Annotated in this window: 40 protein-coding genes; 18 read left to right on the forward strand and 22 right to left on the reverse strand. The window is 43.4% G+C overall.

Annotated elements, in window-relative coordinates:
• Positions 1-360: 360 nt before the first annotated feature.
• The 4 genes from surE to C900_RS23450 form a co-directional block, all read right to left on the reverse strand.
• A complete protein-coding gene (gene surE / locus C900_RS23435; protein WP_009582780.1) occupies positions 361-1,131 on the reverse strand; it encodes a 5'/3'-nucleotidase SurE in 771 nt (256 codons plus the stop codon).
• An 18-nt stretch (positions 1,132-1,149) separates the two neighbouring features.
• Entirely contained in the window at positions 1,150-1,764 is a 615-nt protein-coding gene (locus C900_RS23440; protein WP_009582781.1) for a hypothetical protein, read from the reverse strand.
• 3 nt (positions 1,765-1,767) lie between these two features.
• On the reverse strand, positions 1,768-2,997 hold the full coding sequence (locus C900_RS23445) for a bifunctional 3,4-dihydroxy-2-butanone-4-phosphate synthase/GTP cyclohydrolase II (RefSeq protein WP_009582782.1): 1,230 nt from the start codon (positions 2,995-2,997) through the stop codon (positions 1,768-1,770).
• Positions 2,998-3,173: 176 nt separating this feature from the next.
• A complete protein-coding gene (locus C900_RS23450) occupies positions 3,174-4,394 on the reverse strand; it encodes an ABC transporter permease (protein WP_040497402.1) in 1,221 nt (406 codons plus the stop codon).
• 55 nt (positions 4,395-4,449) lie between these two features.
• Between C900_RS23450 and C900_RS23455 the strand changes: the two genes are divergently transcribed.
• Both C900_RS23455 and fmt read left to right on the forward strand, forming a co-directional pair.
• On the forward strand, positions 4,450-5,610 hold the full coding sequence (locus C900_RS23455; RefSeq protein WP_009582785.1) for an exo-beta-N-acetylmuramidase NamZ family protein: 1,161 nt from the start codon (positions 4,450-4,452) through the stop codon (positions 5,608-5,610).
• A gap of 613 nt (positions 5,611-6,223) precedes the next feature.
• Positions 6,224-7,150 (forward strand): methionyl-tRNA formyltransferase, encoded by a 927-nt coding sequence (gene fmt / locus C900_RS23460; protein ID WP_157494161.1) that lies wholly within the window; start codon positions 6,224-6,226, stop codon positions 7,148-7,150.
• Positions 7,151-7,309: 159 nt separating this feature from the next.
• Here fmt and pdeM read toward each other — a convergent pair whose 3' ends face one another.
• The 10 genes from pdeM to C900_RS23515 all read right to left on the reverse strand — a co-directional run bounded on the left by pdeM (position 7,310) and on the right by C900_RS23515 (position 20,436).
• Entirely contained in the window at positions 7,310-7,954 is a 645-nt protein-coding gene (pdeM, locus tag C900_RS23465; RefSeq protein ID WP_009582787.1) for a ligase-associated DNA damage response endonuclease PdeM, read from the reverse strand.
• Between the two features lie 65 nt (positions 7,955-8,019).
• Positions 8,020-8,316, reverse strand: a complete 297-nt coding sequence (gene trxA / locus C900_RS23470) for a thioredoxin (protein ID WP_009582788.1) — start codon at positions 8,314-8,316, stop codon at positions 8,020-8,022.
• Between the two features lie 190 nt (positions 8,317-8,506).
• Positions 8,507-9,598: a mandelate racemase/muconate lactonizing enzyme family protein gene (locus C900_RS23475; protein WP_009582789.1), complete on the reverse strand. Its 1,092-nt coding sequence runs from the start codon at positions 9,596-9,598 to the stop codon at positions 8,507-8,509.
• Between the two features lie 113 nt (positions 9,599-9,711).
• A complete protein-coding gene (locus C900_RS23480) occupies positions 9,712-10,803 on the reverse strand; it encodes an N-acetyltransferase DgcN family protein (RefSeq protein WP_009582790.1) in 1,092 nt (363 codons plus the stop codon).
• A 13-nt stretch (positions 10,804-10,816) separates the two neighbouring features.
• Entirely contained in the window at positions 10,817-13,453 is a 2,637-nt protein-coding gene (locus C900_RS29495) for a serine hydrolase (RefSeq protein ID WP_157494163.1), read from the reverse strand.
• Between the two features lie 171 nt (positions 13,454-13,624).
• Positions 13,625-14,299 carry a peptidoglycan recognition protein family protein gene (locus C900_RS23495; RefSeq protein ID WP_009582792.1) on the reverse strand — a complete coding sequence of 225 codons (675 nt, stop codon included), beginning with the start codon at positions 14,297-14,299 and terminating at the stop codon, positions 13,625-13,627.
• On the reverse strand, positions 14,296-15,393 hold the full coding sequence (locus C900_RS23500; protein WP_245558479.1) for a S66 peptidase family protein: 1,098 nt from the start codon (positions 15,391-15,393) through the stop codon (positions 14,296-14,298). The genes C900_RS23495 and C900_RS23500 overlap by 4 nt, the downstream gene beginning before the upstream one ends.
• Before the next feature lie 40 nt (positions 15,394-15,433).
• Positions 15,434-15,853, reverse strand: a complete 420-nt coding sequence (locus C900_RS23505; RefSeq protein ID WP_009582794.1) for a hypothetical protein — start codon at positions 15,851-15,853, stop codon at positions 15,434-15,436.
• 55 nt (positions 15,854-15,908) lie between these two features.
• The gene (locus C900_RS23510; RefSeq protein ID WP_009582795.1) at positions 15,909-17,327 is read right to left on the reverse strand and encodes a SusD/RagB family nutrient-binding outer membrane lipoprotein; all 1,419 of its coding nucleotides are present in this window, start codon (positions 17,325-17,327) and stop codon (positions 15,909-15,911) included.
• A 10-nt stretch (positions 17,328-17,337) separates the two neighbouring features.
• On the reverse strand, positions 17,338-20,436 hold the full coding sequence (locus C900_RS23515) for a SusC/RagA family TonB-linked outer membrane protein (RefSeq protein ID WP_009582796.1): 3,099 nt from the start codon (positions 20,434-20,436) through the stop codon (positions 17,338-17,340).
• 232 nt (positions 20,437-20,668) lie between these two features.
• On the opposite strand from C900_RS23515, the gene C900_RS23520 reads away from it, so the two are divergent.
• The 3 genes from C900_RS23520 (at position 20,669) to C900_RS23525 (ending at position 22,311) form a co-directional block, all read left to right on the forward strand.
• A complete protein-coding gene (locus C900_RS23520; protein WP_009582797.1) occupies positions 20,669-21,691 on the forward strand; it encodes a hypothetical protein in 1,023 nt (340 codons plus the stop codon).
• Positions 21,692-21,783: 92 nt separating this feature from the next.
• A complete protein-coding gene (locus C900_RS30085) occupies positions 21,784-21,951 on the forward strand; it encodes a hypothetical protein (RefSeq protein ID WP_009582798.1) in 168 nt (55 codons plus the stop codon).
• Between the two features lie 24 nt (positions 21,952-21,975).
• Positions 21,976-22,311: a type II toxin-antitoxin system VapC family toxin gene (locus C900_RS23525; protein ID WP_009582799.1), complete on the forward strand. Its 336-nt coding sequence runs from the start codon at positions 21,976-21,978 to the stop codon at positions 22,309-22,311.
• Positions 22,312-22,406: 95 nt separating this feature from the next.
• Here the strand turns inward: C900_RS23525 and C900_RS23530 are convergent, their stop codons facing one another.
• Positions 22,407-24,875 (reverse strand): ligase-associated DNA damage response DEXH box helicase, encoded by a 2,469-nt coding sequence (locus tag C900_RS23530; protein ID WP_009582800.1) that lies wholly within the window; start codon positions 24,873-24,875, stop codon positions 22,407-22,409.
• Between the two features lie 166 nt (positions 24,876-25,041).
• Between C900_RS23530 and C900_RS28865 the strand changes: the two genes are divergently transcribed.
• The 6 genes from C900_RS28865 (at position 25,042) to C900_RS23560 (ending at position 31,270) form a co-directional block, all read left to right on the forward strand.
• Positions 25,042-25,620, forward strand: a complete 579-nt coding sequence (locus C900_RS28865) for a porin family protein (RefSeq protein ID WP_009582801.1) — start codon at positions 25,042-25,044, stop codon at positions 25,618-25,620.
• Positions 25,621-25,622: 2 nt separating this feature from the next.
• Positions 25,623-26,507 carry a PorP/SprF family type IX secretion system membrane protein gene (locus C900_RS23540; RefSeq protein WP_009582802.1) on the forward strand — a complete coding sequence of 295 codons (885 nt, stop codon included), beginning with the start codon at positions 25,623-25,625 and terminating at the stop codon, positions 26,505-26,507.
• 96 nt (positions 26,508-26,603) lie between these two features.
• A complete protein-coding gene (locus C900_RS23545) occupies positions 26,604-27,101 on the forward strand; it encodes a MarR family winged helix-turn-helix transcriptional regulator (RefSeq protein ID WP_009582803.1) in 498 nt (165 codons plus the stop codon).
• Positions 27,088-28,560, forward strand: a complete 1,473-nt coding sequence (locus C900_RS23550) for a pyridoxal phosphate-dependent decarboxylase family protein (RefSeq protein ID WP_009582804.1) — start codon at positions 27,088-27,090, stop codon at positions 28,558-28,560. The genes C900_RS23545 and C900_RS23550 overlap by 14 nt, the downstream gene beginning before the upstream one ends.
• Positions 28,560-29,054, forward strand: coding sequence for a GNAT family N-acetyltransferase (locus tag C900_RS23555; RefSeq protein WP_009582805.1), 495 nt, complete (start codon positions 28,560-28,562; stop codon positions 29,052-29,054). Before C900_RS23550 ends, C900_RS23555 begins: the two co-directional genes overlap by 1 nt.
• 257 nt (positions 29,055-29,311) lie before the next feature.
• Positions 29,312-31,270, forward strand: a complete 1,959-nt coding sequence (locus C900_RS23560; RefSeq protein WP_040497405.1) for an outer membrane protein assembly factor BamB family protein — start codon at positions 29,312-29,314, stop codon at positions 31,268-31,270.
• Positions 31,271-31,405: 135 nt separating this feature from the next.
• Here the strand turns inward: C900_RS23560 and C900_RS23565 are convergent, their stop codons facing one another.
• Positions 31,406-32,401: a potassium channel beta subunit family protein gene (locus C900_RS23565; protein WP_009582807.1), complete on the reverse strand. Its 996-nt coding sequence runs from the start codon at positions 32,399-32,401 to the stop codon at positions 31,406-31,408.
• 113 nt (positions 32,402-32,514) lie between these two features.
• Positions 32,515-32,919 (reverse strand): four helix bundle protein, encoded by a 405-nt coding sequence (locus tag C900_RS23570; RefSeq protein ID WP_009582808.1) that lies wholly within the window; start codon positions 32,917-32,919, stop codon positions 32,515-32,517.
• Positions 32,920-33,116: 197 nt separating this feature from the next.
• On the opposite strand from C900_RS23570, the gene C900_RS23575 reads away from it, so the two are divergent.
• Positions 33,117-35,423 carry a DUF2339 domain-containing protein gene (locus C900_RS23575; protein WP_009582809.1) on the forward strand — a complete coding sequence of 769 codons (2,307 nt, stop codon included), beginning with the start codon at positions 33,117-33,119 and terminating at the stop codon, positions 35,421-35,423.
• Positions 35,413-36,636: a DUF3999 family protein gene (locus tag C900_RS23580; RefSeq protein ID WP_009582810.1), complete on the forward strand. Its 1,224-nt coding sequence runs from the start codon at positions 35,413-35,415 to the stop codon at positions 36,634-36,636. The genes C900_RS23575 and C900_RS23580 overlap by 11 nt, the downstream gene beginning before the upstream one ends.
• Before the next feature lie 48 nt (positions 36,637-36,684).
• On the opposite strand, the gene C900_RS30970 is transcribed toward C900_RS23580, so the two are convergent.
• From C900_RS30970 to C900_RS23590, 3 genes are read right to left on the reverse strand one after another with little or no spacing between them, the layout of a single operon-like run.
• Positions 36,685-37,230: an ATP dependent DNA ligase gene (locus C900_RS30970; RefSeq protein WP_342662404.1), complete on the reverse strand. Its 546-nt coding sequence runs from the start codon at positions 37,228-37,230 to the stop codon at positions 36,685-36,687.
• Positions 37,160-38,266, reverse strand: a complete 1,107-nt coding sequence (locus C900_RS23585) for an ATP-dependent DNA ligase (RefSeq protein ID WP_009582812.1) — start codon at positions 38,264-38,266, stop codon at positions 37,160-37,162. Before C900_RS23585 ends, C900_RS30970 begins: the two co-directional genes overlap by 71 nt.
• Entirely contained in the window at positions 38,263-39,345 is a 1,083-nt protein-coding gene (locus C900_RS23590; RefSeq protein WP_009582813.1) for a ligase-associated DNA damage response exonuclease, read from the reverse strand. The genes C900_RS23585 and C900_RS23590 overlap by 4 nt, the downstream gene beginning before the upstream one ends.
• Positions 39,346-39,807: 462 nt before the next feature.
• Here C900_RS23590 and C900_RS23595 point away from each other — a divergent pair, with 462 nt between their 5' ends.
• From C900_RS23595 to C900_RS23605, 3 genes are all read left to right on the forward strand, one after another.
• On the forward strand, positions 39,808-42,294 hold the full coding sequence (locus tag C900_RS23595) for an alpha/beta hydrolase family protein (protein WP_009582814.1): 2,487 nt from the start codon (positions 39,808-39,810) through the stop codon (positions 42,292-42,294).
• A 261-nt stretch (positions 42,295-42,555) separates the two neighbouring features.
• Positions 42,556-44,985 (forward strand): TonB-dependent receptor plug domain-containing protein, encoded by a 2,430-nt coding sequence (locus tag C900_RS23600; protein ID WP_040497406.1) that lies wholly within the window; start codon positions 42,556-42,558, stop codon positions 44,983-44,985.
• A 495-nt stretch (positions 44,986-45,480) separates the two neighbouring features.
• Positions 45,481-46,071: a YceI family protein gene (locus C900_RS23605; RefSeq protein WP_009582817.1), complete on the forward strand. Its 591-nt coding sequence runs from the start codon at positions 45,481-45,483 to the stop codon at positions 46,069-46,071.
• 58 nt (positions 46,072-46,129) lie between these two features.
• Here the strand turns inward: C900_RS23605 and C900_RS23610 are convergent, their stop codons facing one another.
• Both C900_RS23610 and C900_RS23615 read right to left on the reverse strand, forming a co-directional pair.
• Positions 46,130-48,418 carry an FdhF/YdeP family oxidoreductase gene (locus C900_RS23610; RefSeq protein ID WP_040497407.1) on the reverse strand — a complete coding sequence of 763 codons (2,289 nt, stop codon included), beginning with the start codon at positions 48,416-48,418 and terminating at the stop codon, positions 46,130-46,132.
• 197 nt (positions 48,419-48,615) lie between these two features.
• On the reverse strand, positions 48,616-49,515 hold the full coding sequence (locus C900_RS23615) for a LysR family transcriptional regulator (RefSeq protein ID WP_009582819.1): 900 nt from the start codon (positions 49,513-49,515) through the stop codon (positions 48,616-48,618).
• A 110-nt stretch (positions 49,516-49,625) separates the two neighbouring features.
• On the opposite strand from C900_RS23615, the gene C900_RS30090 reads away from it, so the two are divergent.
• Both C900_RS30090 and C900_RS23620 read left to right on the forward strand, forming a co-directional pair.
• Complete coding sequence (locus tag C900_RS30090) at positions 49,626-49,790, forward strand: hypothetical protein (RefSeq protein WP_009582820.1); 165 nt, start codon at positions 49,626-49,628, stop codon at positions 49,788-49,790.
• 42 nt (positions 49,791-49,832) lie between these two features.
• A complete protein-coding gene (locus tag C900_RS23620; RefSeq protein ID WP_009582821.1) occupies positions 49,833-50,741 on the forward strand; it encodes a DMT family transporter in 909 nt (302 codons plus the stop codon).
• Positions 50,742-51,149 lie beyond the last annotated feature (408 nt).

Below are 51,149 nucleotides of genomic sequence, written 5' to 3' on the forward strand. Positions count from 1 at the left end.
GTTACGTCCGGGATGACGGAAGTGGGGAATTGGAATAATTATCTAACTATCAGCATGTAATAAAAACTTGTCATTGGTACCCAAGGAGGGATCTATGCAGATAGGGATCAAAGCTTAGCATCTGTATTTGCCAAATTACTTTACCCACTTTTCTATTCTCAGACTTACTTTAGTTTTGTTCTCAATATATCTATACCTGCTGACTTGCTGCATGGCATGTCACGGAAGTAATTGTCGAGCCAGTGAGGGGAGTCTATTTTAAAGGGAAGAAGTGCTAAGGTGAATAGATATCTTCCTACAGTCGAGATGACCACGCGATGAAGGGATGAGTTTTCAATAATTGTATCTTTTTACAGAGGCTCAAATCTCCCATTCATCATTGAGCAAACTGATAGCATGATGTGCTGTAAGGTCAAACTGGCAAGGCACCACAGAAACGTAGTTATTGGCGATGGACCATTCGTCATTATCTTCTCCTTTATCGAAATTAACAAAATTGCCAGCCAGCCAAAAATACCTTCTACCTCGTGGGTCATAACGCTGATCAAATTCTTCCTGCCATTTTGCCCTGGCCTGTCTGCATATCTTAATACCCTTTATCTTTTCCTTTTGTTTAGCCGGGAAATTGACATTCAATGCAACTCCCTTCGCCAGGCCTTTTTTTAGTACTGTTTCTGCTATTTTCTTAATATGCTCTCTGGTATGGTTAAAATCAGCATCAGAGGAATAATCACAAAGAGAGAAGCCAATAGCAGGCATACCCTCAATGGCTGCTTCAATGGCTGCTGACATAGTACCAGAGTAGAGTACGCTTATTGAGGTATTGCTACCATGATTAATACCACTAACCACCAGGTCAGGTCTGCGGTCCCTCAACACAAAATGTTTGGCAATTTTCACACAATCAGCCGGGGTGCCGGAGCATTCATAGGCAGTTACATCGCCAAATATATCTGTTTCCTCCAGGCGAAGGGTATTTCCAATAGTGATAGCATGCCCCATCCCGGATTGAGGGCCATCGGGCGCTACAACTATTACCTCACCCAATTCTTTCATCACCTCTACTAAAGTGCGGATTCCTTTAGAAGAAATACCATCATCATTTGATACCAGGATCAGTGGTTTTTTCATTTCTGGTCTAAAATATGTTTATTCAAAAAGAGAATTATAATAAGCGACAGTTTTCATCAGGTCCGGGCGCTTATCTGTTCGGATCTTATTGGCTTTTATAAATTTCTTTATCTCACCCGACTTTTTATTCATGATCCAGATAAGATCTTTCTTTTTACCTGAAAACTGATGTATGGTGCCATCAGACTTTAAAAAATAATGGGTATGCACCAATACCATGCGTGTGTATGACCCAGCCATAGAGTAGGGATAGTTACTCACCTGATACTCAACAGACTCACGACTTAGTACGCTCAATTCCTTGCCCTGAAGAAGTACTTCAAAGATAACGGGCGCCTTATAATTATTTTTAATCCCATAAGGAAGTACATAGAACTGCCGGTAACGATTGGAAAGGTTATCAAAGATCTCGAAGAAAAAAAGCTTTCTGGCCGTATATGTTTTTATAGTCTTTTGATCATGGCTAAACTGTACCAGGTCGGTCTCAAGGTTATACTTTACTTGTCCTTTCAGTGTATCTCCTTCCAAAAGGACTACCTTGCCATCATGCCACACTTCTGAGGGAAAAGTTTGCGCTGAGGCAAGCCCATAGCTAAAACATATCGCCAAAAAGAAAAATAAAAGTTTCTTCACTCGTTAACCTTTGTCTTTTAATATTTGGTGGCCCATCTTATCACGCTTGGTCATCAGATAGCTTTGGTTATGTTGATTGGGCACCATTTCTATTGCCACATTCTCCACTATTTCTAACCCGTAGCCGATGAGTCCGACACGTTTTTTAGGATTATTAGAGATCAATCTGATCTTATGAATATTCAGGTCCCTCAAAATCTGTGCCCCGATACCGTAGTCACGCTGATCCATTTCAAAGCCCAGTTTCAGATTAGCTTCTACTGTATCCAGACCTTCTTCCTGTAATTTATAAGCCTTTAATTTATTTACCAAGCCAATTCCTCTTCCTTCCTGGTTCATATAGAGAACCACTCCTTTTCCTTCCTTCTCCACCATTTGCATGGCACCATGTAGCTGGCCCCCGCAGTCGCATCGGCATGAGCCGAATATATCACCTGTTACGCATGAGGAATGTACCCTTACGAGCACCGGCTCATCCGGTTTCCACTCGCCTTTTATCAATGCCAAATGGTTATCTCCGGTATTGGTCTGCTCATAAGCCACCAACTTGAAGTCCCCGTATTCTGTAGGCATATGTACATTCTCAACCTTCCTTTGGATAAGGCTTTCCTTCTCTATACGATATTGTATCAGATCCTGGATGGAAACCAGCTTCAGATCAAAACGCTTAGCCACATGAACAAGATCAGGGAGCCTGGCCATGGAACCATCTTCATTCATGATCTCAACAAGTACCCCGGCAGGCCTGAACCCCGCCAATCTGGCAAAGTCTATAGCTGCTTCGGTATGTCCGGCCCTTCTTAGCACTCCTCCCCTTTTAGCTTTCAAAGGAAAAATATGTCCGGGCTTGCCCAGCTCCTCAGGGTTAGTTTCAGGATCGGCCAATGCTTTTATAGTCTTAAAACGATCGTGGGCAGATATTCCTGTGGTGCAACCATGACCGATCAGGTCTACAGAGACAGTAAATGGGGTCTCAAAGGTGGCTGTATTCCTGCCAACCATTAGTTCTAACCCCAGTTCTTCACAGCGATCTTCTACTAACGGCACGCAAATAAGACCACGGCCGTGGGTAGCCATAAAGTTGACAATCTCAGGAGTAATACATTCTGCTGCACAGATGAAGTCTCCTTCATTCTCCCTGTCTTCATCATCAACAACGATAATAACCTTACCGTTTTTCACATCTTCAAGGGCTTCCTCGATAGTATTGAGCTTAATTTTTTCCTGACTCATGAATGCTAGTAGTTTGGGCAAAAATAGGTCAATTTAGACCAGTAAAAAAATTTTCTTCTTCATCAACAAATATTAATCAGTACGTTCAGAAGTGGAAGCAAGTTGCCTCAAATACTGTCAACCATAACTTATACCTACATGCCAATTTTAAAGTATGTCAGAATAACCGACCTCAATCAGTCAAACTTGATACTTTTGATGGGATTAATTCGTGCTATTATTATGGTTGGGATAAGGATGATCAGGCTCACCACAATAAAAGTGAGTAAATTGAGCCCCAATACCACCTGCCAGTCCCACCCAATAGGAACATAGCTCATGTAGTAATCGTGCGGATTAAGGGGTATTACCTTAAACTGATACTGAATATAACAAAGCCCAAGTCCCAACAAATTGCCGATAAGCAATCCTTTCAGGATGAGCTGTATCCCATTATATGAAAATATACTTCGGATCAGCCTGTTATTGGCTCCAAACGATTTTAATAATCCTATCATTTGTGTGCGCTCCATAATGAGGATGAGGATAATAGAGATCATATTCACACAAACAACAAAAAGAATGATACCCAGAAATATATTTACCTGTCTGCTGATCAAATGCAACCAGTCAAATACCTGTACATATTTCTCTCTCACCGGCTCTACGTAAAAATCATAATCAACGATTTCTTCCAGCATTTGTTCGGCCTCACCGATTTTATTGGCATTGCTTATAAACACTTCCATGCCTCCGGCAATACTATCAGACCAATTGTTGAGTCGCTGGATCAGGCGAATGTCTCCGATAATGAATTTAGCATCGTAATATTCAGACAGATTGGTTTCATAAATGCCCACCACCTCTAATTTCCTTACCCGGGGTGGGTTTTGGAAAAAATGAACGATAACATCATCTCCAATGCTTAGTCTGAGCTTGTTGGCTATCGTACGGCTTAACAGCACCTCTTTTGAATATGTGCTGTCCTCAAAGGATATGAACCTGCCCTCAACAAGGCTGGTTTTAAATTTTTGCTGGTCAAATCTCTTACTGACGCCCTTAAAGATAATTCCCAAAACCTCTTCCTCCGTTTTGATCAAGCCGGCTTTATGACTAAACTCCTGTACATGTTTCACAAAGCCGTAGCTCTCATAATTATTGTAGAGTTCGTTGTCAAGAGAAATAGGCGACTCTTCATATGAATTACCCATGGTGTATTTAGTAATCTGGATATGAGAGCTAAAATTGTAGATCTTATCGGAAACCGTATTCTGAAATCCTTTCAGGATCAGGAAAGAGACGATCATAACAGCAAGTCCTATCCCAATACTGCCAATTGCTATTTTATGTATGGTCGAAGAAAAGCTGTTACCACTTTGGCTGGTAATTCTTTTGGATATAAAATAAGATAGGTTCAAGAATATCGTTTAAATTTATGTACTCTTATTACAACGCAAATTAAAGAATTAACAGTTGAACAGGCTTATTTTATTCATATCATTTTATTTATTCTTTTCCTCATGCAGCATCAGCCAGCCGGAAGATCCTCAGTTGCTACTGACAGGAGCAGAGCAAACGAATGAATATTTGCCTATGTTAAAGGGTAAGAAAATAGGTATGGTGGTGAACCACACTTCTGTGATAGGAAAAACTCACCTGGTGGATTCGCTCCTCAGTCTTGACATAAGAATTCAGAAAGTATTCGCCCCGGAGCATGGCTTTAGAGGTGATGCCGATGCCGGAGAAAAAGTGAAAGATGGAATAGATATAGCCACGCAATTGCCCATTATTTCTCTTTATGGCAATAACAAAAAACCCTCAGTGGAGCAGCTTCAGGGAATCGATCTGGTGATCTTCGATATCCAGGATGTTGGCACCAGGTTCTATACCTATATCAGCACTATGCATTATGTAATGGAAGCTTGCGCGGAAAATGATATTAAAATGCTCATCCTCGACAGACCTAACCCCAATGGCATGTATGTGGATGGTCCCGTGTTAAAACCCGAATTCCAGTCTTTCGTAGGATTACACCCGATACCAATCCTGCATGGATTGACAGTGGGTGAACTCGCTCAGATGATCAACGGAGAAGGATGGTTAAATAATAGCATCAAGTGTGATTTGAAGGTCATCCCTGTTAAGAATTACAGCCATGATGAAGATTATTCGCTACCGGTAAAACCCTCTCCTAACTTACCCAATGGCCTGTCTGTAAAAATGTACCCTTCGCTGTGTCTTTTCGAAGGCACCGTGATCAGTGTTGGTAGGGGCACTTACAAACCCTTTCAACAGATCGGTCATCCGCAGTTTACAGATATGGCACACCAGTTTACTCCGAAAAGCATCGATGGCATGTCCAAATATCCGCCTTATGAAGGGCAAACCTGCTACGGGATTAGTTTTGAGGATACCGATTTCGAAGGAGGATTCACGCTGAAATACATCATTGACTTCTACAAAAAGTATGGGGGGGAGGATTACTTCAATAACTTTTTTGACAAACTGGCTGGTACTGATCAATTAAAACAGCAGATTAAGAAAGGAATATCTGAAGAAGAGATCAGAAAAAGCTGGGCACCGGACCTGGAGCAGTATCGAAAGATGCGGGAGAAGTACCTTTTGTATGAATGATAGATCAATCGGCGGTAGGCAGAGGTAGTAGGCAAAGCTCCAGTAAAATATCATCATTGCGAGCTTGTAAATTTGGAAAAAATCCAAACCCAGAGTTGAAAATGCCATGAAAATTAACAAAACGGGTCATTCCGGGGAACGAGGAATCTTACCAAGTCCGTGGACGTACCTTCTAAATTAGTAAGATCCTTCCTGCGTCAAGGATGACAAGTTTTTATTACACGCTGATAGTCAACTGATTATTCAATTTATAACTCCGTCATCCCGGACGTAACGCAGTGAAGATCCGGGATCTCCTCGCTACTGGCGGTGTCCGGGCTTCAGCTTCTGCCATGGATCAGGGGATCCTGAATATTTTCTTCGCTGCTCTACGAAAATTTCAGGATGACGCGATTAGTTGCGATCTCTGTTTCCTCAGTTTCTTCTGTCGTAAATGATGGCAGCATAGTGTCATTATCCACAAAATCAACTGAAAGTTGTTGGATGCCTTAGGATGACTTTGGGAAGAGGGAGCACATACTGATAGATTGAGTCGTCACTTTGGGAAAGCCAATTAAATTGTTTGCAAAAAGAATAAAACCGCTAATCTTTGCAGCTCATCAACCATGAGAGCATGAAGGACCTGCGAATAATCTATATGGGCACACCGGATTTTGCCGTGCCGTCCCTGGAAATACTTATTGAAAATGGTTTTAATGTTGTTGCAGCGATCACCGCTCCTGACAAGCCAAAGGGTCGGGGACAAAAAGTGGCCATCTCTCCTGTTAAAGATTGTGCTGTAAAACATAACATCCCGGTCCTACAGCCAACGAATCTGAAATCGCCCGAGTTTATTAATGAACTGAGAAGCTACAATGCTAGTCTGCAAATCGTTGTAGCCTTTCGTATGCTTCCTGAGGCAGTCTGGAATATGCCGGAGATCGGCACTTTTAATCTTCATGCTTCCCTGCTACCGCAATACAGAGGCGCTGCTCCCATCAACTGGGCCATTATCAATGGTGAAAAAGAAACGGGGGTCACCACTTTCTTTCTGAAGCACGAGATTGATACGGGAAAGATCATCTTCCAGGAAAGGGAACCGATCAGAGAGGATGATACAGTCGGAGACCTGTATGCCAGGCTGATGCAAAAAGGTGCAAAACTGGTGCTGAAAACGGTGCAAGCCATCCAGCGAGGCGATTACCCCCAGATGGATCAGAATGAAGACCAGGAGCTAAAATCCGCACCAAAGATATTCCGGGAAACCTGCCAGATCAACTGGAATCAGCCAACCGACAAGATATATAATTTTATCCGGGGTCTTTCTCCTTATCCTGCAGCATGGACTGAAATCAACGGCAAAAACCTGAAGCTCTACCTGGTAAAGAAGCTGGCAATGAATAATGAATTAAAAGCTCTCTCTCCCGGTGACTATGCCTCTGATGGTAAAAAATACCTGCATTTCCACACGCAGGATGGAGGTATTGATGTAAAGGAGCTTCAGATCGAAGGAAAGAGAAAAATGGATATTGAGGAGTTTTTAAGGGGAAATAAAGTATAATATTTAACTGCTGAGCGAGCAGAGAAAAAGAGGGGGTCTTAAAAGTCGCCTTCTGACGTCCCCTGAACTTGATTCAGGATCCCCTGATTAGTTTCTGCTCATTTCCAGGGGATTCCAAATCAAGTTTGGAATAACGACTGACTTTTAAGCCCCCCTCTTTTAGAGTTTTATCACCTTCCCTTCCACAATAACAAAAACCTGGTCGTTCGCTAACGGTTTGATCATATGCATCCCTGTAAACTCTCCGAAAGCAGGTAACAATGCCTGTTGAGCTCCGAAGTAGAAGCATGGAAGCCGTAGTCCCTGCCTTCCTTTACCGCGCAGCTTCACACCAGGGTGAATATGCCCTGCAATATTATATTTTCCAGCAGGAACAGCCTCTAACGGCTCGTGAGATAAAATAAAATCGTCAATACATATCGGCTCGTTATGGACAACGAGTTGATGCTTCTGGTACTGATAGTCGCTCATGATATCATGGTTGCCCTGCACCAGTTCAAAAGAGATAGCCGGGAAATATCTTAATACCTGACCAAAAACTTCCCACTCGGGATTATAATGGCTATGAAAGAGGTCGCCCATAAACATCACCCGCTCCGGATTGATGCACTGCAACAGCGCTATCAGTCTCTCAATATTCTCGTCATTAGGTTTATGTGGAACCGGAATTCCGGACCTGCGGAAGTGATTGATCTTGCCCAGGTGCATGTCGGAGATCAAAAGAATTCTCAATGACTCCCAAAATACCGCTTTCTCCGGAAAAAGCACCAGTTTTTTATCTCCAACAAAAAATTCTTCGATCACTCGTTTGAATAGCTCAGATATTTCTTCCTCAAATTAACCGAAAAAGAAATACATCTCAAGATCGTTTAAGCGTTTTGATCTATCACTGCTTTCAACTGGTTAGTAGGCACTACTCCTGACTGCCTCCACTTCACCTGGCCATTTTTGAAAAGCATCAATGTTGGCACTCCACGAACACCAAAAGCAGCCGCAGCCTGCTGATTTTTATCGACATCCACTTTTATGATCTTGGCTTTATCGCCTATAGCAGCTTTCAATTCGTCCAATATGGGCGCCATCATCTGACACGGCCCACACCATGTGGCAAAAAAATCTACCAGCACCGGCTTGTCTCCATTGATCAATTCCTGAAATTTTGACATATCAATTCTTTGTTAATTTTAACTATTAACAAATTTAACAATAGAATGCCCCCCGAAGTGTGACTTTAGTTACAATCGTTAGTAGTTAGTCCTGGGTCATTAGTCTTGAGTACTGGGCCTCAAATATTGAGAAGATACACAATACCTTTCTTTTTTACTCAAGACTAATGACTAACTACTCACGGCTAACCTACAGGGTGCCTCCCGAAACCTGCTGAAGCAATTCGACTCCCAATCCCGGTTTATCGGTCACCGACATCCATCCATCTTTGATCTGAAATCCACCTGAAACAGCATCTACCACCAAGTCCAGGCTACCGTCAAGGTCGAGATATTTGGTGTTGCTGAAGCAAAGTGCGGTGTGTAACGCAGCAGAGATACTCACGGCACTCTCGTCATTACAGCCCCACATCAGGTCGGTACCGGAAACATCAGCTATCATAGCTATCTGACGTCCGGGGTAAATGCCTCCCGACTTCATGAGCTTGATATTGAAAATACCGCTCGCTCCGGGCGGTGAAGCCAGTGTAAAAGCATCTTTGGGTGAAAGCAGGCTTTCATCAGCGGCAATAATGGCTTTTATCGGATCAGGAAGTTGTTTGAGAAGCTGTATATCCATAGCTGGAGTAGGCTGCTCTATCAGTTCTATATCAAGTTTTCCAGTTTTGTCGTAAAATTTCTTCAGCGCAGCCACATCATATCCCTGGTTGGCATCGACACGTACGATCATCTGGTTTCCATAGACCTCACGAAGTTTGACCATACGTTCTATGTCTTCATCGACATCTTTTCCTGTCTTCACTTTCAACACTCGGAAACCCATTTCATAATATTCCTGTGCTTCCTTCAGCGTGTCCTCCACATTCTTGATCCCGATGGTCACTGAAGTGGCCATGCTCCTGATCTTCTGTCCTAAAAACATAGCCAAAGGTACGCCCAGGTGCTTGGTGAATGCATCATGAATAGCTATGTCCAATGCTGCTCTTGCAGCCGGTGTTTTAGGAAAATTTCGCACCACCTCGTCCAACAAGCCATAAAATTCCCGAATATCCCGCCCTATGAGAAACTCCAGATTTTCCTCTGAAAGCGTATTTAGTGTATCATCTAACGACTCCCCCACTACCTGCTGACTGGGATTTCCTGCTCCGAGGCCAAAAGTACTATTTTCAAGATTCAGCTTTACAAACACACAATCCACATCATCTACCGTTTTGAAGGCAATGGTATAGGGTCTGGTATTGCCCAGGTTCATCCTCCAAACCTCTATCGACTCTATTTTCATATTATATAATTTTTAGTATTGAGTCCCGAATCCCCAGTATCGAGTGTCGTAGTCTTGAGTTCCTTCGAAAATCTTTACTCTATACTCAGGACTAGAGACTAAATGACTCTTATTCATGCTTTTACTAATCGTTGTTTAATCAATTCCACAAGACCGCTTACCCCATCTTCCATAGGACATATCACCGGCAGTCGGCTTCTCTTCATAATGTCCGCCCGGCTGTCTTCAATTTGCTGTGTAGACATTTTAGAAGTATTCAGTGTAATTGCCCAAGTATCTGCACCCAGTAATTTGATGATCTCCTTGTCCTTAAGCACATCAGGAATGGTAGCCGGAAAACTTTCCAGGTTATTGTATCGCTCGCGCACCGGATGGTGCTGAAGAATAACACCATCCAATCTTCCGGAAATGATGAACTCCGAACCGCAAGGCCCTCCGGGGTTGAGCAGGCTGGCCTGTCCTTCAACCAGGATCACCTCAGGCTTTTCATTTTCCCAGCAGCTATGGATAGCATGCTCGATCTCACCTGGAATAAAATCATTAGGCGTGGCGTCAAAGATAAATCCATATTTAGAGCCCTGCAGCCATCCGGTCTGGCCGGTAAAGATCATCTCAGCCTTTACCCCAGCCTCGTTGAGAGCATTGGTGAGCAATCTGGCCGTTGTTCTCTTACCCATCGAGCAATCTGTACCTAAGACACCGATCTTCAGACAATCCACTTCCAAAATTTTACCCTTCCAGAAATGAAGATCATTAAAGGCTTTGGGCTTTCGGATATCATAAATGAGAACATCATTTTTTATGGCCAGGGCCTGTAGTTCTTCAATATCAGATAGCGGCTGGTGCAGCCCATTGACAATGCTCATCCCCGCTTCAAGAGCATCTTTAACTACCGGGTAGAGGCTCTCTGGCAGCCTGCCGCCTTTTGTAGCCATGCCTATAACTGCATACTTTGGCCTATCACCAACTTTATTAAGCAGTTCCTGAATGGATGCCACGACAGGAATATTCCGCGCTTTTCCATCCACCACTTTTCCTGCATCCTGCCCTGCCAGCTTATCATCGATCACTCCCAGTATATCAAATCGTTTTGACTCGCGGATCAGTCCATGAGCCGTTTTGGCATGGATGGTTTCCAGGAGACCCCCGGTTATTATGCAGGCAGTTCCTCCCAACTGCTGATCTGCAACTTGTAGATCTATCATATCTTAACTTTTGTTATTCATCAAATAGTTCAATTACCCGGCCATTGATCACTGCGTATCTCACCACATCGCCTTTGCTTATCAGGAAATTCGCTTCCTGCCCAAGATCAGGTGCAACCAGAATATCCTGTGCTGCAGGCACGATGCTGATGGGTAATGTAGCACTGATCTTTGCGTCAGGTATTTGCTTCACCTTCACCGCTGTATAGCCTGCCTGGAGCCACTCACGGGCACGTTCTTCTGTAATGGCGCTTACCTCTACCACAGGCGGATATATCTCACCCGGGATGATCTTCATTCCACCGGCATCCAGTTCTTCATATCCGTAGAAGGTCGAGAGGTCACCCATATCGTCAATGGAGCTTTGGTGGTAGGTCTCACCTTCTTGTGTTCTTTCGGAGTTAAATATTCCGATGTCCATTGTGTAGTACTTTCCGTTTCTAAAAACCTGTCCGTTGCGAACCAATAGATCATAAAACTTTCTGTCATTCTCAGGGATCCGGTAATAAGCATTTAGCGGCATGTTTTGGTACCTGCTTTCAGCGATCTCACTCAGCGCATGCAGGATGGCTACAAAATTCATTTTCACCAGCTCCTTTTTCTCCGGGTCTCCGGGGTATCCTCCGGATTCGATCAGGATTGTATTGGTACCCCATTTTTGCATGTTGTCACCAAAGGCACGTGGTTCGAAGGCATCATCGTACCTGCCTATCCTTCCGGGAATGTATTCCTGGAGCACATCATTCATCGAAACGATCAGTTTCATGGCTTTACCCCGGCCTTCGTTCACTTCTTTTTCATAGTTGTAAGCCGGAGCTAAAAATGAAATTGACGCCGTTTTGCCGGTGCGGTAGGCATTGTAATGCTTGCTTTGGTCATGTAGATTAAAACCGAACTCAGGCTCGTATTTGTCCCGGGTTTCCTTCAATATCCGTGCTTCAGGGGAGATCAATCGTAATGCATCGCGGTTAAGGTCAATGGAAAGGGCATTCCGTCTTTTAAAAACCTCAGCACCATCAGGGTTGAGCATCGGGATGATATACAGTGTTGTTTCCTTAAGTATCTTATCTTTAAAAACATTTAAGGCATCATCAGAAGCAAGGAAGTTGAATATTTCAAACAATGCACGGGTAGCCGTAGATTCATCACCATGCATTTGCGACCATAGCAACACTTTAGTTGCGCCCTCTCCAGCTTTTACCAGATTGATCTCTCTACCTTCCACGGATTCTCCCAACTTAGACACTTCGAATCCTGGCAATGATTTGGATTTTTCGATAAATGGCTCGATATCCTTTCGTTTTATCCTTCTATAATCCAGGGCCGGGACGTGATAGTGTTGATAGTTTTGATAAAGGTTGGGGTGTAATGTTTCAGAAACCTTTAACACTTTGTCATAATTCACCATAAATCGCGAAAAGTCAGGGTGAAATAGCCGCTTTCTGTTCAATTCATATTGATATATGAGCTGCCCCAGGTTTTTCATGAACGGGAAGGCCACCTGTTCGTACTCATACTGCCCGTCATTGTAAATTTCATTTTCATTAGTGTGAATGACTGCAGAAAGCATGAACTCCACTTTATTTTTGTTATCAACGATATAAGCATTGTCGATCATGTAACCATATGCCTGACCTATTTTATTAAAAATTCGGATATGCTTTGGAATAGCCGCTTTGTCATTTCCATACATGAGGAATTTGCTATATGCATCATAATATTCTTCCGAAGGATATTGCGGCCAGGTCGTCTCCGAGGGCAACTGCGACATATACTGATAGAGAAACTGGTAATCTTCCTCTGTAAGGTCAAATGTGTGCTGTTGATCTTTGTATCCAGGAAACACAACTGCCCTGAGCATCAACTGCAACTCATCAAGCGGTATGAAGTTTTTATGAGTAAACTCCATGGGGCTTTCAACCAACTCTTCCCCACTGATGTAACCCTTGCCTTTTAGCACCTCGCCTTTTAGTGGCAGCGGATCAGGATTGCGAACCATAAGCTGCTCATGAAGTGTAGAATCGCCTGCCACAAACCGCACAGGGTTGGTATGGCGGTTCTCCTCTTCATTCAGAAAAATGGACAGCCGGTGAATGATCCTGGAATCGTCATAGCCCTTTGCTTTCAGTTTATTGTTGACCTCCTGCTGTCCAACGAACTCGTACAATCTGTTGTAGGCATCGTTGTCGCTAACGATAAAAAGCTTTTTGATGTAGTGAGCAATGGCTGGCAAGCCTGTGGCTGCTGTAGAGTCCTTCAGAACGGCTGTTTGACCGGAGTAGGCACTATCCGTGAGCATTGCAGCATATTTATCGACACCTGGCACCTTCATTTTATTCAGCTTCTCTAAAGCCATAAAAGCCACTGGCATTTTTACCGTACTGGCCGGGTAGAAATATCGATCAGGATCAAAATTGTAGTAAAAAGACTGAAAAGAAGGCGCATTGTTGCTATCCCGGTTGATCTGTGTATAGATGATCTGCACCTCATATTTGTCTTTATTCTTAAGGATATCCTGGAACTGATCGGGATGTGTTTTCATCAGGTTCTCCAGCAGGCTCTCATCTTCCTTTACCGACATCATTTCGGGGCTACAGTGTAATAATGTTAAACTCATAATGGTCCAGATCTTTGGCATCCAGTTCTTCATTGTGCATTCATTTAGTATTGAAATGGACAAGCTCGAAAACCGAAGTCGGAAGTTGCATTACTCACGACTTCTCTTTTTTGCCTACCACTTTTGTCGACTACCGATTTCATCTTAGCCTGTCCGATCACTATCGTTGGAATAAGTTTAGAATGACTAAAGTTTATCCTCATACTATTTTTCTCCAGGCGCTTTTTTCAATGCTTTATTTCCAATGGCTTCATGCAGCCGGTCGATAAATTCTTTTCCTACATCATCTTTGTCCGTTAAATAGTCAGGATCCTTTTCTTTCCATAACTCATGACCGATGAAATTTTTGTATTGATCATGCCCGATAAGGTATTCGATACTGTATTTTTTAATAAGGTAAGCAATAAGCGCCTTATTTGCTTCAAATTGTGCTTCGGTCAATGGATACTCATGGCCGTCCGCCACATTTTCAATGCCTATAGCACAGTAGTTAAGACCTATTACGTGTCTCGCAAATGTTGTTTCCGGCAATAATTGATAGATAGTGCCGTCCCTATCCACTAGAAAATGTGCTGAAACATTGAGGCTACCTGCACTTTGGATATCGGCTCTTGTACCGGGAAGAACCGGTGGATAAAACGCATCAAAAGACTGCTTCAGGTCGGGGTAGGCTGTCCAGTGTACGACTATTATCTTAGGGTCTATTTTGGCTGAGTCAAGCTCCATACCATATCGCTCCCGAATGTACTCCAAAGAAAGTCGTTCCCTTTCATGATTGTAAATGATAGGCTTTTGGACGATCCTGGGTTCAGACTGGCAAGCTATCAACAGGAAAACAGCCAGCCACTGTTTTTTAAAGTTCTGGCTGATCAACTTCATATTACGGCTCCCTCCAGCAGTTTTATAGTTCCTTTGTCCGCATCAATTTGTGCCTTCAATCCTATAGGAACCGTAAATTTTTTCCCGATGTGCCCTATCATGGCGCCGCTGTAGGCTGGGATCCCCAGTGGTTTGATGTAATGATCGATCACCTCCTCCAGTGTTAGTGAGCCGTAGCCGTCACCCGGATGACACCGGGTACACCTGCCCATTACAAAGCCACTCAGTTCGTCAAATACTCCGGCCAGTTTAAGTTGCGACATCATTCTGTCCACAGCATATATCTTCTCCCCCACCTCCTCGAGGAATAGGATCTTATTCTTCCAGTCTGGAAGATAGCCTGACCCCACAAGACCCGCAAGCACAGACAGATTACCTCCAGCCAGCACCCCTAGAGCTTGACCAGACGCAATCGTCCGTGTGCGGTTTTCAACCTGAACCAGTTCATCTTCACCCTTTGGTGGATTTTCCAGCAGTACGGGTCCTCCTTCAAAGAGTATTTTTTTGAAATATTCCGAAGAAAAAGTGTTCCATTCCGAGGTAGCCACCGGCCCATGAAAGGTAATGAGTCCCGTTTTGGCATAAATAGCCAATAAAAAAGCTGTAATATCGCTATAGCCTATGAAAATCTTCGGATGAGCAGCAATAGCCTTGTAATCTAACTTATCCAGTATCCTGGCAGCGCCTGATCCTCCCCTCAGGCAAACAATGGCTTTTACAGCATCATCTCTGAACATTTGATTGATCTCTTCGGCCCTGTCTTCATCCTTTCCCGCCAGATGTCCATACCTGTCGAATAAATGCTTCCCCAGCTTCACCTCCAGGCCAAGCGCCTCAAGTATTTCTATAGCTACTTCATAGGGCTCGCTCTCATAAATAGCTCCTGACGGACTGATCAGCCCTACAGTATCCCCCTCTTGAAGCCTTGCCGGTTTAACGTGTTTAGCAAATTGGTCATTTCTTGACCAGCCAGGGGCATTTGCCCCTGCAAAAAACCACAATGAAGCAGGCACCGCTGCCAATTGCTGAACAAACTTTCTTCTGGATGCAGACATTCTACAATTTAATGATGAAAAGGGAATTAAATTACGCATAGAGTAAATTTAACCCCTTTTCTCTATCACACTCACTTATTTATTGAACAGACAATTCAATTTTTTCAACCTGAGGAAACGCTTTAGCAGAGCGAAGCTCGACAAAGATGGTAACCTTAGCACCAGCCGGTACAGTATAGTCGAAGGTCCGAACAACCTCCTCGTCTATTGGCGCATTATTTTCATCCATAGAACTGATCTCCGTTCGACTTCCACCGTCTATCCGCTGCAGGAAAGTCACTGACGCTATAGGATCTTCACTGTAGTTGACATAAGAAAGTGTGATCTCCACTGTCTCCCCCACTACAGGATTATTATTGTCTACTGTAAAATCTACATTAGTGGCATAAGCTTCACCCACCACTGAGTGGCCAGGGAGAACGTCATTTTCATCACAGGCTATAATCGTTAGCAACATCCATGCTGCGATAAAGTATATTCTTTTATAGTTATTCATCATTATTGAAAGTTTATTTTCATATTTCTGATCTCTGATTTCCGATTTAATATTTCAACTACTGGTCCCACCACAAGCGATCCAACAGCGTCACATCTGGCACATTCTGCCTGTTTCTTTGTGTTTCCGAATCAGGATAGATCAACCTGCGAATAAACTCTCCCCCCAATTCAGGGTTAAGATTAGCAGGTACAGTCATATCAGCATATTGGTAGTCAAACCTTCTGGCATCTACCCAGGTTTCAGGGTGCAAGAACATGGCGATGTACTTCTCCTTCAAAATCAGAGCACGTGTAAGCGAACCAGCGCCCACTGCTACTTGAGGATCAGTCAGATATACCTGAATATCAGCATTGTCTACACCAAGTTTTTCCATATGAGCCTCAATACCATCCAGGTATGACTGGTAAGCCCTGGCTGGATCACTGCTTAGCGCTGCTTCGGCTTCTATGAACTTCAATTCAGCATAAGTTATTACCTCTATGGGCGATGTACGGCTGGAATAGTAAGTTCCCTCTACCAAAGTAGATCTAGCTCCTTGTTCCGGAGCATCTCCCCGCCCTGCTCCATTCTCTGTTCCTATAAATTCACCCCCATTGGTAGTACCGAACATGAAAGACATCCTGGGGTCAACCACTCCATATGTGGTACCATCCATGGCCTCTATCAACTGTTCCGATATCCATCCACCCAGTATCAGGCTGGCATTGCTAATGGCCACACTGGCCCAGGGGTTCACCTGCTCGGCAAAATAACTCACCGTTGCATCATCAGCATTACCGGTATAGCTACCCTCCACCTGATTGAGTATAGCAGTTGGATCGTAATCCCCCGTTTCACTCAAATGTAACAGGTATCTCGCCTTTAATGCATGCGCTGTTTTAATCCAGAGGTCGATATCACCTTCGTAAATAAAGTCGTCATTCTCAACTTCATAAGAGAAGTTGCCACTTTCCAGATCCTGAATGCCATCGTCCAGCAACTGTTGGATCACGTTGTAAAGTCCATGATCGGTGTCGTAGGCAGGTGTTAGCGTTTGGGCAAAAAAGGCTTCTGTATAGGGAATATCCCCCCAAAGATCAACCGTGATACCCAAATTAACAGCCTTTAATATCTTGGCTATACCGGCATAGTTAAATGCCTCCAACTCCTCGGCTTGTAGCTCCAGGTCGCTAAGGTCAGTCATTACATCGTATAGTTCAAACCAAGTCTGGTCAAAAGCCACTGGCTCCTGAGTGTCAGTAGCGCTCGCGGCATTAGGCGATGCCAGGTATTGTACATAATATGAAGTAATAAGTCCGGCATTTTGAATATTGTCACCGGTTTCGAAGCTTGTTCTGGCCAATAAACCCGACAGCGGAGCCACAGACGGATTATTCGGATCCGTATTGATATCGAGATAGTCGTCACAACCCAGGGCGGTCAAAGCGACCATTGCCCAGGCTACAAAATGTCTTTTATATGTTCTCTTTTCCATGGTCATTGCTTTAAAGTGTTAGATTCAAAGTGAAGAAGTAACTTCTCACTCCCGGATAGCCCAGTCCGGTAAATGCAGTAGCATTTCCTCCTGCCCCCGCACTAAATGATTCGGGATCATACCCGTTCCAGGGGGTGGATAAGATAATATTGTTGGCTGAAGCGGAAACATTTACCCGCTGGAAAGGAGTTGAGGAAATGATAGATGCCGGTAAATCATAACCCAGCGTAACATTTCTTAATTTGATATAGGACGCATCCTGAACAAAGTTCTCAGATATTCCCCGGTAGGCATTCCTGTAAAATCCGGCCCCATAATCCACATAATCCGGACCCAACCCCTGTCCGAGCCATACCTGCTGTGTATTAGCCGATCCATCCGCCAATCGACCATCAAAAATTACCATCTGATTCCTGTTGGTAGAGTAGTCAAGCATACCAAAGGCAGAATAGAAGTTATCATACTGACTGAATTGGTCGACACCATATCGTGCATCAATCAAAAGTGACAGGCTCAGCCCTTTATAGGTAAAGGTGTTAGTCATGCCTGCAGTCCAATCCGGCATGGCATTACCCAGAATCAGTTGATCACCATTTGCCACAGGAAAACCATCACTGCCTATCAACAGCGGCAGGTCTCTGTCAAGAATAGTTAAATCTTCGGGTTTGCCATTGGCATAATACCTTTCATAGCTTGTGCCATACAGGTTGCCATATGGATCGCCTTCGATCAGGGTCATAGTTACTGAACTACCAACATAGCCGAACTGGCTACCCACCACAATGGATTCAATGCCTTCCCTGATATCTACCACAGTGTTTTTGTTTTTGGTGAAATTCAACCTAACATTCCAGGTAAAGGCGTCATTTCTAATAGGAGTGCCGCTAAGCACCAGTTCAACGCCCTTATTCTCAAGCTCTCCGGCATTGGTGATTAATCGAGTAAAACCGGTTCCATTCGATACCGGAACGGGAATAATCTGATCTTTACTGTTGGACTTATACCAGGTAAGGTCTATTCCCAGTCGATTTTGCAGGAAGTTAGCTTCTAAGCCGAACTCTATTGATGTTGTTCTTTCTGGCTTAAGGTCTGCTGAACCCAAGGTATTTGACCGGGTATAACCTAATTCACCATTCAACGGAAAGCCATCTGCAGATGTGTATGTAATTGCTGTGGAGTAGGGCTGAGCATCTTTGCCAACCTCAGCATAAGACGCCCTAAGTTTGCTGTAGGAAACAAAGTCCGGCAAATTGAGCAATTCATCAAATACAAATCCAAGGCTCACAGAAGGATAAAAGAATGATCTGTTTTCTTTTGGCAACGTTGAAGACCAGTCGTTTCTTCCTGTAATATTCAGGTAAAGGAAGTCGTCATAGTTCAATGTCAGATCACCATAAACACCGACTAATCGCTGTTTTCGGATGATTTCCGAAGTAAGTTGTTCCGTTACATTGCTCAGGTGGTAAAACCTGGGGATAACGAATTCATTTCCTCTGGCTACAATAGTATTTCTATCACGGTCGAATACATCATGCCCCAGTCGCAATGAAGCTGAAAATCGTTCTGTAATATCTCTGCTTACCGTTAAATTCAAAGTAGAATTAATATCCCTGCTGTTGATCCTTGTCTGCTCAATAAATCCAGTACTGCTCAACGGAAATTCATTTTCAACACCTAATGGTCCCGGCAAAATCTCCGTGCGCTGATCACTGTAATAATCCGATCCAAGTCTGTACATGATGTTCAGCCACTCCAATGGCTTGTAGTTAACATTCACATTACCTATTATCCTATTGACATCATCTTCATAAGTCCAGTATCGCGCAGTATAGAGTGGATTGGAATTACCGTAAGTCTTCTGTGTACCATCTGGATTGAGGTAATCGGTAGCATCTTGCGTAAATGCCCAGTACATCAGTGTTTCCATGATCCTGTCGTGAGGCACCCGGTCGCCACCTGATTTGGCATAGTTTACCGACCCGGTGATGTCCAGTTTTTCATTGAGATTCACAGTACCGGAGAGCTTCACAGCAGTTCTGTCCCAGGTGCTGAATGGAATCACGCCTTCTTGCTGAAAATTTGAAACCGATGTAAAGAACGTAGCATTTTCGCTGCCTCCGGAGATACTTACATAGTTATCATATTGCTTCCCGGTTTGCATTACGCTTTTGGTGTTATCATAATACACATATTCCGGATCGATGATCCGACCTGCTGCTATAGGCGCTCCCCAGCTTGGCCAGAAACTATCATTGCTATAGTCTCCTGAAAAACCTTGTCCGAATCCTTCCTGGAATTGGGGGTATTTATTGACCTCCTCAAAACCAATGGAGCTTTTGATATTCACCACCATTTTTCCTGCTTTCCCCTTTTTAGTAGTGATGATGACCGCTCCGTTAGCTGCTCGCACACCATAGAGGGCGGTAGCGGCAGCGCCTTTCAGAATGGATACAGACTCTACATCATTTGGATTGATATCCGCGGCCCTGTTACTCAGCCCCCGTGGTGTTCCATTCGATTCCACTGTTGAATTGTCGATGGGTACACCGTCCACCACAAAGAGCGGCTGGTTGTCAGCACCAGGATCAAGAGAGGTAAGCCCGCGGATGATGATCCGTGAGCTCATACCGGGCGCTCCTCCCGAGTTGGTGATCTGAACGCCTGCTACCTGTCCCTGCAGGGCGTTGACCAGATTGGCCTGTTTGGTTTTTGTTATATCATCGCTACTGACCTCTTCTACAGCATAACCCAAACCTCTTTTTTCCTGCTCAATACCAAAGGCTGTAACCACCACTTCATTGAGCTGGGTAATGTCCGGCTGTAATTGATAATCGATAACGCTCCGCCCCTGAACGGGCACTTCTACGGTTTCATAACCTATAAAAGATATCATTAGAGTAGTAGCGCCTGATGACATCTCGATAGTATAATTACCGTCAACATCTGTAACTGTTCCCACTGTAGTGCCTTTTACCACGACTGATGCTCCCGGCAAAGGATTCCCGTCTTCAGCGGTAATCTTTCCAGTAACAGTCTGCCCCTGGCCATAAGTGACATGGCAAGCGATACAGACTATAACAAAGCTTAAAAGTGTAAAAATCTTCTTCATATAGTATTGGTTGGTTGACCGTGACATATTTAACAGGGGCAGACTGGAATTAAAAACGGTCAGATCTTATTTATAGAAATTCATAACTTACTGACAACAAAATCGTTAACTCTATTAAGCGTGTCAAATCCTGGTCAAATCATTGGAATAACCATTGACGAACCTTTGACGAACCTTTGATATCCACTGAAATAGCAGTAAGTTTCTATAAATTTCTGTCACCAAAACCAACATGATCCCAAAGAAAATACGTACGGAAATCGAAAATTCCTCAGTGATTACCAACATCATAGGCATTAAAAGTACAGCACATGATTGGCAAAATTTTACCCGCACCACCTTTGAAAGGATAGCCAGAAGGATCAACCAGGAAGTGACCAGAAAAGTGATTGATGCCCCTTTTCTGGTGAAAGATTTCCTCTTGTTCGGTGAGCACGAATTTGATAACATCCTGTTCAAATACAAACTGAAGAACATCGAAGACTTTATTGAGCACCTGAAAGGCATGAACCACCAAAAGCCGTACAGTTGGATCAGTGGAAAAACGCTACAGGGCTACTGGAATGGAGGCGATGCAAAAGATAAAAAGCTTAACGTACTGCTCACCTTCCTCGGGGTCAACCTTCAGGATTGGGATGATTGGAAAAACCACAGAGAAGAATCTGTAAACCCCGCTACAAATGCTTCTTCAAATAAACTGAATGATACTCTTTGGCTGCTGAGAAAGCACTTCGTTGGCCACTATTACCGTTATTACCAAAAAACAGATAACAGCCCTGTTCTCATCAAAACACCTTTTATCATCAGAGAGGACCCCAAAGACATAGTGGTGGTGGAGACGAAGACCATGGGGCACCAGTACAAAAGCGCCTATATGATCATCAGAAATGGTGCGTTGTACATTGAGTGTGAAAATATGGACTGGAACGAAAAGGAAAGCTATATTTTTAACATTGGCTTTGAAACCAATGCGCAGGTGATGATCGGGGTGTCCAATACCCTGAACCGAAAAGGCCAGGCCATCGCTATTAAAAATGTGCTTGTAAAACAAAATCAGCCTTTCGACTACCATACAATGTCGGGCGTAGAGGTCCCCTTTGAGCACCGGTTTGATCCATCTTCCGAAGAAGCCAGGGTGGTATCATTTTTTAAAAATGGCAGCAATATTATTACTACACCTTACTGTTATACTCTGGAGGAGTTGAGTTCGCTAGCGAGTGATAAGACCAGCGGTGTGTTTGAGGGTAAAACTTAATTCAAGCTTCTGAACCACGTTATGAACATAAAAATGAATAAATAGGTTAAGTTCTTATAATCTTGTTATATTCAAATAAATGATGTGCTACAATGATAACAATTATAAAAAGAGGAACCCCAATCGAAAAAATGAAGCAGCTTCTAAATGAAGCTTTTTCAAAAACACCTAAAAAAAATATAAAGAAGTATGCAGGTGTGCTTAAAACAGATATTGACCCTCTTGAATATCAAAAACAAATGAGAAATGAATGGGACTAGACTTTTTGTAGAACAAATATTTTATTGTATTTCCTTAAAGGCGATCCCGAAGTGGTTGAAATAATTTCTGATAAGGACTTGACCATTTCTTTTGTCACCGAGCTTGAGCTGCTATCATTTCCTAAATTAACAAATGAATCGGAAGCTGACATTAAAGGCTTGCTTAACAACTGTACCATCATTGAACTTAAACAGGAGATAAAGGAATTAACTATTGAGTTTCGGAAACGGTACAGGTTAAAACTCCCCGATTCAATAATCGCTGCTTCTGCCTATTTTCACAAACTGCCATTAATAACAGCAGATAAAGAGTTTCACAAATTGGAAGAGATGAATATCATCTTGTACGAAAATGAATAATATTTTCTGACAGTTCTATGGCCGATTGTTGATAAAACATGAGGCCTTATAAATATTACTTGCATCTGAAGATTTTTGAACCACAGGCTTCAAACTCAATCATCAAACTGCAACTGCATCCTCTTTACCCTGTCTTCAAGTTTTTCCGAGCTCAATTTTTCACGCATTCTGTCCACCATTATCGGGAAGGCAAAGGGAGTAGGCTTCGTAGGTTCGGTAATGATGATCTTCTGGTTATTGATCCTTTCCAGCGCTTTTCGCATACGGGCTTCTTCAAGTTGGAAATCCATTACCTCCTCATAAGCTTGCAATAGCAACAGGTTTTCAGATTCATAGTCATTGAAGACATCAAAAAACAGTTGTGATGAAGACTGCAAATGCCTGTCCTTGATCTGGTGGCCGGGGTAACCCTTGAAAACCAGACCGGAAATAGCGGCGATGTCGCGAAATCTTCTTCTCGCCATCTCCACACTGTTGATACTGGCCTGGATGTCGCGCCAAAGGTTGTCGGGCGACAATACATCGGTTTCTATCGCTTCGTAGATAGGTATTTCCTGATCGGAAAGCAGCTCAAAACCATAGTCGTTCATGGCTATGCTAAAGGTGATGGGCGTGATCTGCGCCAGCCGGTGAGCCAGAAGCGCTCCCATACCTTCATGCACTGCACGTCCTTCAAACGGATACATCACCACATGATAGCCTTCACGGCTTTTGAAATATTCAATGAGGAATTCATTTTTTGTCGGCAGGTGCGAACGCCTTTTTTGCAGATCCATCAGCGGCTGAAGAAAATTCAATTCCACATCTTCTTTCTCTCCTTTTCGGGTCACATCATGAAGTTTCTTTCTCAACATTACCGACATCTGGGATGACAGCGGCATTCTGCCACCCTGCCACGAGGGCACTGCTTTGGCTTTCTTTTTGGTATTCCTCACCTGCACCACCATCTCTTTGATCCGCACCAGCTCCAGGTTGCGCCCCGCAAACCAAAAGACATCTCCCGGAGATAACCTGGCAATAAACCATTCTTCGATAGTTCCGATGTATTTTCCGCTGACATATTTCACCTGGAGAGAAGAATCACTCACAATAGTACCGATGGACAGCCGATGTCGCATGGCTACCATCCGATTCTTCACTTTATAAACACCGTCCTCTATTTCTACTTTCCGGTATTCATCATAAGCAGTAAGCGCTGCACCCCCGGTGGTGACAAACCTCAGTAGCCACTTCCATTCTGCGTCTGTTACACTGCTGTAGCTAAAAGTGCCTTTTATTTCCGGGTAAATTTCATCCTGCCTAAAACCATCCGAAACAGCCAGCGTCACGAGGTACTGGATCAGCACATCGAAGGAGCGGATGTAGGGGATCCTGTCTTCCACCAGACCAATGGCAATGGCTTCTCGTAACGCAGCCGCTTCTGTTAGTTCCAGAGAATGCGTGGGTACAAAATAGATCTTACTCAATGCTCCCGGCTGATGTCCGCTACGGCCCGCCCGCTGCATGAAGCGCGCGACCCCTTTTGGGCTTCCAATCTGAATAATGGTCTCCACAGGGCGGAAATCCACCCCAAGATCAAGGCTGGAAGTGCAAACTACTGCCTTCAACTGTTCGTTATGCAATGCATCCTCCACCCAATCCCGGAGTTCGCGACTGATAGACCCATGATGCATAGCCATTATACCTGCCAGCTCCGGAGCCTTATCCAGTAGCCTTTGATACCATATTTCAGCGAATGACCTCGTATTGGTAAATATAAGTGTACTTTTACTGTTCTTGATGATCGGTATCACCTTATCGATCAGGTTGGTGCCCAAATGACCGGCCCAGGGCAGCTTTTCCACCGTGTCAGGCAGCACAGATTCGACCTCGATCGCTTTCTTAATGTCTGACTTGATAACCTTATACTTTCCCCTGACATGCGATGAGCCCAACAACGCCTGCAAAGCCTCATCCATATTGCCGATCGTAGCTGATATGCCCCAGACCTTAAGTTGCGGACATACTGTTTTTAATCTTGACAATGCCAGCTCCATCTGAACGCCCCTTTTAGAGCCCATCAACTCGTGCCATTCATCACAAACAACGGCTCGCAGGTTCTCAAAAAATTTGGCGTATCCCTTTTGTGCGAGCATTAGCTGAAGACTTTCCGGAGTGGTGATCAAAAATTCGGGAGGACTTTTCTTCATTTTCTCTCTTTCGGCCGAAGATGTATCGCCAGTCCTTAATTTTACATGCCAGTCGATTCCCAGGCCGTCCACAGCCTTTTGTGCAGAGTTGCTAATTTCCCTGGCCAGCGCCTTAATGGGTGTTATCCAGATGGCGCGCAAGCCATGTCCAGCCCGTGACTTTTTAGTAGCTCCGGAAGCAGCCTGCTCGTTCAGAAATTCAAGGAGAATGGGCATGACCAGCGAGTAGGTTTTACCGCTACCAGTAGGTGCATTGACAAGCCCGTGATAGCCGCTAAGATAGGCCTCCCATGCCTCCTGTTGAAAGGTAAAGGGCGTCCAGCTTTTGCTAGCAAACCATCTTTTGGCAATATCTGTCAATTCAGCATTAGTCATACCCTTCTAAGTTAACGCTAGTTTTGTAATAATTTGTTTGATACGTTTTTTTCGTTTGTAACCAATTAACCACAGAGGACGCTGAGAAGAAACAAGATTTTCAACAATGACAGTAGTAAGTAATTCATAAAAATATTAACATTGCAGATTACCATTATGATAAAAAATGAAATTATTAGTTTTATCTTTTTCTGTTATTTACTTTTCTCATTGCACCTTTTCACAAGCCCAGAACACATCCTTTGCCTTAAAAGGAGGGCTTAATATTGCCTCCGTAAGCGGGCTGGACAATAATCGTTCCCGAGCCGATTTTCTGCTCGGATTTGCTGCCAACCGTCATTTTACATCGGGTTTTTCCCTTCAGCCTGAAATTTACTATTCTAATCAGGGCGCAATGTTCAAAGACAGCGAAGTAGAGTTAAAATATCAATACCTGAATATGCCGCTGCTATTGAAAATGCATTTTTCAAAACTGCATGTATTTTTTGGCCCGCAAATAGGGCTACTTATCACAGCTAAAGAAAAAAATAATAGTGAAACGACAGACGTTACGGCATCAATTGACAACATTGATGCTTCAGCAGCCATAGGTTTTGGCCTTTCTGTTTCTCAACACCTATCCTTTGACCTTCGATATATTCACGGGGTTCATGATATACGAAAAAACTACAATAAAACAGGCAGAGCGCTTTACCATAAAGTTTTTCAATTAAACATCTTTTACTCAATAGGAAAAGGAAAGTAAATATGAAGAAGATTTATCTCTCAACACTTCTGGCATTTGCGGTGTTGGCAGGCTATGCACAGGAAAAACATTTTGACCTTTATATGTATGATTTAAAAATGGTCAACCCCGCTTTCACTGGTCGGGATAGTGCACAAATTTTTAACACATTTATCAATTATACCAGTTTCGAAAGTTCTAATGCTTCAACAGCTATGATTTCATATGAAAACAGGCTGAGCAGTATCAGTAGCGGCATTGGTTTACTCGCTTATCATTATCAGTCTGGTCCTCACTCACAAATCGGGGTAAGATTACCATACAGCTACTATTCAACAGTTGCAAAGGGAGTACTGACAATCGGAGCGATGATCAATTACAAAAAACATGCAATAGATACTGATGCTTTCAGAACAATTGATCCTGATGACCCAGTACTTAACCCTGAAAATAATATCCCAAGTATTGATGCTTTTGACCTGGATTTCGGATTAGTATATCAACTGAAAAATACACAGTTGGGTTTGACTGTTGCCAATCTTTTGGAGCCTGAGTTCAACTTTGGTAATAATGCAATCATTCAAAAGCAAAATCGAACCTTAATACTTTCACTAACAAAATATTTCCAACTTACTGATGGCATGAAGGCCCTGCCTATGATCCACTATTTTTCTGACTTTTCATCAGTTGGTGTGGATATTAACACAATCCTCGAAATTAAGAAAGTTATTCTTTTAGGCGCAGGTTATCAAATTCTCCAAAGCCGGGATAACAACTTGCATTTCAGTGGTGGAGTAAATATCAAAAGCACAATACAATTGATCATTAAGGCTTATTCCAAAAAATATCAAGACCTCAATTCCGCCAATAACGTAGAGGCCAACCTCAGCATTCGACTGAAAAATTAAAACCAAACCCGTCTTATCAAAAAATTGGCATCAATTTATGTAGTCGACTACATTTATTTTCCTATATTTACGTAGTTAACTACATAAATACATCTCATGAATGAAGATATAGTTAAAGAGCTGGGGTATTTGTCATTGGCCTCACGGCTAAAAAGGATCAGCGATACGATGATACACAGCGGCAGGCAGATGTATAAAGAACTGAATTGGGATATAGAGCCCAACTGGTTTCTGATATTTCTAACACTGGAGAAGCATGGCAGCCTCTCGGTGACTGACATTGCCGGTAAGCTGCAATTTACTCACCCTTCTGTCATTACCATTGTAAACAAAATGACAAAGGCAGGGTATGTGGAATCATCCAAGTGCAGTGAAGACGGTCGCAGGCAGTGGATCGCGCTGACTAATAAAGCCAAAAAGAGGCTGCCGGAGTTCAAAAGAATATGGCAGGCGGGTACTGACGGCATCGAAAACATGCTGAAAGGATATGACCTTCTCCCTATTCTTGACCACATTGAAAAACAGCTTTCCTCCGAAAGCTTTAAAGACAGGACTTTTTCAGAATATACCCTTCAACACCATGAACAAAGATAAATCACTCGATTACTCGCTTAACGAATTTGCTTCATTGCTACAAAAAAGCAGTGATATTGTTATAGATCGCTATGCCCATCTGGTTGGTGCTAAAGCCTATGCAGGTCTCACACCCAAAGAAGTGGAATCATGGTTTAACGAACCGGTACCTGAACAAGGTATGGAACCGGCAAAGCTTCTTGATCTGGTGAAAGAAAAAGTAGTGGACACAGCCACGCTAAACATTGGCCCCAATATGTATGCCTACGTTATGGCAGGTGGTACTCAGGTTTCAATCTTAGCTGAGCTACTTGCCTCTTCTATTAATCAAAATGTGGGTAAGTGGCATTTGGCTCCTGTGATGAGCGAGCTGGAAAAAAGAGTGGTGCAATGGGGTGGACAATTCATCGGGTATGGTGACGCTGCCGGAGGTGTTTTGGTGAGCGGAGGGTCTGCTGCCAATCTCACCGGACTTACCGTGGCCAGAAATGTTTTCCTGGAGAGCGAGAATGTTAGAAAAAGTGGGCTTTTTGGCTTTAAGCCGTTGATCATCTATGCTTCCGATGAGGTACATGGTTGTATCGACAAGAGTGTTGAACTGCTTGGCATTGGGTCAGATAATTTTCGAAAGATCCCAACCCATTCCGATTTCATTATTGACCTCGAGGCTTTGGAACACCAGATCCTTTTGGACATTGAGAATGGAAAGCGTCCTTTCTGCATTATTGGCAATGCGGGAACCGTCAACACCGGTGCTATCGACCCGTTGGACCGCCTGGCTGACCTGGCTGACAAGTATAACCTTTGGTACCACATCGATGGCGCTTACGGAGGGTTGGCTGCTGCGGTAGATGATTTGAGGAAAAAGTACAAGGGCATAGAAAGAGCCGATTCAATAGCGATTGACTTTCACAAGTGGCTATACCAGCCATTCGAAGCCGGTTGTACACTGGTTAAAAACTGGGATCAGTTGAACCGCACGTTCTACAAAAGGGCGGCTTATCTGGATACAGACACCAAAACTGATCAGCGATTTGATTTTAATGAGCACCATTTTCAGCTTTCCCGGAATGCCAAAGCGCTGAAGATCTGGATGAGCTTTAAAGCCTACGGAGCTGAGGTGATCAGGGCCTGCATTGAAAAAGATATCAGACTCACAAAATACCTCGCCGACCAAATTACACAATCTCAAGACTTCGAATTGTGTAATATTCCGGACCTGTCGGTAGCCTGTTTCCGGTATCTCGGCACGGATCCCAACATGCCCCAAGCCACTATCGACCAGCTCAACAAACTGATCATTCCTGAGCTGGAGGCTGACGGAAGGGTGTTTATTACAGGCACTTCGCTGCAAAACCGGCCAGTGATACGGGCGTGCCTGATCAACCACCGTCTACAGCAGGAGAATATTGATTTTTTGCTGAAAGTGATCAGAGAAGTGGGTGTAAAAGCAGAAGGTAAACTTAAAGTGGCCGGCTGATGCAAAAGGAAGTCACCATCCGGGCTGTAAAGCCTGAGGATTATGACCAAATATGGGAGATCATCAGGCAAGTGATCAAAACAGGTGATACCTATGTTTTTGATCCGGATTCTTCCCGTGAGAAAATACTGGGCTATTGGATCGCTCCGGACAAGCATTGTTTTGTCGCAGAGGTCAATGGCGCTGTTGCTGGCTCTTTTCTTATCAAAAGCAACCAGCCAGACCTTGGAAACCATGTAGCCAATGCCTCCTACATCGTTCATCCGGAATTTCGCGGTCTTGGAATTGGCAGAATGATGGGAGAAGCATCTATTTCCAAGGCCCGGGAGCTGGGATATCACGCTATGCAGTTTAACTATGTGATCAAAACCAACACCACAGCGGTAACTCTCTGGAAGAGCCTCGGATTTCGAATTGTAGGTGAAGTGCCGAATGCTTACAGACATCAACAGCTCGGCCTGACGAATGTATATATCTTTTATCGGGAGTTATAATTTTTCTACACCCTTTCTTATCACTTCCAGTGCACTCATAAAGCACTGAAAGTAAGCTGATTATTTCTATTTCAGCATATATAAACTTTTCTTCTCATTATTTTTTCTAGCGCTTAATTCCTTTCAAATCTTTAATAATCCACTAATAATGAGTATATTATAAAAGCCAGGGCTACTCCATTTTTGGATTTGGTACGGATATTGGATGGAGCGGATTATGTCCACTATAAAAAAAATGCAATCAATTTTTACTCATTATGAATATAAAAACTACTATGATCCTGGCGCTGGCAGCTATCAGTGCTTTCGCCAATGCGCAGGTTAAAGAAAAGTGGACTGCCTCACTCTCCGGAAGTGTTTCCTGGCAACAAGTTACTGCCTCGGGAACTTTTCTTGTGGGCACCTCTTCCACTCTTGCAGCGGTAGACCCAGAAACGGGAGGGGTAAACTGGCAGTTGGCTCAATTTGCAGGCGTGCCACAAGAGCAAGTACAGCAAGTGGGCTCTTCCCCTCTGATATCCGTCAACAACAAGGGCAGCATCTATATGGTTGATCCATTTAATGGAAGCATTAAATTCGACTCTCAAAAAGCCGGTGTCGGTGAAATTATTGACGATTTTGTACTCTATCAATCCAATGGTGTTTTGATAGCCGGAAAGGATCTTTCTAACAAGCCGGTGATGGTATTTGCCAGTCTTGACAACGGAGAGGTAGCATGGAAACTTAATGATGACTATGGCAGAGTGGTAAGCGTCAATGAACTAGGTAGCGGTGAAATCCTTGTCGTTACTATCTTTTCAAACTACAAGATCAACAGTATAACGGGTGACGTGATATGGAAGAATGACGTCTCGGAGGCCAACAAGCAGATGGAGAAGCTGGGTGCTTTTGGAAACCTGATGAAGCAGGTAGCCACACAGCAGGCAGAGAAAATGGATTTTAATGTTAAATTCTACAAACATCCTTCAAAAGATATTTTTTATGTGGCCTCGGAGCAGGAAAAACAGTCTTCCTTCAGCTCTTCCTCAAGCACCAGTAACATGCCTCCCTCCTATTCCTCAGTTTTTTATGCCTACAACATGAGTGATGGCTCCAGGATCTGGGAGAAGCAATTAGAAGTAGATGGCAAGTTGAGTCAGTTACATTTCCATGATAAAGGGCTGATCATCTTACCCGATGATGGTTCTAACACCAAGATCAACCTGTATGATTACCAGTCGCAGGAAGGCCTTTGGGGCAAAAAGGGTCGTGGGGTAAAGGTAAAGGGTGGTATCTATGATTATATACCCGTAGGTAGCGGTCTGCTGCTGATCTCCAGGAATGGCGAGAAAAACTACCTGACGTTTTTAGATACAAACCTGGGCATTCTCACTTTTGAAAAACCTGTTAAAATTGATGGTGAAGTGGTCTACACCGAAAAAGTCAGCAATGGGGTGTTATATGTAACCACCGAGGAAGCCAATATCCTTAACACCTCCACGGGAGAGCTGGTACTTCCCAAGTCAATTATTACCAGCCCATCCCTAACCGGCCATAAGGATGGAAAAATGTATGCTTTCGATGTAAAAGAAGACAAGCTGAAAGTACTCGATAAATCTTCCGGCACTGTATCTGACTTTTCATCGGTGGAATTAAAGTTTGAAGGTAAAGAATCTCCGAACCAACTCGAGATAAGAGGAGACGGTATTTTCGTCAATTCAGACCAAAATGTAGCATTATTTGACAACTCGGGAAGCCTGCTATACCAAAACTACTATGAAGCTCCCCGCGAGCCAGGACTGAAAAGAGCGTTGCTATATGCGCAGGCTGTTCGTGCTGCGTATATTGGGGCCAGTGCGTATGCCGCGTCAGGTGCCTTTCAGGCGGCCACTCCTCAGGTAAAACAGGAAGACGCATTGGCAGGTGCTATCGTTGAAGGTGTAGGGCAAGCTTACGGAGAGTTAGGAGATGCGGCTTCTGATTTTGCTAAAAAATCGTTTCAACAGGCCAGTGCAAGGTTCAAAGCCTCTACACAAGCTCGTGATTTTATGATGATCCTGTCCAGAAAAGAGGGCAATCAAAACGCACTGCTTAAGGTGAATAAAATCACAGGTAAAGTAGATACATTTATCGATCTCGGTAAGGAAAAAACTCCGAACTATGCGGTGGATGATGTAGCAGGGCTGGTATTTTATCAGACCGGCTTAGGGACAGTGGCGGGATATCAGCTTGATTAGTTCTGGGTTCACTGTTCTCAGTTTATCAGTTCTCGGTTCACTGTTCTCAGTTCATCAGTTACTCGTGCCACCACTTTGCCATTGAGGAGATAGTGGTGGCACGACTACTATGAGCATATTGTGAACTGTTAAAAGTCAAAATGCAGGGTGAGGAGGTTTATTATCCAGAATCTCTTCGATCTTTTCTATCACGTCTTCCGTTAGTTTTTCCTGTTCATCGAGTGCTTTCAGGTTTTCCTCCAACTGAATATTTTTGGATGCTCCGAGTATCACCGTGCTCACGTTATCGTTTTTCAGGCACCAGGCCAGCGCCAACACAGGCATAGACATACCTAGCTCTTTAGCAAAGGCAGTAAGTTTACGCACCTTTTTTATATTCTCTTCTGCCAGTGAACGGTCTTTTAACCACTCCAGGCCTTCAATTCCTAAGCGCGTGCCTTCAGGAAACCCTTCGTTATATTTACCTGAGAGCACTCCACTAGCCAGCGGAGACCATATGGTTGTGCCTAATCCCACGGTCTTGTAGATCTGATTGTACTCCACCTCTACCTTATCTCTTACAAACATATTGTACTGTGGTTGTTCCATAGCCGGACCGATCAGGTTGTACCGCTGTGCAACCATGTGCGCTTCCATGATCTCCTGGGCACTCCATTCGGAAGTTCCCCAATAGAGCACTTTGCCCTGCTGTATCAGGTTATGCATGGCCCATACGGTTTCCTCGATAGGCGTTTGTTTATCCGGTCTGTGACAGAAATAAAGATCGAGATAATCGACCTGTAGCCTCTGTAATGCCTGATGGCACGCCTCTACAACATGCTTTCTGCTCAAGCCTATCTGTGTAGGTTTCAGGTTCTTTTTACCTTCATCCGCGCCAAAGTATACTTTGCTGGACACGATGTAGCTGTCACGCCTCCATCCTTTTTTCTTCAATATTTCACCCATCACCTCTTCGGATTTCCCACCGGCATAGCTCTCTGCGTTATCGAAAAAGTTGATGCCGTTATCATAGGCCAGCGTCATCAAATCTTCTGCAGAGTTATCCCCGATCTGCTTTCCAAAGGTCAGCCATGAGCCAAAAGATAGCCGGCTTATTTGTAATCCTGATTTGCCTAGTCTGTTGTAGATCATTAGTTTAGAGTTTCCTGTTTCCTGTTTCTAGTTTAGAGTTTCCAGTTTCTAGTTTGTAGTTTATAGTTTAAAGCTTGTTTTTTCTGTTTGCAACTGGCGGTTCAAAAATCATTTTATTTGTTTTTACGATCCTTAAACTTAAGGCCTTTATGTGGTGAATTGTTCAAATAGACAATGAGCCCTCCTATCATTTTACTAACTTCGTCAGTAAGTTTATAGAGTTCATTAAAGTTTTCCTCATTTATATAGTTTTGGTCTAGTGCACGATATAACTGCGACTTAGCTTCTCCGACTGATCCTTTCGATATTGTTAGGAAGTGGATGAATTCTACAGCACCTCCGCGTTCGAATCCTTCTGCAATGTTATCCATAACTGACCCTGTGCTTCTTCTAATCTGATCCTTTAAACCAAAATCTTTAGAGAAGGGTTCTTTCTTGCTAACCTCATAAATGAGTTTACTCAGTATCCTCGCCCTTTGCCAGGCTTCAATATCTTCAAAATTCTTAAACGTAGCCATTAAAATTTGTTTAATACTACATTATAACAATAGATTTATAAAATCAAATATTTCACCGCGAAATTACAAAATCATTTCCTAAAGGATGCTAACAGCAGCCTATGGTATCAAATTCTAAACTGGAAACTAGAAACTGGAAACTCTAAACAAAAAACTAAGTCTAAGTTTTTCGTATATTTCAGGCTTACATTAACATTATGGCCTCAGATCAGGAAAAGGTAAATCAGCTTTTTGATAAGCTGGATCTACTGCTTAAGCAGCAGGAATCGTTTCAAAGGGAAATACAATCACTACGGTTAGAGATTGATGCTTTGAATCATCCGAAAGAAGCCCGGGATGTACAGCCAAAGATGGTTCCTGAGCCAGAAGTGATTCCTTCTGCTCCCTTGGCTGCCGGTGAACAAAAACATCCGGTCAAGGAGATAAAACGCAAAGCACCGGTTATCAACTTTCCATCTGTGAAGTCGGATCTGGAAAAATTCATAGGTGAAAACCTGATCAGCAAGATCGGTATTGCCATTACCGTTATCGGGGTCGCGATTGGCGCTAAATATGCTATCGACAACCAGCTGATCAGTCCGCTCACCCGGATCATTTTTGGCTACCTGATCGGTCTGGGCTTGTTGGGGTTTGCACTTAAGTTAAAAGCCAAGCATGAAAACTTCAGCGCTGTCCTGCTTAGTGGTGCGATGGCCATTTTCTACTTTATCACCTACGCAGCCCATGACTTTTATGGCCTCTTTCCACAGTCATTGGCATTTGCTCTGATGGTGGTTTTTACCGCATTCACGGTAATGGCAGCCATAAAATATAACATGGCAGTTATTGCTCATATTGGTCTTGTTGGCGCTTATGCAGTACCGTTCCTGCTTAGTGATGGTTCCGGGAAAGTGGCAGTACTTTTCTCCTACATGTCCATTATTAATACAGGGATACTGGTTGTAGCCTTCAAAAGGTATTGGAAATCACTCTACTACTCGGCATTCGCCTTCACGTGGTTGATTTTTATCGGATGGTATACCACAACTTACTATGAACCCGATCATTTTGGTCTTGCCCTCAGCTTTCTCACACTGTTCTTTCTCATTTTCTATGCGACTTTCCTTTCATACAAGCTGATCAAAAAAGAAAAATATGGTAAGGGCGATATTGTCATGCTCCTGCTTAACTCTTTTATATACTTCGGCATTGGGTATGCTCTGCTGGAGTCACATGAGGTTGGGAAAGAGCTACCGGGACTTTTCACGCTGGCCAACGCTGTTGTTCACTTTGTTGTCAGCAGAGTTATTTATAAGAACCAACAGGCAGACAAAAACTTGTTTTACCTGGCGATAGGGTTGGTACTGGTCTTCATTACCATAGCCATACCAGTACAGCTCGATGGAAACTGGGTTACCCTGCTCTGGGCTGGAGAAGCAGCGCTGCTGTTTAGGATAGGCCGGGGAAAGAAGATCACTACCTATGAAAAGCTATCTTATCCACTCATGCTCCTTGCTTTCTTCAGCATCCTTCATGACTGGTCTGACTACAATGTCTATACATATTACGAACCTGAAGAATGGATGACGCCAATCTTCAATATCTATTTTCTGACTTCCATGCTCTTTGTAGCTGCTTTCGGATACATCAACTACTACAACCGCAAAGAAAAGGCAGTGCCGGAGAGCAAAGGCAGAAATTGGCTTTACCTGATCATGAGTTTCTGTATGCCCGCCATTTTGCTTCTCACCCTTTACAAGGCTTTCCAGTTGGAAATAGCCTATTTCTGGGATAAACAGTTCAATTATTCGAGTGAAGAATACTCGGAGCAGAATTTTGACCTGTTACAATTTAAAAGTATCTGGATACTTAACTATTCGATGTTCTTTTTGACAGTTTTGTCATTTGTCAACCTAAAAAAGATCAGGAACAACGTTCTTACCTATGTCACCCTTGGGTTTAGTGCGCTTCTAATTATTATTTTCCTAACGCAAGGGCTTTTACTTTTGAGTGAGCTACGGGAATCGTATTTGTATACTAACTCGGAATATTATACACCAGGCGTCTTCCATATCCTTATCAGGTATATTTCCATTGCTTTTGCAGGTGCCCTTGTTTTTGCTATTCACAAATACATTCAACAGGAATTTGATAAGCCCGACTTCAACGTTATTTTTGATCTGCTACTGCACATTTTCCTGTTGTGGGTTATCAGCAGTGAACTGATCAACTGGATGGATATAGCAGGCTTTACACAATCATATAAACTGGGATTAAGCATTCTCTGGGGCCTTTATTCGCTGCTGCTCATAGCCTTAGGCATCATCAAGAGGAAAAAGCACCTGCGTATCGGTGCTATTGCACTTTTTGGAGTAACCCTGATCAAGCTTTTCTTCTACGACATTGCCTCGTTGGATACCATTGCAAAAACCATTGTGTTCGTATCACTGGGTGTCTTACTGCTGATCATTTCATTTCTTTACAACAAGTACAAACATATTATCGCTAACGAGAATGAAGGATAAATTTCTGGTATTCGTATTCATTTTTTCCTCCCATCTGGCCATTGGGCAAATGCAGGAGTACTCCTACAAAAGGCCGGTAGAAGGTGTAACGGATGTATGGCATAGCCTGGTCCTGCCCCCAGCTATGTTTGATAACCTTAACCCCGAGTTGAGCGACCTTAGAATATATGGCATTACAGCACAAAACGATACAATTGAAGCGCCTTACATCTTAAGACTACATGAAGATGAGCTCAGCCGCCAGCAAGTAGATTTCAACCTGATCAACACTACCAGAAATGCCCGGGGACACTATTTTACTTTTGAGGTGCCCTCGGAAAATACAGTAAATCAGTTGAAGCTCAATTTTAAAGAGCAGAATTTCGACTGGCGCGTAACCCTGGAGGGCAGTCACGACCAGAAGGAGTGGTTTACTGTCGTGGACAAAGCCCGTATGGTGTCGATCAAAAACAATGAAACAGATTATGCTTTTACTCAGCTTCGCTTTCCCCAGGTAAAATATCTATACCTGCGTGTATTGGTTCATAACAGCAAACCTCAGCCCACCTTGCTTTCTGCGACCGTTACAGAAGAACAACTAAAAAAGGGCTACTACAATACTTATAGTGTTGAAAAAATGGAAGTGGAAAATAAACACAAGCAAACCATTGCTCAAATTGAGCTGGCAGCGCCTGTTCCCGTATCTCAATTGAACATTGCGGTCGATGATACGATCGACTTTTACAGACCGGTGGCCATCCAGTATTTAAGGGACAGTACGGAAGTACCCAATGGATGGCGACACAACTACGAGACCATTGCAAATGGCGTGCTCACTTCCATGGAACCGAACGAATTCAGGTTTCAAAATGTCGTGGCAAAGAGGCTTCGGGTAATCGTTGATAATTACGACAATCAACCCTTAAGCGTCTCATCCTTCGATGTACAAGGACCTGTCTTTGATCTTGTAGCCAGATTTACAGAGCCGGCAGACTATTGGCTGGTATATGGCAATGAATATGCACGAAAACCGCAATATGACATTGTTAACTTTGCAGATAAAATACCGGAATCGGCTACAGCACTGTCTTTAGGTAATGAAGAACTGATAGCGAAAGACAAAGAAGCTACCACCCGCCCCCTGTTTGAAAATAAATGGTGGCTGTGGACGATCATGGGCATTGTGATTTTGGTGTTGGGATACTTTTCGGTGCAAATGCTGAAAACAAAATAGCCTCAAGCTAAAAAAACTGTAAACTGAGAACAGAAAACTATAAACTGTTTATCCATACACATCTAACAACTGCTGCAAATCTTCCAACGTATTCGCCTCTTCCACCACCTTATCCCTTCTCCACCTCTTGATCCGGGGAAAGCGCAAGGCTACGCCTGACTTGTGGCGTTTGGAACGGGCGATGCCTTCGAAAGCAATCTCAAATACCAATTCGGGGGCAACACTTCGCACGGGGCCGAACCTGTCAATAGTATTTTTCTTGACGAAACGATCTACCTCCCTGATCTCTTCATCTGTCAGGCCGGAATAGGCTTTAGTGAATGGCACTAATTGTTCATTATCCCATACAGCAAAGGTGTAATCGGTATATAGATTGGCTCTCCGGCCATGGCCGCGCATGGCGTAAATCATCACGGCATCTACTGTTAGCGGGTCCACCTTCCACTTCCACCAGTCGCCACGTTTGCGCCCCGTACGGTAGACAGAGTCTTTTCTTTTGAGCATAATACCTTCGCTGAAATACTCACGTGACGTATCCCGCTCTTCGGCCAGCTCCGCCCAGGTAGCAAACTCCACCTGCTCTGAAATGCGCAAAACGCCTCCGGTATGGGCCTCTGCTATTATTTGCTCCAATTGCTCGCGCCTTTTGCCACTGACGCACATCTTCCCCCTCCCACTCCAGCAGGTCGTACGCAATAAAAGCCACGGGTGCCTTCTTTAAAATAGCCGGAGTTACATTCTTTCGGCCTATCCTCGTTTGGAGCACATTAAAAGGCAGTGGCTGCTCGTCCTTGAAGGGCAGTATTTCACCGTCCAGAACTGTTCCGTTGGGCAACTGGTCTCTAAAAATCTCATACTCCGGGTATTTATCCGTTACCAGCTCCTCCCCTCTTGACCAGACATACAGCTTGTCATTTCTGACGATCACCTGACCGCGGATGCCATCCCACTTTCGTTCCGCCATCCAATGGTCCGGGTCACCTATTTCGTGTGGGTCGTCCAAGGCATATGCCAGGTAAAAGGGATAAGGCCTGGAATCATCTTCGGCTTTTTCCTCAGAAAGGATCAATTCTTCAAAAGTGGTATAGTCAGGCCACCAGTGCCCCATCAGCCGGTGCGCCAATATGTTCTCTTCGATGCCGGTGTGCATAGACAATGCCCTGACCATCAGCTTTTGAGATACTCCCATCCGGAAAGCGCCCATCATGAGTTTGTTGAAGACAAATCTTTCGGTTGTGGAAAGGGAAAGCCATGCCTGGGTAAGCTGCTCTTTTCTTCCTGCCTCATCAAGGTCTGCCAGTGAGCTAATGAAATCGATCCAGTAGGTCAGACTGTGATCTGTTCGTGTCTCAGGGTCGGGCAAGATCAGAGCGATGGTTTCGCCAAGATCCCCTGCAACATGATAAGACTCTTCAAAAAGCCAGTACGGCAGTCCGCTCAGTTCACAAGCCCATTCTTTGATATAATTGATGTTCACCGCTCTTTTAGGTCTCCGATGCGAGAGTATCGCAATAGCCCAAAGTTTATCCTTATCGGGAGCCTTTTCAAAATATTCCAGCAAGGCATCCAGCTTAGCCAATGTCTTGGTGGTTTGGTCCAGTCGGGTGAATAGCTCTGCAAATAGTTTCATTCTGGCGGCTGATTACTGGATTCTGGTGACCGGTTGCTTGTTTCTTGTTCCTGGTTGCTTGTCGTTGGTTGTTGGGTGGCGGCTTCGCCTATTTCTTCGAGTTCGCCTTCGAATTGCGTTTCTACTCTCGCTGCTTCTATACCTTTCTCGCTCAACCACCGGCTAAAAGTGGTGGTATATCCGTGGGTAACAAACACCCGCTCAGCGCCCGTGGCCTCCACTACGCTGTTCAAACCATCCCAATCCGCATGGTCCGACAAAGGAAAGCCGCGATCTACGGACCTGCGCCTTCTGGCTCCCCGCAGCCGCATCCACCCTGAGGCAATACCCACGCTGTAAGGCAGGAACCGTTTCATCCAGGGTGAACCCAGAGCCGAGGGTGTGGCTATAACGATTCCTCCGGCAAATTCCTCCTTTTTCATTTCCGGGATCACCCGAACGGTAGGCTTTAATGGAATTCCCTGGTTTCTGATGACCTCATTCACATTCTCCACCGCCCCGTGGGTGAAAATCGTGCCGATGGACTCATCCAACCCTTGTATAATCCGCTGTGCTTTGCCCAGTGCATAGCCGGACAGCACTGTCACCTTACCGTCCTCTTTGTTTTGCCTCCACCACGTGTTAATATCATGAAATACCTCCTCCTGCGGTTTCCAGGAGTAGATGGGTAGCCCAAAAGTAGACTCCGTTATAAAAGTGTGGCATTTTACCGCCTCAGAAGGTTCGGAAAGGCCGTCATTCTCGGTTTTGTAGTCGCCCGACACTACCCATACCTCGCCTTTGAATTCTACTCTGATTTGCGCAGAACCAATAATATGCCCCGCCGGGTGAAAGGAGAATTTAACACCATGGATATTTACATATGCTCCAAAATCAACGCTTTCTATCTTCATATCGTGTCCCAGCCTATGGCGGAGGACCGGCATGGCGGATTTAGTGCACAGATAATGTCTATGCCCCCAATGTGCATGGTCAGAATGACCATGAGTGATCAGCGCCTTAGCCACCGGCTTCCACGGATCGATGTATACCTCGGCCTGAGGACAATAAATACCTTTATTTGTGAATTCCAATAGCATACTAGCTTCTAACAAGTTAAGCTTTTTAATGTTAATCCTGCACCTTCATCACTGGCACACGTCATGGTGGCCGGCAATAACAGGCAACGAGGCATTTAAGACATGTGGGTCTGTTCCCATCGGATTCAATTCGTATTGGTAGGTAAGTCAAACTGAATTATATAAATATTCAATCAAATATTTGAAATAAGTCAAATATCCGGTAGATTAGAAACATTATACAAAATACTACATGCATTGAATCGGAAAAACACATTTTACATTTAGCAGCAGGTAAGTGAGTAGCTAAGCGCTTGGTTCCTCAGTGAAACTGAAACGCGAGACTACCGCTAAATAAAAAACACATGATACTCAGACTAATACTCATGAACAAACTTTCGTATATCTCTATATGAGTTCATAAAGAATAATGAACGATCCCTAACGCTCAATACTAGGTACTAAAGACTAAATTATATACAAATGAAGATATCACTTTTAACACTGCTATTACTAAGTTTCCATTGCTTATTATACATTCAGGGAACGATGGCCCAAGACAAAAATCCGGAGGACAATGCAAATGTCTGGCAATCTCCTGACGAGGACATCCTCAAAATTCTGCATGCACCCCTGTTACCGACCACATCAATATCTCCAACAAAAACACATATGCTGCTAACGGACCCTATTATCTACCCAACATTATCAGAATTGGCAGCACCGATGCTCAAACTGGCCGGTATCCGTGTTAATCCTAAAAACAATTACTACCATGGGAGACATGGAGGTACTTCTCCACGAATACTCACAATAAAGAATGGAAAAACGGTACCACTGAATATTCCGGAGAGAGCAGAAGTGATGTCGGCTGACTGGGCCATAGATGGTCAACGCTTTGCTTTGTCTGTCGGATTTGAAGACAGGATTGAATTGTGGATGGGGGACATCAGCGGTCATGTAGAAAAGGTACCGGACATGATCCTTAATCCTCTAATGGATGAAACAGTTAAATGGTTTCCCGACCAACAAAAAATTTTAGTCAGAAGAATTAATGATCGTGGTGCCGCGCCTCAAAAACCGGTGATCCCAAGCGGCCCTAAGATACTGGAAGATTCCGGAGCCTCTGCAAGGTCGACATACGAGTCAAGGAATCTACTGGAAACGGCACATGATGATGAATTGTTTACTTACTACTCCCAATGCGAATTGGTCATTTATAATACCAAAACCAAACGAAAGAGAGTTGTCGGTCCTGCCGCTTCGTATAGATATGCAAGTATTTCTCCCGATGGGAAATACTTATTAGTGGAAAGATTGAAAAAACCCTGGTCACATGAAGTGGCCTGGTGGCGGTTTGCCAATGATATCGAAGTATGGGACCTGGAGGGAAAACTGGTGAAAACGGTTGTCAACCAACCTTTGGCCAATGAGGTACCCGTACATGGTGTAATTACTGGCCCGAGATATGTATCCTGGCAACCCACTACTCCCCATACTTTGTTTTGGATGGAGGCATTAGATGGCGGTAACCCGGTAGCAGAAGTACCATTCAGAGATAGACTTATGAGGTGGAAAGCCCCATTCGATGACCAACCAGAAGAAGTTTTCAAAGCAGAGCATCGCATACAGGCAACCATATGGGGGCAATCTGACGGAATGCTTATGGTGTACCAGAGAGAACGCATAAAAAGATGGCGCTATGTGTGGCTGCTGAATGTGGACAAAGGTACCTCCAGACAATGGTTTGATCTGAATGAAAATGATAGCTATAATGATCCCGGCTTCCCGCTTTTTACACAACTGGAAAATGGTAATTATGTATTCAAAGTTGAAGATGGTTCCATTTATTTCCGTGGCCAAGGTGGCACCAATGATGGCGATCGTCCATTTGTTGATAAGCGAAATATGGAAACAGGAGAAACCGAAAGGATCTTCCGGTGTGTCGCTGATAAATATGAATATTTCGTTGACTTTGGCGAGGAGTCCAACAGCTTTATTATGAGTTCTGAATCGCCTACGGAAGTACCTAACTTTTATTTAGCAAAATTCGGACAATCCATTAAAGCGGAGGCTGGCGAAGGCACCCGGGCAATCACTAAACGCCCCATCACAAAATTTAAAGATCCAAGCCCGGAATTGCGCCAGATAGAAAACAAAATTGTCCGATACCAAAGAAAGGACAGCGTTGAATTAAGTTTTCAATTGCTTTTACCTCCGGACTATAAGGAGGGTACCAGGGTCCCTACGGTTGTGTACGCTTATCCTTTGGAATACTCTGGTGCTGAGACGGCAGGTCAGGTCAGAGGATCTTCTAATCGATTTATGCGTATTTATGGTCCATCACATAAATACTTTTTGATGCGAGGTTATGCCGTATTGGATAATACTGCCATGCCAATGGTTGGTGATCCGGAAACGGTTTATGATTCATTTGTACCACAATTGGCAGCTGATGCTGAGGCGGCTGTAGCGAAAGCTGTAGACATGGGTATTGCAGATCCGGACCGGATTGGTATCATTGGTCATAGTCATGGCGGCTTAATGGTTGCCAATTTACTGGCACATACCGATTTATTCTGTGCAGGTATTGCACGCAGTGGTTCCTATAACAAAACAAATCAGCCATATGGGTTCCAGGGAGAACGCCGTTCCCTTTTCGAAGCAACCCAATCCTATATTGACTGCTCTCCCACATTCTTTGCAGACAAAGTCAATGAACCTGTTTTGATTATTCATGGTGATGATGATTCTAATCCAGGTACGCTGACCTTTCAGTCAGAGGTGTTTTATGAAGCGGTACGGGGTTCGGGAGGTACAGCTAGATTGGTACTGTTACCATTTGAAGATCATGGCTACAGAGCAAAGGAGTCAATCGAACATGTGTTATGGGAACAGATAAATTGGTTTGACAAATATGTTAAAAACCGTAAGATCACTGACGCAAGTGCGAAAGAAAAAAAGCCATAAATATTGAGTACTTCATCTGAATCTAAGCATGGGTGCTAATTTCAGACTGGGGCACAAAGTACTCAAAAAGCCCCATGCTTCCTGGCTGCGGACCGTTGTGATCTCTTCAGTTTATGAAGCCGTTATTTTATATTTTTGTATCAACTAGTTTTTATCATACTGCCGTTTCATAAAGGAATAATGGACCTGCGAATACCTGCATATTCAGGAGTTACAGTAGTAACTCATTCCGCAGGCGCTGTTTTTAAAATAATGCACTCTATGCTGAAGCACCTACTCCTAACCTTAGCGATTCTAACTGGATCATTAAATCTTTTTGCTCAAGCAGAATATGAAGAAAAGCTCAGTAACTATTTATTTGCTCAGAGACAAGAAAAAATATATCTCCACTTAGACAAACCTCATTACGGTGCAGGGGATGAGGTATGGCTCAAGGCTTATATAGTTGACGGCACCTTTCATACCCCTACAGAGATAAGTGGCACTTTATTCATCGAGCTCATTAGTCCTGAAAAAAAGATTATTGACTCTTTACTATTACCCATTCGAGATGGCGTTTCCATCGGAAATTTTACACTAAGCAGGAATTTAAGGAAAGGAAACTATGGAATAAGGGCATACACCAATTGGATGAGAAATTTTGATCAGGATTTCCTCTTTAAAAAAAGTATTGAAGTCATAAATCCTCTCAAAAAATCAACCGATACGTTAAATTGTTATCAAAACACTAGTGAACCTATTCGAAATACTATCAAATCTATTGACAGTGATTTACAGGTAGATTTTTTACCGGAGGGTGGTGATTTGATTGATGGTATTTCAACCAAAGTGGCCGTCAAGGCAACAGATGCCTTAGGAAGAGGGGTGTCCTTTACAGGTCGAATCATTGATAACAGTGGTGAGTTCATTACCGAGATTAAAAGCAATAAATTTGGACATGGATTATTCTTCATGACCCCATCCCTGGAGTCTACTTATACTGCTATTATTAATGCCGATACTTTCAATCTAAGAAAAGTAAAAAAATATGGCGCCTCAATTCGTGTACTTCATAATTTTCAGTCAGATAGAATTCAGATATCTGTGCTTTCTAATGGAGTAGATCTATCCGGTGGCTCACTTGTAGCGCATCAAAGAGGCGGACTCTTATTTAGCACACAATGCCAGCAGGAATCCTCCTTTTCCACTATTCTGAGCAAGGAAAATTTTAGTAGCGGAATAATCCATCTTACATTTTTTAATACTGATGGAATACCGCTTTCTGAACGGTTAATATTCCCCAACGTACCCTCAGGTGACTCTGTAGTTAAGATAAAACCTAAGCAAAGTTTGCATAAAACGCGATCTAAAATTATTGTAGAATTTAGCGCCTTAAGCGATTCCGTACATTCTGCTTCAGTCACAATCAATCCGCTGGAGGATCTCTCCCTTTCCGGGCATGAAGAAAATATTGTTAGCTACTTACTTTTAAGTTCTGACATCAAAGGACGGATCGAATCACCTTCATATTATTTCCACAACACAGATACTTCTTACGAGGCATTAGACCTGTTAATGCTAACTCAAGGTTGGACAAGGTTTAATTGGGAATCTCTTCTAAATAACAACGATTTCTCAATGAAGTTTCTCCCTGAGAAAGGAATTACTATTAGAGGTCAAATAACCGATTATTATAACGAGAGTCAATTTAGAGAAGCGAATTTTACATATATGGTACCCCTGTTAGGAATTAATGAAACAGGTCGGACAGATAAAAATGGTCGTTTTGTAGTAGAGGGGAATGACTTTCAGGACAGTACAATGGTAGTTATTAAAGCGCATGGGTTTAAGGGAAAGAAAAATAAAGAGGACAAAAACGTTAGAGTGAATCTAACTCCCCTGCCTCGACCTGAAATAAAATCTCCCCTAATTCCAAATACCGGCATAAACTCAATGTTCATAACAAAAGTAACTAAACTTGATCAAATATCAAGAGCCTACAGGCTTGACAATGAAACTACCTTGCTAGATGAAGTGGTAATATCAGCAAAACACCCAGTGACTGAACAGCTTCAAGAAAGAACAAGCCTGTATACCGAGCCAAGCCATAGGTTATTTATAGATTCCATGAAACAGAATATAGGCACCCAAAGTGTTTTCGATTTATTAGAAATACTACCTGGGGTGCGAGTCTCAGGCTCATGGCCCGATCTTACAGTTAATATCAGAGGTGCAATTAGCACATCAACAGATAGCGAGCCTTTATTTGTAATTGATGGCATTCCTGTCGATAAGGATGCTATTGTCTTCCTTCCTATCCAATCAGTTGAATTCATTGATGTGTTAAAAGGACCAAAGGCTTCAGTTTATGGAAGTAGAGCTGCCGGAGGAGTTATTCTGGTCTATACCAGGCAAGGAGGCCCTATTTTCTTTGAAAAAGAAGATCCGAAGGGAATATTAGGGTTTATGCATCCTGGATATACCAAATCAAAAGAGTTTTACAGTCCTCAATATGATAGACCAAGGGAAGAACATATCGTACCTGATTATAGATCAACCCTATTTTGGGAACCGGACCTACAATTCAACAATAATAAAGCACAATTAACCTTTTATTCCTCTGATCAAAAAGGAACCTATCTGATCCAACTGGAGGGGATATTAAAGAACGGAGAACCTGTTTACGAAAAAATGACCCTTGAAGTGGAATAAAAAATCCCAAAGTAGGGGTCATCACAGGCTATAAGTTCGCTTAGCCATTTTCGTGCAACAGGCTTTCTAAGGCTGAATCGTTTCAAGCGCAAGCCAAAGATGCTATTATACTGCTGTACAAACACCTATGGGTGAAAAAAGTCATAGACATTCGTGAAGAATGGATTCTGCTCCACCCCAGGGTTAGACACGAAGGGCTGCGCTGCTTTTTCTACCGATGACGTATTATTTCAACATGTTGATTTGTAACAAGTTGATATCCCATTTCTTTCGCTGCAGCTTTGCAACAGAACAATTCGTCATCTCATTTTGTGCATTTTTGTGAAAAATGTTAAGTCTCGGGATGACGCTTATGATCGTTATGGCACTCCGGTGCTGGTGGGTGTTTGAATTCAGACAGGCACAATAACCAATTTTCTCCAAAACAAGGCAACCTTCTTCACCATCATTACGTGATTACGTGTTACAACACGTAAAACCAAAAACAAAACAACTATGAACAAAAATTTATTGATCTTAACACTTGTAAGTGTGGTATCACTCATGTCATTTATAAACTTACCTACCGCGGGTACTTATAGCATTGACACAAAAGCGAGTGAGTTGAAGTGGACGGGCTATCACCTGGCAAAGTCATACGAGCACTGGGGGCATGTGCAACTAAAATCAGGTGCACTGGAAACTGATGGCGAGAAAATCACGGGTGGTACATTTGTGATCGATATGAACTCCATCAGCAATGCCGACATTGAAGAAGAAAAGAACAACCAAAAACTGGTGAATCACCTGAAGTCAGACGATTTTTTCAGTGTGAAGGATCATCCCGAGGCTAAATTGGTGATCAAAAGCTCTGAGAAAACAGGAGAAAATACTTATAAAACTACTGGTGACCTGACCATCAAAGGAATTACCAAAGAAATTGAGTTCGGAACCACGGTCAACAAGCTTACTGACACTGAAATTGAGGCTGTTGCTGATATGAGGGTACCGAGAACAGAATTCAAAGTGATGTATGGATGGAAAGTTGAAAATGCTATCCTTGATGGTGAATTCAGAATGGAAGTGAAGCTGGTGGGAAAGAAATAGAACAGTAGGCCGGCTTACCAAGCCGGCTCATCTTCCATATCAGCTTTGACCTGCCGATCTACTTCTCGACTTTCACCACCACAGACTTCGAAATAGGCGTTCTACTGGTATGAGCATAGTGGTTATAAGGTATCAGCACATTGGCCTCCGGAAAATACGTGCCAATACATTTGGATGGAATGTCATAAGGCACTACCAAAAAGCTTCTTGCTTCCCTCCTCTCGCCATCATAGTTGCTAACCAGTGTTACCTCATCTTTAAGCTTAAGTCCTGCTGTTTGCATGTCCGTCTCATTCATAAGAACGACTCTACGTTCATTATAAATTCCTCGATACCTATCATTTAAGCCATAGATAGTAGTATTATATTGATCATGGGTGCGGATCGTCATCATAAGGTACTCATCATCTTTCAGTAAGTGATCAGGGTTTTTATTGATGGTGAAATTGGCTTTGCCGGTGCTGGTCTTAAAATCTCCTTCCCTGGCGCCATTGGGAAGGTAAAAACCTCCGGGGCGCCTCACTCGTTCATTGTAGCTATCAAATCCCGGAATAGTTTTCTCAATGAGATCACGGATATGATCATAGTTAGACACAAGATAGTCCCACTCAATGGTGTCATTCTCACCAAAAGTAGCCTTAGCCAGCTCAGCCACCAGCTTCGGCTCACTTAATAGCTGATCTGATACAGGTTTTTTGCCGCCTCTCGACTGGTGTACTACCCCTGTTGAGTTCTCTACAGTAACAAATTGCTTCCCGCTTTGCTGCACATCGACTTCTGTTCTACCCAAACATGGTAATATCAACGCGGTTTTCCCATGTATAAGGTGGCTCCTGTTTAGTTTGGTAGATACATGCACAGTCATATCACACTGCTGAAGGGCACGAGCTGTAAATTCAGTATCCGGAGTAGCTGAAATAAAGTTTCCTCCCATAGCGAAAAAGAACTTCGCTTTACCTTCTGCCATCGCCTTAATAGCTGTGACGACATCATATCCCTCGTTTTGTGGTGGGTCAAACTTAAAGACCTCTTTTAGCTTCTGTCCGAACTCCGGTTTCAGCTTTTCCCAAATACCCACAGTACGATCTCCTTGTACATTGCTGTGGCCCCGTACAGGACAGGTGCCAGCACCACATTTGCCAATACTGCCCTTGAGCAGCAGCAAGTTTACTACCTCTCTAATATTATCAACCGCATTCTTATGCTGCGTAAGTCCCATCGCCCAGCACACAATGATCTTATTTTTTATTGCCAGTAGCTCTACTGCTTCCTCTATCTTCTCCTTCGAAACAGAGGTTTGTGTTATTAATTCATCCAGGTCATACTTTTCCAGATCAGCAAGGAAATCATCATAGCCCGAAGTACTATTCTTTATGAATTCATTATCCAAAACTTCTCCGGGTCGATCGTTTTCTTTCTCCATCAACATTTTCATCATGGCTTTGAGCAATGGTACATCGCCATTAACCCTTACTTGAAGAAATATGTCTGTCAAAACGGTACCGCCACCTATCACATCCAATGGGTTTTGCGGGTGTTTAAATTTCACCAAACCGGCCTCCGAAAGGGGATTGATCGTGATTATCTTCGCTCCGTTCTCCTTGGCTTTTTGCAGTGCCGAGAGCATCCTAGGGTGGTTGGTGCCAGGATTTTGCCCCATGATCACGATCACTTCAGCCACGTAAAAATCATCCAACTTCACAGAACCTTTACCAATACCAACCGTTTCTGACAAGCCCGAGCCACTTGATTCGTGACACATATTAGAACAGTCAGGAAGGTTATTGGTACCATATTTTCTTACAAAAAGCTGGTATAGAAAAGCAGCTTCGTTGCCTGTTCTGCCTGAGGTGTAAAATATGGCCTCATCGGGCGAAGCCAGTTGGTTGAGCTGATTACCAATTAGCTTAAAAGCCTCACCCCAACTCACCGGTTCATAATGGGAGGCTCCCGCTCTAAGCAGCATTGGTTCTGCTATCCGGCCACTCTTACCTATTTCATAATCAGACCACGAAGACAGCTCTTCCACAGAATGCTTTCTGAAGAATTCAGCATCTACCCGCGCGGTAGTAGCTTCCTCAGCAACCGCCTTTGCACCATTCTCACAAAACTCTACGATAGCGCGGTCGTTGTCAGGGTCCGGCCAGGCACACCCGGGACAGTCGAACCCGTGGAATTGATTCACCTTAAGCAAAGTTTTTGTACCCTGCACAACCCCCACCTCACCAAATACATGCTTCAAAGAGGATGTAATGGCCTCAAGTCCTCCCGCCATTTTTTTCGGTTTGGTCAGCCTGATACCTGTATGTTCTTCCGGTGGTTGTGCATGTAGTTTCAATTCTGCCATGGTTTGTTCTCCTGATACAATTTTCAAATTATTGCCATACTAATTTACGTCAATCATGATGGATCACAAAGATTTGCGGAGGTTATGTAAATTTGATATCAAACGTTTGCACCTGCCCCGGATCGGTTCTGAAGCTCGTCAGAAAAAGCTCCGGGTTATTAACATTTCATCCCTTCTGATCCATTTTCTCAGGCAATTTATACCGAGCAAACTCCGGCAATATTACACCTTAAATGCTCAATAAAATTGGTAATATACTGAGGCGTGTCGGAGCGCTTGAGGGTTACGGCATACCATGTGCGAAACAGTCCGTTCTTCGAGACAGGCACTACAGCAAGCCTTTTATCGTGAAGGTAGGGTTCAATGATCCATTTCGCGATTACCTTTACGCCCATTCCGGCTTTTACCATTTCCACGGCCGCCTCGGTAATTTGTATAGGTATCACCTTTTTAGGCATTACATTTTCAGGGATCAGCAGTTTTCTGAAAAGTGTTACGGTTTCAATCGGCAAAGAATGGATAATGATTTTTTCATCTGCAAAATCCTTTGCCTGTACATATTTTTGCTTAGTCCAGGGGTGGTCAGCAGGTACCAACGCCAGCAGTTCATCCGTAAAAAGCTCCGTCAGTTCAATGTTAGGGTTATTAACACGGCCACTTACCACAGCTACATCCAACCTGCCTTCAAGGATATGATTCACCGGATCATTGGATGATTCCGGAGATATCTCAATATCAACACATGGAAACTCCTTATTGAAATCTACCATCAGCGAAGGCAACCAATGATAACATGTGTAGCATTCTGTAGCCATTCGCACAGCACCTTTATCTCCACTAACATATTTTTTAACTGACACCTCTGCGTGTTCCAGCTCGCACAAGATCTTCTCTGCTGATTCGAGTACAATTTTACCTGCGCCTGTAAGAACAAGCTTCTTATTTACCCTGTGAAACAAAGGTGCACCTAACTGACTTTCAACTTCTTTCAACTGATGACTGAGCGCTGACTGCGAAAGAAACAGGCTATCCTTTGCTTTTGACAAGCTGCCTTTTTCCGCAACTTCTTTAACGAGCCTAAGATGACGTACCTCCATAACTATGTATTAATAATTTTCATAAATATATAAAAATAAATTCATCGTATTAATAGAACGTACGAAAATTGTTCCCGTTAATTCCGGTACATCAAAAACAATAAATAATTATGAAGGCATTAACAATCACTCCGAACCCCTACTCTATGGAAAAAGAAGCCGTCAAAACTCAGAAAGCTGTCAAAAAAGATTGCAAAGCGCCAGATTTTGAGTGGCAAAGTTACCTAAAGGAGGATCATAATCATAACATTGCTTTATCGCTATTCAACAAATAGTATAAGCCATATTCACACACAACGTTAAGTATATATCCTACAATGAAAATAAAAAATCTACTTCTTTTACTTTTATTGGCCTCTCTGTGGGGCCCATCTTTTCTATTTATAAAGATAGCCGTTGGAGAGATCTCCCCGGTTACTGTAGCTGCACTGCGAATTGTCATTGCTGCGGCTACTTTATACCTCTTCATTTTTATCTCGGGTTCCAAACAGAAAAAGAACCTGGCATTTTGGAAGCATGTAGCCATCACCGGATTTTTCGCTCAGTCTCTGCCCTTTATCCTCATTAGCTGGGGAGAAATGTACATTGACAGCGGTCTGGCATCAATATTAAATGGATTAACACCTTTATTTACAGTAATACTGGCCAATTTCATGATCTCGGATGAAAAAATGAACATCCAAAAGATCACCGGCACAGTACTGGGCTTTATAGGACTAATTGTTTTAGTCTCACCTGGCTTCAACTCCGAAGTGAAGGCCTCTGTATGGGGCATTGCAGCTATTACACTTGCAGCGGCCAGCTATGGTATGGGCATGGTGTATACCAGACTGCACTTAAAAGGCACCACTCCTATGCATGCTCCTGCGGCACAAGTATTGGTGGCAGCTATTTACATGATACCATTGTCTCTTTTAATAGATGGTCCGGCTCAACTCACCACAGCTTCTTTTAACGCATGGGGTTCTGTGCTGATACTGGGTATATTTGGCACCGCTATGGCATATGTGGTTTATTTTAGAATAATTGAAAATACAAGTGCTTCATTTCTTTCTACAGTTACTTATTTAATACCTGTTTTTGGAGTAGTGCTGGGTGTTATTTTTCTGGATGAAACCATTTCGTTGGAGACGCTTATCGGTGCAGTCTGTATTCTTTCCGGATTGATGGTAGCCAATAATGTTTTGAAAATTGGAATTTTCCGATTGAAGGCAAAGGGTGCCTGATCTTATCCGGATTCAACCGTACCAGTTCTCGGACTTGTTTCCAAAGCCGTTAACTTAAAGTATACAGCCCTCGTAAAATGATGGATAAATTGCTAAATCCGATCATTTTATTCCTCGTATTGAGTTATCACCTCACCCTTGAATAGACTGAAATAGAAGTACAGAAGAACCGGGGGCTATCTCAAAAGACCAAACTCAAAACTTAAAGTCATTCTGACGGAGGAAGAATCCTACTAAGATTGAAAGTACCTGCCTTATAACTTAGTAAGATCCCTCGTTCCTACCAACGACAAGTTTTTACTAGATTCTGATAATCAATGAATTATTAAATACCCCACTATCGTCATCCCGAACGTAACGTCACCCTGAGGAACGAAGGGTCTTCCTCAGTTTAGTAAGGACAACTTT

Source organism: Fulvivirga imtechensis AK7 (assembly GCF_000331535.1).
In the GTDB taxonomy this organism is placed as follows: Bacteria; Bacteroidota; Bacteroidia; order Cytophagales; family Cyclobacteriaceae; genus Fulvivirga; species Fulvivirga imtechensis.

Coding starts and splice junctions, on each gene's coding strand:
- surE (WP_009582780.1), bottom strand. CDS start 1,131: ATGAAAAAACCACTGATCCTGGTATCAAATGATGATGGTATTTCTTCT.
- C900_RS23445 (WP_009582782.1), bottom strand. CDS start 2,997: ATGAGTCAGGAAAAAATTAAGCTCAATACTATCGAGGAAGCCCTTGAA.
- fmt (WP_157494161.1), top strand. CDS start 6,224: ATGAAGGACCTGCGAATAATCTATATGGGCACACCGGATTTTGCCGTG.
- trxA (WP_009582788.1), bottom strand. CDS start 8,316: ATGTCAAAATTTCAGGAATTGATCAATGGAGACAAGCCGGTGCTGGTA.
- C900_RS23475 (WP_009582789.1), bottom strand. CDS start 9,598: ATGAAAATAGAGTCGATAGAGGTTTGGAGGATGAACCTGGGCAATACC.
- C900_RS23480 (WP_009582790.1), bottom strand. CDS start 10,803: ATGATAGATCTACAAGTTGCAGATCAGCAGTTGGGAGGAACTGCCTGC.
- C900_RS29495 (WP_157494163.1), bottom strand. CDS start 13,453: ATGAAGAACTGGATGCCAAAGATCTGGACCATTATGAGTTTAACATTA.
- C900_RS23495 (WP_009582792.1), bottom strand. CDS start 14,299: ATGAAGTTGATCAGCCAGAACTTTAAAAAACAGTGGCTGGCTGTTTTC.
- C900_RS23500 (WP_245558479.1), bottom strand. CDS start 15,393: ATGCGTAATTTAATTCCCTTTTCATCATTAAATTGTAGAATGTCTGCA.
- C900_RS23505 (WP_009582794.1), bottom strand. CDS start 15,853: ATGATGAATAACTATAAAAGAATATACTTTATCGCAGCATGGATGTTG.
- C900_RS23510 (WP_009582795.1), bottom strand. CDS start 17,327: ATGGAAAAGAGAACATATAAAAGACATTTTGTAGCCTGGGCAATGGTC.
- C900_RS23515 (WP_009582796.1), bottom strand. CDS start 20,436: ATGAAGAAGATTTTTACACTTTTAAGCTTTGTTATAGTCTGTATCGCT.
- C900_RS23520 (WP_009582797.1), top strand. CDS start 20,669: ATGATCCCAAAGAAAATACGTACGGAAATCGAAAATTCCTCAGTGATT.
- C900_RS30085 (WP_009582798.1), top strand. CDS start 21,784: ATGATAACAATTATAAAAAGAGGAACCCCAATCGAAAAAATGAAGCAG.
- C900_RS23530 (WP_009582800.1), bottom strand. CDS start 24,875: ATGACTAATGCTGAATTGACAGATATTGCCAAAAGATGGTTTGCTAGC.
- C900_RS28865 (WP_009582801.1), top strand. CDS start 25,042: ATGAAATTATTAGTTTTATCTTTTTCTGTTATTTACTTTTCTCATTGC.
- C900_RS23540 (WP_009582802.1), top strand. CDS start 25,623: ATGAAGAAGATTTATCTCTCAACACTTCTGGCATTTGCGGTGTTGGCA.
- C900_RS23545 (WP_009582803.1), top strand. CDS start 26,604: ATGAATGAAGATATAGTTAAAGAGCTGGGGTATTTGTCATTGGCCTCA.
- C900_RS23550 (WP_009582804.1), top strand. CDS start 27,088: ATGAACAAAGATAAATCACTCGATTACTCGCTTAACGAATTTGCTTCA.
- C900_RS23555 (WP_009582805.1), top strand. CDS start 28,560: ATGCAAAAGGAAGTCACCATCCGGGCTGTAAAGCCTGAGGATTATGAC.
- C900_RS23560 (WP_040497405.1), top strand. CDS start 29,312: ATGAATATAAAAACTACTATGATCCTGGCGCTGGCAGCTATCAGTGCT.
- C900_RS23565 (WP_009582807.1), bottom strand. CDS start 32,401: ATGATCTACAACAGACTAGGCAAATCAGGATTACAAATAAGCCGGCTA.
- C900_RS23570 (WP_009582808.1), bottom strand. CDS start 32,919: ATGGCTACGTTTAAGAATTTTGAAGATATTGAAGCCTGGCAAAGGGCG.
- C900_RS23575 (WP_009582809.1), top strand. CDS start 33,117: ATGGCCTCAGATCAGGAAAAGGTAAATCAGCTTTTTGATAAGCTGGAT.
- C900_RS23580 (WP_009582810.1), top strand. CDS start 35,413: ATGAAGGATAAATTTCTGGTATTCGTATTCATTTTTTCCTCCCATCTG.
- C900_RS23585 (WP_009582812.1), bottom strand. CDS start 38,266: ATGAAACTATTTGCAGAGCTATTCACCCGACTGGACCAAACCACCAAG.
- C900_RS23590 (WP_009582813.1), bottom strand. CDS start 39,345: ATGCTATTGGAATTCACAAATAAAGGTATTTATTGTCCTCAGGCCGAG.
- C900_RS23595 (WP_009582814.1), top strand. CDS start 39,808: ATGAAGATATCACTTTTAACACTGCTATTACTAAGTTTCCATTGCTTA.
- C900_RS23600 (WP_040497406.1), top strand. CDS start 42,556: ATGCTGAAGCACCTACTCCTAACCTTAGCGATTCTAACTGGATCATTA.
- C900_RS23605 (WP_009582817.1), top strand. CDS start 45,481: ATGAACAAAAATTTATTGATCTTAACACTTGTAAGTGTGGTATCACTC.
- C900_RS23610 (WP_040497407.1), bottom strand. CDS start 48,418: ATGGCAGAATTGAAACTACATGCACAACCACCGGAAGAACATACAGGT.
- C900_RS23615 (WP_009582819.1), bottom strand. CDS start 49,515: ATGGAGGTACGTCATCTTAGGCTCGTTAAAGAAGTTGCGGAAAAAGGC.
- C900_RS30090 (WP_009582820.1), top strand. CDS start 49,626: ATGAAGGCATTAACAATCACTCCGAACCCCTACTCTATGGAAAAAGAA.
- C900_RS23620 (WP_009582821.1), top strand. CDS start 49,833: ATGAAAATAAAAAATCTACTTCTTTTACTTTTATTGGCCTCTCTGTGG.